At 64.3% G+C, this 42,762-nt stretch carries 41 protein-coding genes and 1 tRNA gene (1 of these 42 running past the window's edge); 23 read left to right on the top strand and 19 right to left on the bottom strand.

The window, feature by feature from the left end; all coding sequences use genetic code 11:
* Positions 1–233 precede the first annotated feature (233 nt).
* Together G566_RS14415 and G566_RS0112305 are read left to right on the top strand one after the other, a co-directional pair.
* Positions 234–1,369 (top strand): IS3 family transposase gene (locus tag G566_RS14415; protein ID WP_419185340.1). Its coding sequence is split into 2 segments (ribosomal slippage): positions 234–486 and positions 486–1,369, totalling 1,137 coding nucleotides; the frame shifts between segments, so codons are not numbered across the junction.
* A gap of 281 nt (positions 1,370–1,650) precedes the next feature.
* Positions 1,651–2,376: a hypothetical protein gene (locus tag G566_RS0112305; RefSeq protein WP_022680973.1), complete on the top strand. Its 726-nt coding sequence runs from the start codon at positions 1,651–1,653 to the stop codon at positions 2,374–2,376.
* A 145-nt stretch (positions 2,377–2,521) separates the two neighbouring features.
* Here the strand turns inward: G566_RS0112305 and G566_RS14910 are convergent, their stop codons facing one another.
* Complete coding sequence (locus G566_RS14910) at positions 2,522–4,357, bottom strand: phosphodiester glycosidase family protein (protein ID WP_051136045.1); 1,836 nt, start codon at positions 4,355–4,357, stop codon at positions 2,522–2,524.
* A gap of 23 nt (positions 4,358–4,380) precedes the next feature.
* Complete coding sequence (locus G566_RS0112290; protein ID WP_022680972.1) at positions 4,381–6,954, bottom strand: TonB-dependent receptor; 2,574 nt, start codon at positions 6,952–6,954, stop codon at positions 4,381–4,383.
* Positions 6,955–7,559: 605 nt separating this feature from the next.
* Here G566_RS0112290 and G566_RS0112285 point away from each other — a divergent pair.
* Both G566_RS0112285 and G566_RS0112280 read left to right on the top strand, forming a co-directional pair.
* Positions 7,560–8,423: a sterol desaturase family protein gene (locus G566_RS0112285; RefSeq protein ID WP_029131634.1), complete on the top strand. Its 864-nt coding sequence runs from the start codon at positions 7,560–7,562 to the stop codon at positions 8,421–8,423.
* A gap of 8 nt (positions 8,424–8,431) precedes the next feature.
* On the top strand, positions 8,432–9,349 hold the full coding sequence (locus G566_RS0112280; protein WP_029131633.1) for a Vgb family protein: 918 nt from the start codon (positions 8,432–8,434) through the stop codon (positions 9,347–9,349).
* Here G566_RS0112280 and G566_RS0112275 read toward each other — a convergent pair.
* The 4 genes from G566_RS0112275 to hemE are packed head-to-tail and all read right to left on the bottom strand — an operon-like array spanning position 9,346 to position 13,660.
* Positions 9,346–9,741: a nuclear transport factor 2 family protein gene (locus G566_RS0112275; RefSeq protein WP_084706867.1), complete on the bottom strand. Its 396-nt coding sequence runs from the start codon at positions 9,739–9,741 to the stop codon at positions 9,346–9,348. The two genes, G566_RS0112280 and G566_RS0112275, sit on opposite strands and share 4 nt — an antisense overlap.
* Complete coding sequence (hrpB, locus tag G566_RS0112270) at positions 9,738–12,167, bottom strand: ATP-dependent helicase HrpB (RefSeq protein ID WP_022680968.1); 2,430 nt, start codon at positions 12,165–12,167, stop codon at positions 9,738–9,740. Before hrpB ends, G566_RS0112275 begins: the two co-directional genes overlap by 4 nt.
* Positions 12,167–12,571, bottom strand: coding sequence for a CopD family protein (locus tag G566_RS0112265; protein WP_336433248.1), 405 nt, complete (start codon positions 12,569–12,571; stop codon positions 12,167–12,169). Before G566_RS0112265 ends, hrpB begins: the two co-directional genes overlap by 1 nt.
* A gap of 48 nt (positions 12,572–12,619) precedes the next feature.
* A complete protein-coding gene (gene hemE / locus G566_RS0112260; RefSeq protein WP_022680966.1) occupies positions 12,620–13,660 on the bottom strand; it encodes a uroporphyrinogen decarboxylase in 1,041 nt (346 codons plus the stop codon).
* Positions 13,661–14,042: 382 nt separating this feature from the next.
* Between hemE and G566_RS0112255 the strand changes: the two genes are divergently transcribed.
* Genes G566_RS0112255 through G566_RS0112210 form a run of 10 tightly spaced genes read left to right on the top strand, consistent with a single transcriptional unit; the run spans position 14,043 to position 20,177 of the window.
* The gene (locus tag G566_RS0112255; RefSeq protein WP_022680965.1) at positions 14,043–14,870 is read left to right on the top strand and encodes a pyruvate, water dikinase regulatory protein; all 828 of its coding nucleotides are present in this window, start codon (positions 14,043–14,045) and stop codon (positions 14,868–14,870) included.
* Complete coding sequence (locus G566_RS0112250) at positions 14,870–15,463, top strand: Maf family protein (RefSeq protein ID WP_022680964.1); 594 nt, start codon at positions 14,870–14,872, stop codon at positions 15,461–15,463. Before G566_RS0112255 ends, G566_RS0112250 begins: the two co-directional genes overlap by 1 nt.
* The gene (aroE, locus tag G566_RS0112245) at positions 15,460–16,272 is read left to right on the top strand and encodes a shikimate dehydrogenase (protein ID WP_022680963.1); all 813 of its coding nucleotides are present in this window, start codon (positions 15,460–15,462) and stop codon (positions 16,270–16,272) included. The genes G566_RS0112250 and aroE overlap by 4 nt, the downstream gene beginning before the upstream one ends.
* A complete protein-coding gene (gene coaE / locus G566_RS0112240; protein ID WP_022680962.1) occupies positions 16,269–16,853 on the top strand; it encodes a dephospho-CoA kinase in 585 nt (194 codons plus the stop codon). Before aroE ends, coaE begins: the two co-directional genes overlap by 4 nt.
* A 37-nt stretch (positions 16,854–16,890) precedes the next feature.
* The gene (dnaQ, locus tag G566_RS0112235) at positions 16,891–17,556 is read left to right on the top strand and encodes a DNA polymerase III subunit epsilon (protein ID WP_022680961.1); all 666 of its coding nucleotides are present in this window, start codon (positions 16,891–16,893) and stop codon (positions 17,554–17,556) included.
* Positions 17,557–17,598: 42 nt separating this feature from the next.
* On the top strand, positions 17,599–18,228 hold the full coding sequence (gene hpf / locus G566_RS14400; RefSeq protein ID WP_022680960.1) for a ribosome hibernation-promoting factor, HPF/YfiA family: 630 nt from the start codon (positions 17,599–17,601) through the stop codon (positions 18,226–18,228).
* 7 nt (positions 18,229–18,235) lie between these two features.
* Positions 18,236–18,718, top strand: a complete 483-nt coding sequence (locus G566_RS0112225; RefSeq protein ID WP_051136052.1) for a PTS sugar transporter subunit IIA — start codon at positions 18,236–18,238, stop codon at positions 18,716–18,718.
* Between the two features lies 1 nt (position 18,719).
* Positions 18,720–19,058, top strand: a complete 339-nt coding sequence (locus tag G566_RS0112220) for a DUF1491 family protein (protein WP_022680958.1) — start codon at positions 18,720–18,722, stop codon at positions 19,056–19,058.
* Between the two features lie 33 nt (positions 19,059–19,091).
* Entirely contained in the window at positions 19,092–19,658 is a 567-nt protein-coding gene (locus G566_RS14905; protein ID WP_022680957.1) for a cell wall hydrolase, read from the top strand.
* Positions 19,659–19,691: 33 nt separating this feature from the next.
* Complete coding sequence (locus tag G566_RS0112210; RefSeq protein WP_029131629.1) at positions 19,692–20,177, top strand: MmcB family DNA repair protein; 486 nt, start codon at positions 19,692–19,694, stop codon at positions 20,175–20,177.
* Here the strand turns inward: G566_RS0112210 and G566_RS0112205 are convergent.
* The 4 genes from G566_RS0112205 to G566_RS0112190 form a co-directional block, all read right to left on the bottom strand.
* Positions 20,168–21,958 carry a DUF885 domain-containing protein gene (locus G566_RS0112205; RefSeq protein ID WP_022680955.1) on the bottom strand — a complete coding sequence of 597 codons (1,791 nt, stop codon included), beginning with the start codon at positions 21,956–21,958 and terminating at the stop codon, positions 20,168–20,170. The two genes, G566_RS0112210 and G566_RS0112205, sit on opposite strands and share 10 nt — an antisense overlap.
* Positions 21,959–22,051: 93 nt before the next feature.
* Positions 22,052–22,597, bottom strand: coding sequence for an ActR/PrrA/RegA family redox response regulator transcription factor (locus G566_RS0112200; protein WP_272868124.1), 546 nt, complete (start codon positions 22,595–22,597; stop codon positions 22,052–22,054).
* 2 nt (positions 22,598–22,599) lie between these two features.
* The gene (locus G566_RS14390) at positions 22,600–23,898 is read right to left on the bottom strand and encodes an ActS/PrrB/RegB family redox-sensitive histidine kinase (RefSeq protein WP_022680953.1); all 1,299 of its coding nucleotides are present in this window, start codon (positions 23,896–23,898) and stop codon (positions 22,600–22,602) included.
* Between the two features lie 67 nt (positions 23,899–23,965).
* Complete coding sequence (locus G566_RS0112190) at positions 23,966–24,535, bottom strand: ankyrin repeat domain-containing protein (protein ID WP_243442450.1); 570 nt, start codon at positions 24,533–24,535, stop codon at positions 23,966–23,968.
* A gap of 109 nt (positions 24,536–24,644) precedes the next feature.
* Between G566_RS0112190 and G566_RS0112185 the strand changes: the two genes are divergently transcribed.
* The 3 genes from G566_RS0112185 to G566_RS0112175 are packed head-to-tail and all read left to right on the top strand — an operon-like array spanning position 24,645 to position 26,436.
* Complete coding sequence (locus G566_RS0112185; protein ID WP_022680951.1) at positions 24,645–25,262, top strand: SCO family protein; 618 nt, start codon at positions 24,645–24,647, stop codon at positions 25,260–25,262.
* Positions 25,252–25,689, top strand: coding sequence for a YcgN family cysteine cluster protein (locus tag G566_RS0112180; protein WP_022680950.1), 438 nt, complete (start codon positions 25,252–25,254; stop codon positions 25,687–25,689). The genes G566_RS0112185 and G566_RS0112180 overlap by 11 nt, the downstream gene beginning before the upstream one ends.
* Before the next feature lie 33 nt (positions 25,690–25,722).
* Positions 25,723–26,436 (top strand): M48 family metallopeptidase, encoded by a 714-nt coding sequence (locus tag G566_RS0112175; RefSeq protein WP_029131627.1) that lies wholly within the window; start codon positions 25,723–25,725, stop codon positions 26,434–26,436.
* Here the strand turns inward: G566_RS0112175 and G566_RS0112170 are convergent.
* The 5 genes from G566_RS0112170 to lptB form a co-directional block, all read right to left on the bottom strand.
* Positions 26,433–27,185: an alpha/beta fold hydrolase gene (locus G566_RS0112170; RefSeq protein ID WP_022680948.1), complete on the bottom strand. Its 753-nt coding sequence runs from the start codon at positions 27,183–27,185 to the stop codon at positions 26,433–26,435. The two genes, G566_RS0112175 and G566_RS0112170, sit on opposite strands and share 4 nt — an antisense overlap.
* Positions 27,185–27,910, bottom strand: a complete 726-nt coding sequence (locus G566_RS0112165) for a DsbA family protein (RefSeq protein WP_022680947.1) — start codon at positions 27,908–27,910, stop codon at positions 27,185–27,187. The genes G566_RS0112170 and G566_RS0112165 overlap by 1 nt, the downstream gene beginning before the upstream one ends.
* A 34-nt stretch (positions 27,911–27,944) precedes the next feature.
* Entirely contained in the window at positions 27,945–29,291 is a 1,347-nt protein-coding gene (locus G566_RS0112160; protein ID WP_022680946.1) for a M48 family metalloprotease, read from the bottom strand.
* An 86-nt stretch (positions 29,292–29,377) separates the two neighbouring features.
* The gene (gene rpoN / locus G566_RS0112155; RefSeq protein WP_022680945.1) at positions 29,378–30,892 is read right to left on the bottom strand and encodes an RNA polymerase factor sigma-54; all 1,515 of its coding nucleotides are present in this window, start codon (positions 30,890–30,892) and stop codon (positions 29,378–29,380) included.
* Positions 30,893–30,919: 27 nt separating this feature from the next.
* Entirely contained in the window at positions 30,920–31,687 is a 768-nt protein-coding gene (gene lptB / locus G566_RS0112150; RefSeq protein ID WP_243442452.1) for an LPS export ABC transporter ATP-binding protein, read from the bottom strand.
* A gap of 167 nt (positions 31,688–31,854) precedes the next feature.
* Between lptB and G566_RS0112145 the strand changes: the two genes are divergently transcribed.
* Positions 31,855–32,622 (top strand): sulfite exporter TauE/SafE family protein, encoded by a 768-nt coding sequence (locus G566_RS0112145; protein WP_022680943.1) that lies wholly within the window; start codon positions 31,855–31,857, stop codon positions 32,620–32,622.
* On the opposite strand, the gene G566_RS0112140 is transcribed toward G566_RS0112145, so the two are convergent.
* The gene (locus G566_RS0112140; RefSeq protein ID WP_022680942.1) at positions 32,619–34,970 is read right to left on the bottom strand and encodes a DNA translocase FtsK; all 2,352 of its coding nucleotides are present in this window, start codon (positions 34,968–34,970) and stop codon (positions 32,619–32,621) included. The genes G566_RS0112145 and G566_RS0112140 overlap by 4 nt on opposite strands.
* Positions 34,971–35,143: 173 nt before the next feature.
* Between G566_RS0112140 and G566_RS0112135 the strand changes: the two genes are divergently transcribed.
* Entirely contained in the window at positions 35,144–36,367 is a 1,224-nt protein-coding gene (locus G566_RS0112135; protein WP_022680941.1) for a UbiH/UbiF/VisC/COQ6 family ubiquinone biosynthesis hydroxylase, read from the top strand.
* 48 nt (positions 36,368–36,415) lie between these two features.
* Positions 36,416–38,197 (top strand): flavin-containing monooxygenase, encoded by a 1,782-nt coding sequence (locus tag G566_RS0112130; protein ID WP_051136049.1) that lies wholly within the window; start codon positions 36,416–36,418, stop codon positions 38,195–38,197.
* On the opposite strand, the gene G566_RS0112125 is transcribed toward G566_RS0112130, so the two are convergent.
* The 3 genes from G566_RS0112125 to trxA are packed head-to-tail and all read right to left on the bottom strand — an operon-like array spanning position 38,194 to position 39,970.
* The gene (locus G566_RS0112125; protein WP_022680939.1) at positions 38,194–38,385 is read right to left on the bottom strand and encodes a Trm112 family protein; all 192 of its coding nucleotides are present in this window, start codon (positions 38,383–38,385) and stop codon (positions 38,194–38,196) included. The two genes, G566_RS0112130 and G566_RS0112125, sit on opposite strands and share 4 nt — an antisense overlap.
* On the bottom strand, positions 38,382–39,068 hold the full coding sequence (locus G566_RS0112120; protein WP_022680938.1) for an LON peptidase substrate-binding domain-containing protein: 687 nt from the start codon (positions 39,066–39,068) through the stop codon (positions 38,382–38,384). Before G566_RS0112120 ends, G566_RS0112125 begins: the two co-directional genes overlap by 4 nt.
* Positions 39,065–39,970 carry a thioredoxin gene (gene trxA / locus G566_RS0112115; RefSeq protein ID WP_022680937.1) on the bottom strand — a complete coding sequence of 302 codons (906 nt, stop codon included), beginning with the start codon at positions 39,968–39,970 and terminating at the stop codon, positions 39,065–39,067. Before trxA ends, G566_RS0112120 begins: the two co-directional genes overlap by 4 nt.
* A gap of 162 nt (positions 39,971–40,132) precedes the next feature.
* Here trxA and G566_RS0112110 point away from each other — a divergent pair.
* From G566_RS0112110 to G566_RS0112100, 3 genes are all read left to right on the top strand, one after another.
* Positions 40,133–40,207, top strand: a tRNA-Gly gene (locus G566_RS0112110).
* 78 nt (positions 40,208–40,285) lie between these two features.
* Complete coding sequence (locus G566_RS0112105; protein ID WP_022680936.1) at positions 40,286–41,245, top strand: cation diffusion facilitator family transporter; 960 nt, start codon at positions 40,286–40,288, stop codon at positions 41,243–41,245.
* 48 nt (positions 41,246–41,293) lie between these two features.
* Positions 41,294–42,762, top strand: partial view of a CoA-acylating methylmalonate-semialdehyde dehydrogenase gene (locus G566_RS0112100; RefSeq protein ID WP_022680935.1) — the 5' portion only. The gene runs 28 nt beyond the window's last position; only the first 1,469 of its 1,497 coding nucleotides appear in the window; its start codon is at positions 41,294–41,296; the stop codon falls past the right edge of the window.

The following is a 42,762-nucleotide window of genomic DNA, read 5'->3' as shown; positions in this document are numbered from 1 at the left end:
CGTTCAGTCCTGATCACGTAGGCGGTTGGGCTGCCACGTCCCTGCTCAAGAAGCTCCACCAGCGATGCCCGAAGCTGCTTGTTGATCGGAATGATCCGACCAGACTGCCCCTTCGAGGCATCGTTGGTCAGATGGATGTATTCGCCCACTTGACCCTGTCCCACAAAATGTATCCGGTTTGAATGAGAGGAATCTGGCAAAATCAAAGCTGCTTTGAGCGGAGGATTTTGCTGATGAAGAAGTCGAAGTTCACAGGCGAGCAGATCGCGTTTGCCCTTCGCCAGGCGGAGGTTGGCACACCGGTGGCTGAGGTGTGCCGGAAGATGGGGATATCCGAGGCGACCTATTACCGCTGGAAGCAGCTGTATGGCGGCCTTGGGCCGTCCGAGCTGCGCAAGATGCGCCAGCTTGAGGAGGAGAACCAGAAGCTGAAGCGCCTTGTGGCGGATCTCAGCCTCGACAAAGCCATGCTCCAGGAGGTGCTAGCAAAAAAAGTTTAGCGCCTGGGCGGCGTCGGGAGATCGTCCATTGGGTGCAGAACCAGTTTGGCGTCAGCGAGCGCCGCGGCTGCGCTGCCCTGCGATTTGACCGGCGAACGCACCGCTACCGATCGGTGCGGCCCGACCAGGCGCCATTACGGCAACGGATCAAGGAGATTGCCGAGGTCCGCATTCGTTACGGCTACCGCCGTATCCACGTCCTGCTACGGCGGGAGGGTTGGCCGGTGAACCACAAGCGTGTGCGTCGCCTCTACCGTGAGGAAGGGCTGAACCTGCGCACAAAGCGTCCACGGCGCCACGTGATGGCGGCGCGCAGGGTCGAGCGCCCATTGGCGCAGCGGCCCAACGAGATCTGGGCGATGGACTTCGTGTCCGACGCCCTGTTCAACGGCAAGCGGTTCCGGGCCCTGACGGTGGTTGATGCCTACACCCGGGAGTGCCTTGCCATCCATGCTGACCAGGGGATCAAGGGCGAACAGGTTGTCGATGTCATGGATCGGTTGCTGTTCGAGCGGGGCAGTGCGCCTGCAAAGATCAGGGTGGACAATGGGCCGGAGTTCATCTCCCGCGCCCTAGACCATTGGGCATATATAAATCGGGTGACCTTGGACTTCAGTCGGCCTGGCAAGCCCACGGACAACGCGTTCGTGGAATCCTTCAACGGGCGGCTCCGGGACGAATGCCTGAACACGCATTGGTTCTTGTCTCTGGACGACGCCCGGGCCAAACTCGAGGCGTGGCGATGGGACTTCAATGAGACCCGACCTCACACGTCACTGGGGTTCATGACACCGGCCGATGAAGCGCCAGATCTCTCATTCTGGCCGGATACAAAACTGGGACAGGGTCAAACTGCGGTCAGGCTCTAATCCCCGCTGGATGAAATCAGGGGGTCAGGTCAGATGAACCCGGAAATTTATGCGCCACGGCTGGGCTTTGCCCAGATGGATAGCCAGTGGCGCAGGTGGCAGGAGGACCTTTCCGCGAGTTCAGCACGTTGTGTGGGCTTGTTATCTGCAGATATGGCCCTGCCAGTACCGGTCCCATTTCAGCGCCCAGTCGCCCTTGACGATGGCGCAGGAGACGTCGCCTCCTACTGGGGACACAAGCCAATTTGGCAAATCGCACTATTGCGGCCACAAATGCCCGAATGGTTGAATACAAGCGCATCGCTGACGAAGAGCCGGCACTTGTGCATTCGCCGCTGCTCAAGGCTGCATTGCTGACGCTGGGCTATATCGAGGAACATGGGCCGATTGGTTTGACCCCATTGAAGGCGCTCAAGCGGCATTTCGTCGAATGGGCGGCTCGGGAGTTTGCGTGGCCCCACTACACGGCGGCTGAGCTTTTCGAAATGAACAAGGTCCTCAACGAACAGGACTTCATGCCCTTGCTTGTGCTGCACGACGTATTGATCGCCACCAAGCTCGCCCGGCATTACAAGGGAAAATTGCAGATCACCAATCTTGGCAGGGAGTTGCGCGGACAACCCGGTGAGCTATGGGCACTGCTTGCCCGGCATTTGCTATTTCATCACGACCATCGCCAATATTTTCGTTCTGATGACCACCCGTTCGGAAACTGGGACGTGTTCTTGAACGTCATCAATGTAGAAACAGATATGGGAGCCAGCGAAGGTCGGCTGTGCTCCGTGCTATATGGCGGCGACGAGGCGGACTTCCGGCGGCACAGCTACAAGATTGCCTTCGCCTTTTACGCCCATGTCTTACGTCCCTTGTGCTGGGTGGGCTTGCTTTTCGAACATCGAACTGAGCGCGGATTTGAACAGCGCGAGATATTCACCAAGACCCCGTTATGGGCTGCTGCGCTCAAGCTGGACACGGATCAGCACCTCACTCAGCAAACGAAGCACTGACAAAAATCAAAGTTTGGCTCTTGCCCTAATGATCAACGGTATCGTTTGACGTGCCCGCATCGTACATATCACCATCGAACATCGGCGCTTGCAACACCGCGAGCTCGGGGCCTAAGATTAACGGTCAGACGAGGCCGACCCTCTGCTAATCTAGGTCGCGATCCGAGCCAAATATTCTGGTGACGGACAGCCGCGAGAAACGGCGCGTGTCGGCGGGCAGCGGGCCGAGGTCGGGCAGGGTGAAGATGCGCACCGTGCCGGTGGGGCGATCGATGGCGAAGATGCGTTTTAGGTCACTAGGATCAAAGGCAAAGGCCTGGCCGGCGGCATCCAGCGCGATGGTCGCGACGTGCACGAGTTCCGCCCCCAACGCGGGCCGCGCCAGCACATAAAGTTCCGGCAGCGTGTGGCCGAACAGATAGAGCAGGCCATCCGGGCCGATGGCGCCGCCGGAGGCCGCCTGCGGCGCCATGCGGGCGCGGATCGGCGGCGGGATCACCCAGGCCTCACGCCGGCGCCATTCGGCATCGACAGCGATCAGCTGCGAGAAATCATGGCCCTTGAATGGCACGCCGGTTTCATCGGAATAATTCGCAAAACCCAGCAACCAGCCATCGGTCATCGGCTCAACGATGGTCAGCGAGCCTTCGTCGCGGTTGCCCAGGCTGATGCTGGCCTTGTGGGCGAGCGTTGTACTGTCCCAGATTTCCACCGACGAGGCGTGCGGCACTTCGGGGTGGTTGCTATGGGCGCAGACCAGATCGGCGCGGACGATGGTGCAGCTGTTGAGATGGCGGATGAAGCCACCACGCGGCCCAGCCCAGCGCGCCACCAGCTTGCCGGTGTCACGGGCATATTTGCCGATCACAGTGTTGACGATGGCATAGAAATAGCTGGCATCGGCGGCGACGCCCTGGCGGGCTTCCTGCGCGGTGTAGATGCGTTCAAGGCTGGCCTTCAACTGGGTGACCGGACGTTTGGCCAGCGCCGACATCACGCCGTCCGGGCGACCGCTGATGCCATCCACGAACACGCCGACATGATTGGCCACGGGGCGTTCGCGCCCCGGCACGCCGGTGTGGATCGGCCGGCTGAGCAGCAGCGGCCCGGCGGGCCCGCGCGCCGCCATGGTGGCCGAGCCGCCGCCATCTAGGCTGATGGCATCGCTGGCGCCGAGCTTGCGGAACAGATCGATCAGCGCTTCGTGGCCGAGGCCCATGCTCCAGTCCGGCTGGCGGCCGTCGGCAACGACTATCCACAATTTGGTGCCGGTGGCATCGATGCCCAGCGCGGTGCGCGGGCCGCCGCCGGCTGCGGCGCCGGCCGCGGCTGCAACTGCGGGCGCCGGCTCGGCCGGCCGCGTGGCGCCGCGGAACGGGCCATCGGGGCCGAGGCGCGGGCGCGGCAGCACCTTGCCGGCGGCGATCAGGCGCGGGCCGGCGGCGACGCCTTCGGCAAAGCTATGCGGGCAGCTTTGGCTCGGCACGATTTGTGCGCGGCCGGCGCCGAAACAGGCCATGCCATCAACCCGGGCGTCGATGTCGTCGGCCGGTGAGGTCAGCGCGCCGCCGGACAGCACCGCGCCCGATGCCGCTGCGGCACCGCCGGCCGGCGGCACGAAATCATTGCCGCCGCGGCTGCCGCCGACGAACGGCAGGAAATAACTGGCGTTCACTGCCAGCACGGCGCCGCTGCGGGCCACATACTGGCTTGTGGTTTGCGCGCGATATTCAAGGCCCGCGCTGCGATCCGGCGGCGTGGTGCGCACGGCAAGCCCCGGTGTGGCGAGATCGATTTCGGCGACATGCACCACCAGCGGCTTGTCGCCAGCCTGCCGGATCATGCGATAGCGCGTGCCCGGCGCGATCAGGCAGGGTGCCGCGCTGGCCACACAGGCTTCTGCCCCCACCGGGCCGGTTGGCTGGGTGGTTTCGGGCTGCGCGGCTGCCACTTGCAGGGCAAAAGCCAAGGTTATGAGCATGGAAATCCTTACATCGGGCCCAATTACATGGTGAATGCGGCACCCAGCCAGAATTGCCGGCCAAAGCGGTTGATGTCGCGGGCGATATTCTGATCGGGGCCGGTCAGCACCAGTCTGGCGGCGTTGGTGAGGTTGCGGGCTTCGGCGATGATTTCTACCTGGCGGCCCAACTTCACGCGCGCCTGGAAATCCAGCTGATTATAGGGCGCGGTGGTCTGATCCGACGCCGGGGTGGCGGCGTTGACAGTGCTGCGGAAGCGGCTGACATGCGAATAGGTGAGGCGGGCACGCACCGCACCATGTTCATAAAACACCGCGGCATTGGCAAGGAAGCGGGCCTGACCGGGCAGTTCATCGAGCTCGCGGCGCACCGGGCCGTTAGTGATGGCGATGCGGCCTTCCAGCACGGTGATATTGCCGGAGATGCCGATATCCGCCAGCGGACTCGGCAGGAACGCCAGCCGGTTCAGCACGACATTGGCTTCCAGGCCGGCGATGGTGGCGCCTTCGGCGTTGCGCGGCTGGTTGACGACGCGGTTGACGCCGTCGACCAGTTCGTTGGCGGAGAAGGTGTAAATCTCGCCCTGCACCCATTTCTTGAAGCCGCCGATCGACAGGATGCCAAGATCATTCGGCAGATAATATTCCAGCGCGCCTTCGACACTGTCGGCGCGGCGCGGTGCCAGATCGGGGTTGGAACGGCTGATCGATTCATCGGCGTTGATCAGTTCCTGGCCAGCAACCTGGTTGGGATTGGGGCGGCCGACCGCCTGGAAGAAGGCGCCGCGCAGCCGCAAGCCGGTGGCCAGATCATAGTAACCGGTGGCCGACAGCAGCCAATCATCATAACGATTGGCGCGCGCCACCGGGGTGAATTGATCGACACCGGCCACGGCGCGGCGCTGGATCCCGCGGGTTTCGACGTTGGTGTTTTCATAGCGCAAACCGACGATGAGATTGTAGCGCGGGCCGTGGTGGCGCAGCAAGGCATAGCCGGCGCCGACATCTTCCTGGAAGCGCCAGTCGCCGCCGATTGATTGGCGATTGGTGTTCACCGCGTCGCGGGTGAAGCTGGTGGGATTGGCGATGAAGAAATCCTGGAACTTCTGGAAATCGATGAATATCTGATTGAAACTGGCGAGGATCGGCTGATATTGCACGCCCTGATCGAACGGCGTCAGGCGCAAATCGACGCCGGTGGCCGGGTTGAAGAAGGTTTGCGTGCGTTGATTGTCGCGCGCCGTGCGGCGGAATTTGGCACCGCTGCCAAAGCCGATGCCCTCGTCGCCGCGCTGGTTGTTCCAGCCATAATCCAGTTGGGCTTCCTTCACCGTGTCGGTCGAATCATCCTCGTACGGCCGATACTGGGTGAAGCGATACTGCCCAGGATCGGCGACGCGCGGCGTTACGTTGCTCAAGGCCGGATTGACGCCATCGAGCGCCAGATCGAAGGTCGCGGCTGGCGCGATCAGGTTGAACACCAGCTCGTTCGACGGTTCCAGGAAGGTGGCTTCCGACCACGACCCGCGCAGCTTCAGATGATGTCCGTTGTCGCCATCCCAGCGCAGTCCGGCCTGACCATTTTGCAGCGGCTTGCGGATCGGGAAATCGTTGAAGCGCACGAAGCTGCCGGCCGCGGTGTTGAGCAGTTGCAGCGAATGGCGCAGTTCCTGATCATCCTGCGCGAAATAAGTGTAGGCGACAAAGGCCTCGACACCTGGCGCCGGGCGCGTTTCCAGCTTGACCGTGCCGCCATAGCGATCGACCGAGTTGGGATAGGTGGACCAAAGGAGATTGGTGCCCGCTCCGGCCGGCGCCGGGGTGGCGGTGGTGGTGACCGGCACGGACTGCGGCAACAGGCGTTCCTGATCGCGGCGCTTGCGGCTGAAGCTGCCCGACACCATGATGCCGAACATGTCGTCGGCGCCGAAGCGCGTGCTTAGCGTCACGTCAGCGCGGACATTCGGGCCGTCATCGCTGCTGCGGCCAAAGCCCTTGCCGGGCACGCCTTGCGAATCCGAAATGCCCAGCAGCGCACTGCCGAACAGATACAGGCCCGGCTTGTCGAAGGCCGAACGGGTGACAAGGTTGATCGAACCGCCGATGGCATTGCCTTCGATATCGGGGGTGCGCGATTTCAGCACTTCCAGGCTGGACACGGCGGTGGACGGGATGGCTTCCAGATTGAGCTGGCGGTTGCCGCGTTCGGCGGTCGCCATGGTGCCGCCATCCAGGCTGCCGATCGTGTAGCTGGGGTTGAGCCCGCGCACGGCGATGTAGCGGCCTTCATCTTCGTCGAACACCGTCTGCACGCCGGGCAGGCGGCGGAAACTGTCGGCGATGTTGTAATCCGGCTGCTGGCCGATATCGTCGGATTTCAGGAAGTCAGCGATGATTTCTGATTGGCGCTTGGCATCAATGGCCAGCCGGTTCTGGGCGCGAAAGCCGGTGACGACGATTTCTTCTGCGGTTGTGGCCGCAGCGGCGGCTTGCCCGGCCGATTGGGCCATCGTCGCCGCCGGATAAGCCACGGCCGCCAGCGCCGCGATGATGGCCGCGCCGGTCCGCAGCCGCGCCTGAGCGCATTGCATGGTCATGATCTGGTCCCCGCCTGTCAGTTGCTGCGCTGGTGGATGGCCACCATGCCAATAGTCCTTCTAATGGCCGCGCATCCCGCCCCTGGGTCAGTTCAGTGAAATTATTGTGAAAACTGGCGCTGGCCGCCTCAGCGGTCTGCACCGCCGTAATGCAGCGCGTTGAACAGGAACTTGAACGTGCCATAGGCCTAGGCGCGCTGGATGTTGTAGGACTGTAAGGACTTGCGGGACATCTTTCATGCTGCTGACTGGCAGCCAGAAGGATGGATCCACTGACCAAGGAAGATCGCGACATTCATCGCAAGCTCGCCGCCTAAAACCAACCCCCAGACGAGGCCCGCAATCCGCTAACCTGCACCGCGATCTGTGCCAAATGTTCTGACGACGGACACAGAATTCATTAAATCATATATAAATCAATTACATAGACGTTATCCGTTTCGTTCTGTCGGGTGCACCATTTTTCGGCGCGGTACCGCCCACCAGCCCCGCCATTGCCAGATGTAGCCAGACATGATGTACTTCGGACATTGGCAGCTCTGGATGTTGCGACGTCAACCGGTCATGTCATCGGCCGAACTGAGTGTCGCCTGGGGGATGATATCATGAGGCAGGGACTGTTGAACCTGCTGCCGCCGGTCACGGTAACCGCACTTCTGTTGTTCTGGGGCAATGCACCCGCTGCATTGATCGACAACAGGGCCACCCTGGTCATCGTGATCGTGACAGTGGTGCTCTTCGTGCAACTGCTCGAATTGCGGTTCGAACGGCACGAAGGCTGGCGCATCAACTGGCGTGAACTGGCCACGGATCTGTTTTATGTCGTGCTGGGCTTTACCGCGATCAGCTGGATGACCGATACGTTCGCGGAAGGTCCGTTGCGTAACGCCAAGGAAGCGCTGGGTCTGACGTCACCGTGGCTGAAATCGCTGCCATTTCTCGTGCAGACCTTCATGGTCATGGCTCTGTTTGAATTCGGGCAATATTGGATGCATCGGCTGATGCACAACAATGCGCTGTTCTGGTCCACCCACGCGCCGCATCACCACATCACCCAATTGAACGCGGCCAAGGGCTATGTCGGCAATCCGATAGAGCTGTTCCTGATTTCGCTCAGCGTCATCGCCCTGTTCGATTTCGACAAGGCGGCCATCTTTGCCTCCGCCTCGCTGGGCACCGCCATTTCGACCTTTGCCCACGCCAACGTGCGCTCCGATCCGCCGGGGTGGTACAGTTTCTTCTTCACCACCATCCGCCATCACAGCCTGCATCACACCGCGCTCAGCTATGAAGACACGCGCTGCAACTATGGCAATGTGCTGATCCTGTATGATCGCATTTTTGGCACTTATCGCGAAGGCGAATCCGCCGTGGTTGGCCAAGATGAACGACGGCGGCTGACGATTGCCGAGCAGTTCCTGTTCCCCTTCCGGCCGCTGATCAGCCGCTGGAAGGCCAAAGGCGCCTGATCCCTGCCGTGCCCCACTTGCGCCTTGCCGTATTAATTCCAGCCGCATTTGCCCTGCTGGCAGCTGCTCCTGTCGAACAGCTTATCCCCGTTCCCGGTTTCGCCGATTTCCTGACCATTGATGGCAACAGCGTATGGGTGACTAACAAGGGCCGGGTTGAGCGCTGGTCGCGCCGCGGCAAGCTGGCGACGGTATCGATGCGCCACCCGTGCGGCACCATGGCCCTGACAGCTGATGCCCTGTGGGTGGCAGATTGTGACGACAAGACATTGAGCCGCATCGACCGGCGCACAGCCCGCGTTACCGCCGTGATCGCCACCGGAATTGCCGCTGCCGATGGCGAGATGAACGTGGTGGCAGGGGCAGGGTCAGTGTGGCTGGCCAGCGCCGCCAGTGGTGTGATTTCGCGTATCGATCCGGCGCTATGCCGGGTGAACGCGCGGATCACCGTGGCACCTGGCAGCAATTATCTCGCCTTTGGCCATGGGGCGCTCTGGGCGGTCAGTGGCTCGAAGAATCTCATCCAGAAGATTGATCCGGCCACCAATCGCGTAATTGGCCACACACGGCTGGGCCGCCAACCCGGTTTTCTGGTGGCTGGCGAAGGCGCTGTGTGGGTCCAGGAACAAGCCGATGGCACCGTCGCCCGTGTCGATCCGGCACGCGTAACAGTCAGTGGCAGGATCAAGGTCGATACCAGTCTCAACTATGGTGACATTGATACGGGCGGCGGCAAGATCTGGCTCAGGACCACGGCCGGGCAGTCGCTGGTGGTGATTGATGCGGCAACATTGGCCATCCGCATTCGCCTTGGCGCCGTCACCGGCAGCGGCGCGGTCCGATACACGCCAACGGGCGTGTGGACATCGGCGCATGACCGGCAAAGCCTGTCGTGGTGGCCTGATCCCGCCCGATTGAGCCCTTAACCCTTTGAAAGCGCCGTCACCAAGGGTGCGGCTGCCGCACTGTCGAAATATTCCCTGACCTGAGTCACGCGCCCGCCGGTCACATCGGCGACAACGCACAACGTAAGACGCAGCACATTCCCATCAGCCATTGTGCCGCCAGCCACATGCTCCTCGACAAAGCCGCTGGTTGTCGACGAGCAGAAGGCCTCACTGTAACCAAAGCCAGGAGCCACCCGGTGCACGGCCGCATTGAAGCGCAGCAGCTGTTCAAGACCTATCGGTGCGCCGCCGTTCTGTACCAGCGTGAAATCCGCCGCGCACAGGCGACGTACCGTTGCGGCATCATCTGCAGCCAGCGCTGCAAACAGAGCGCTGGCGATCGCGGCATTGTCCATACCCATGTCCCTCATTGTCCAGGCCGTTTTGCCCGTAGTGTTGGCGGTGCGTCCAGCGGATTGTCCGGCCAGGGATGCTTGGGATAACGGCCCTTCAAATCCTTCTTCACCTCCGCCCAGCTGCCGGTCCAGAAGCCCGGCAGATCCTTGGTTACCTGGATCGGCCGGCCTGCCGGCGAGGTGAGCCGCAGCGTGAGTGGCACTCGGCCATCAGCGACCATGGGATGACGGGCGAGACCGAACAGCGCCTGAACCCGCATGTCCACCGCCGGGCCACCATCGGCTGCATAATCAATGGCATGGCTGCTGCCCGCCGGGGTGGTAAAGCGACCGGGCGCAAACGTGTCGAGCCGCTGGCGCTGGCTCCAGTCGAGCCGGTTCAACAGCGCTTCGGCCAACGCGACATCCTGCAGGTCAGCCAAGCGGCGACCAAGCAGCGGCGCCAGCCAATCGGCACGGCTGGCCAGCAAGGCAACATCGTCGCTGGCCGGCAGATCAAGGCCGTGGGCAGCCGCAAAGGCAAGACGGGCGCGCAACGCAGTGGCGGCATCTCCCCAAGGCAACTGGCCAAGTCCGCATTCCGCTACGGCATCGAGCAGGACAGCGCGAATTTTGGCAGCATCGGGTCGCTCGACCGGCTGGCGGGCCAACGTGATGGCGCCGAGCCGGCGTTGGGTTTCCGCCGTCACGCCGCTGGTCACCGGATCAAAGGCAAACACCGCCCGATTCTCGATGCGGCTCGCCAGAATCTTCTCGACGTCGCCGTGCAGCGGCGAGCCCAACAGCAGCCGTGCGCCCGCCGCGCTGCCGCTGGCATCGCCCACGACGATCCAGTCGCAGCGCGCCAACGGCGAGACCGGGGGTGGTGCGACGGCGCGGCCATTGGCCATCAGGAATGCGTTACCCCGGCGTCTTGCTACCCGGTCGGGATAGCCCAAGGCCAACACTTCGCCGGCAGATTCAATGCTGATATCAGTCTCTGTTGCGCCCACCCCTCTGGCCCAACGCTGCGCCAACTTGCGCGCAGCTTCGGCGCGCTGGCCGCGTTCGCGCGCCCAGCCTGCGAGCCGCTGCTCAATGTCATCACTGCGCCCACCCAGTCCCCGCTCACCCATCAACACAGCGATGCGGGCAGCGAGCAAGCCGTGGCCGCGCTGTGCCGCTATCACCAACATGTTTGCCTGTTCCGGTGCCATTGGCAGCGCCGCCAAACGTTCGCCATGGGGCGTTACGCGACCGGTCTCATCAATCGCCGTCATAGCCCGTAGCCGGCCTTGCGCTTCGGTCACGGCTGCTGCCGGCGGTGGGTCCCGCCAGGGCAGACTGGCCGGATCAGGCACACCCCAGCGGGCGCAATCCAGCACCAGTCCAGCCAGATCAGCCTCCATGATTTCCGGCGGATCGAAGGGGACCAGGCCCAGTGTTTCGGCGGCTTCCCACAGCCGGATCGCCACCCCTGGTGCAGTCCGCCCGGCGCGGCCGGCGCGTTGGGTCACAGCCGCCTGACTCGATCGCACGGTGACCAGGCGGGAGAGACCAACACTGCGATCGAGCTGCGGCCGGCGCGACAGGCCGGAATCGATCACGACCCGCACACCATCGATGGTGATGCTCGTCTCTGCAATGCTGGTCGCCAGCACGATCTTGCGACGGCCAGGCGGTGGCGGCGCAATGGCGGCACGCTGGTCACTGGCTTCGCGGGCACCGTGCAGACGGAACAGATCAGTATCGGCGGGCAGCCGCGCTTCCAGGCGCTCGGCGGTGCGCTCAATCTCGGCAACACCAGGCAGGAAGGCGAGGATGGAGCTGGTTTCGCTGACCAGTGCGCCGCGGATAGCGCTGGCCATGGCGTCTTCCAGTCGTTCAGCGGAATTGCGACCGACGTAGCGCAGTTCGACCGGAAACATCCGGCCTTGCGATTCAACTTGGACAAGTCCCGGAATGATGGTGGCGAATCCGGCCACATCCAGCGTGGCCGACATCAGCAACAGACGCAGATCAGGTCGCAACGCTGCGCGAGCTTCCAATGTCAGTGCGAGCGCAAAATCGGAGTCGAGGCTGCGTTCATGGACTTCGTCGAACAAGACACCGGCCACACCGGCCAGTTCGGGATCGCTGACCAACATGCGGGTGAAAATGCCTTCGGTCACCACCTCAATGCGGGTGGCAGCCGACGTGCGCGCATCCAGCCGGGTTCGATAGCCAATGGTCTGACCAACCGGCTCCCCCAACTGCTCGGCCATGCGCTCGGCCGCGGCGCGGGCGGCAAGACGTCGGGGAGAAAGCAGGATGAGCTTGCCAGCGCTGGCCCACTTTTCACCGAGCAGCGCGGGCGGCACCGCGGTCGTCTTGCCTGCACCGGGCGGCGCCACCAGCGCCACAGGCTGATTGCCGGCCAGCGCCGCCTGCAGCTGCGGCAGCACGGCGAGCACCGGCAGCATCAGAAGGGTTTGACGATCACCAGCACCGCCACAGCCAGCGTGACCAGCGAGGGAATCTCATTCATGAGCCGCAGCCGCTTTTCGGTCACCGGGCGTTCGCCAGCGGCAAAAAGCTTTGCCATAACCACACTCCAATGGTGAAACCAGGTCAGCAGACAAACAAAACCGAATTTCACCACCAGCCACAGCGGCCAGCCAAGATGAACGCCCAGCGACAGCCCGGCAAGCCAGCTCACCACCATAGCAGGTGACAGGATGATGCCGCGCAAGCGGCGGCAGCGTTCATCCCAAAGAGCGGATTCTGGTGCAGCAGGTTCGACCGGGTGCCAATAGACCAGAAAGCGCGGAATCATAAACAAGCCGGCCATCCAAAAGATGACGAAGGCGACGTGCAGTGCCTTCACCCACAGATAGGCTTCGCCCAGCCAGCCGACGCCCCATTCAGTCATGGTTCAGAGCGGCTTCTTCAGCAGCGCAAAGAGATGCTCGACATGCTCGATCGGCGTGTCCTGCAAGATGCCATGGCCAAGGTTGAAGATGTGCGGGCGACCAGACAGCGCGTGGCGGATGCGCGTCACGGCCTGTTCCAGCGCTTCGCCGCCAGTAATCAGCGCCAACGGATCGAGATTGCCCTGCACCGGCATGCCGGGCGGTAGCATGGAGTCAGCCCAGACCGGATCAACGGTTTCATCCAGGCCCACGGCATCTACGCCGGTTTCGGCAGCATAGGCTGCAAGCTTGGCGCCGGCACCCTTGGGGAAACCGATGATCGGCACATCGGGATGGCGCACCATCAGGCGGCCAACGATATCGGCATTGGGCGCAATCACCCAACGTTCAAACTGCGCCGGCGAAAGCGTACCGGCCCAGCTGTCAAACAACTGGATGGCCTGTGCGCCGGCTTCAATCTGGCCCGACAGATAATCCACTGTCACTGCGACGATGCGATCAATCAACGCCTGGAAGCGTGCTGGATCCTTGTACGCCAGACGGCGGGTTTCTGCCTGATCCTTGCTGCCATGGCCTGCCACCATGTATGTCGCGATGGTCCATGGGCTGCCGGCAAAGCCCAGCATCGTCACCGACGGATCAATGGCCTTGCGCACCTTGGCGACGGTTTCATAGATCTTGGCGAAGTGCAGCGGATTGGGCTCAAGCTGGGAAAAATCGCCATCATGCAGCGCCGGAGTCAGCTGCGGGCCTTCGCCGGGGCCGAAGCTGAGGCCTTGGCCCATGGCGTGAGGGACGATCAGGATGTCGGAAAACAGGATGGCACCATCCATGCCAAAGCGCTTGAGCGGCTGGATGGTGATCTCGGCCGCGGCATCGCTGTCGTAAACCAATTCGAGGAAGCCGCCCTTTTCGGCCCGCAAGGCGCGATATTCCGGCAGATAGCGCCCAGCCTGTCGCATCAGCCAGACCGGCGGGGGGTCGCGACGTTCGCCCTTCAGCACGGCGAGTAGAGGGGGATCCTGATGAGGTTGATCAGCCATGACGCCTCCTTGCCTGTGCCCCGTTGCCCTGGTCAAGCCCGCAGCGCGCCCTGCCGCCTTTCAACCAGATCTAAAAATAAACTTAGAAATTGCTGGTAGTAGTAGGGGGCGGAATCGTGGGGATAAAATCGGTTCAACCGGTTGGTCCACAGGGCCGGATCTCAACGACTCGCCGGAATCGTGCGAGTCGCAGCGTTCATCCCCGTTTTCCACAGGCCTGGCTGTGCATATGTTCCCAGCCTGATGAAACCGCCCGCGGTCGCGGAGCGGTTCCGTGGAATTGGCGCTTGCCGGATGCTCCACAGCAGCGTTAACGCTTTGCCCTGATGCTTATCCACAGAGTCATGGGCGGCAATTTTTGCCGGCAAGGTCAGGTGTGACCATGCCAGACGTGCTGCACCTGCATCTGATCAGTGATTCCACCGGCGAAACGCTGGAATCGGTGGCCAAGGCCAGCCTGGCCCGATTCGAGGGCGCGCAGGCCGTGAAGCATTTCTGGCCTATGGTGCGCAGCGAAGGCCATCTTGATCGCATCATCGAGGAAGTGGCGAAAAAGCCGGGGCTGGTCATTTACACGCTGGTCGGCGGGGTGGTGCGGGATCGGCTGGAAATGCGCTGTGCCACGCTGGGCCTGCCGATGGTGTCGCCGCTCGATCCCACCATCTCGGCGCTGTCGGAACTGCTCGGCCAGGCGGCCACGCGCCGGCCGGGGCGCCAGCATGTGATGGATCAGGCCTATTTCCGCCGGGTCGATGCCATCAACTACACGATGGTGCATGATGATGGCGCCCAGACCGGCCTCGAGGAGCTGGAAGAGGCCGATATCCTCTTGCTGGGCGTGTCACGCACCTCGAAAACGCCCACCTCAATCTACCTGGCCAACCGCGGCTACAAGACGGCCAATATCCCGCTGGTGCCGCAATCACCGCCGGCGCCACACGTGTGGACGGTCAAAGGCCCGCTTCTGGTTGGCCTGACCACGGCGCCCGACCGGCTGCAATCCATCCGCCGCAACCGGCTGCTTACCCTGGGCCAGACGCCAGACACAGACTATGTCGATGTCGAGCGGATCGAGGCCGAGGTCGCCTTTGCTCGCCGGCTGTTTGCTGATCATGATATTCCGGTGATCGACGTCACCCGTCGCAGCATCGAAGAGACAGCGGCGGCCATCATCAACCTGCACCAAGCGCGGTTGGAGAAACAAGCATAATGCTGGTGCTGGCCAGCCAGTCAGCCGCGCGGCGGTCAATGTTGCACGCAGCCGGCGTGACGCACGAAGCCTTGCCGGCCCATGTCGATGAAGAGGCGATCACGGCAGGGCTTGTGGCGGAACAGGCCAGCCCCGAACGCATTGCCGATGCGCTCGCCGAAGTGAAGGCGTTGAAGATCAGCCGCCAGCACCCCGGCGCGCTGGTGCTGGGGGCAGACAGCGTGGTGGTCACTGCCGACGGCGCCATGATCGCCAAGCCGGAAACCCGTCCGCGCGCCGAGGTGCAGTTGCGCCAGCTCGCCGGCACCACCCATCGGCTGATTTCCGCCGCGGTCATATCCGAGGCCGGCAAGCCCGTGTGGCGCAGCGCCGGCGCGGCGAAGCTAACGATGCGGCGACTGAGTGATGACTTCATCAGCGCCTATCTGGATGCAGAAGGCGATGCCGTGCTCGGCTGTGTTGGTTGTTATCGCATCGAAGCGCTGGGCGCGCAGCTGTTCACCCGCATTGATGGTGATCAGTTCGTGATTCGTGGTCTCCCCCTGCTTGCCGTTCTGGATTATCTGCGGGTCAGGGGAGTGCTGGCCGCATGAGGGAACCTGCCGTTGCCGGCGTGACCGGCTGGCCGATCAGCCATTCGAAATCGCCGCTGATTCATCGCTTCTGGCTTGGCAAGCTGGGCCTCGATGGTGATTACAGCCGCTTTCCGGTGCGGCCTGAACAGCTGGGCACGTTCGTGCGCGCCCTACCCGTCATGGGCTTGCGCGGTGTGAACGTGACGGTGCCGCACAAGTTGGCGGTGATGGCGCACTTGGATGACTTGGCGCCAGAAGCGGTGGCGGTGGGCGCGGTCAACACCATCGTGGTCGGCAATGATCACCGCCTGATCGGGCATAACACCGATGCCGCCGGGATCATCGGTCCGGCTGGCGCGATCATGGCCGGGCGCCCGGTGCTGGTGATTGGCAGTGGTGGCGCGGCACGGGCTGCTGCCGCCGCTGCGCGCGACAGCGGCGCTTCGGCCCTGTGGGTGATGGCGCGCAACTATAATGCGGCAGGCGCCTTACTGGCCGCATCCGGATTGCCGGGCGGCGTGATGGCGATGGGCGATGTGCCGCCTGCCGATACCGGGCTGGTGTTCAACGCCACTACGCTGGGGATGGCGGGCCAGCCAGAGCTCAAGATCAATCTTTCAGCGTTGCCTGCGGATGCCGTTGTCTTCGATGCCGTCTATGTGCCGTTGGAAACGCCGTTGCTGGCCGCTGCCCATGCGCGTGGCCTGATCACCATCGATGGGCTCGACATGCTTATTGGCCAGGCGGCCGAGGCATTCCGTTTGTTTTACGGGGCCGATCCGCCACGTCGCTATGATGGCGAACTGCGAGCCATGCTGACCAAATGAGCCGCACCATCATCATTGGCCTCACCGGTTCCATCGGCATGGGCAAATCCACCGTGGCCGCGATGTTTCGCAAGCTGGGCGTGCCGGTGTTCGATGCCGATGCGGAAGTGCGGCGCGTCCAGGGCCCGGGCGGGCGGGCGCTGGCGGCGATTGAGGATCTGTTTCCCGGAACAACGCATGATGGCGGCCTGCACCGCGTGAAACTCGGCGCCGCCGTGTTCGGCGATCACACCAAACTTCGCGCGTTGGAACGGATCCTCCACCCGTTGGTGGCCGAGGCGCAGAGCGAATTCCTGGGCGCGCACCGCTTGAAGCCCGCCATCGTGCTGGATGTGCCCTTGCTGTTTGAGAAGGGCGGCTGGCGGCGCTGCCACATGACGGTGGTGGTTTCCGCGCCTTATCGCGTTCAGCGCGCCCGCGTGCTGGCCCGGCCGGGGATGACCCCGCAAAAATTCGCCGGCATATTGAAAGGCCAGATGCCGGATCGCGAAAAGCGCGCACTGGCGGATGTGGTGATCGAAACCGGGCGCGGCCGGCGTGAGACTTGGCTGGAAGTGAAACAGCTGGTTGATGGCCTCTAAGGCTTGCCCCGCGCCGTCCAATCGCTACATGGGGCCCATGCGCGAAATCGTCTGGGACACGGAAACCACCGGCATCATGCCAGGGGATGGCCATCGAATCGTCGAGATCGGTGCGGTGGAGATGATCAACCGCATGGTGACGGGCCGCACCTTCCACACCTATGTCGATCCGCAGCGGCCAATGCCCAAAGATGCGGAGCGCGTGCATGGGCTATCGAGCGACTTTCTCACCGGGCAGCCCATCTTTGAACAGGTGGTCGATGGCTTCCTGGAATTTATCGGCGATGCGCCGCTGGTCGCCCACAATGCCGCCTTCGACATGGAGTTCCTCAACTGGGAACTGAAGCGTGCCGGGATGCCGATCGTCCCGATGACCCGCGCCATCGACACGCTGGAGATCAGCCGCAAGGCCAACCCGGGTGCCAAGCACACGCTGGATGCGCTGTGCACCCGCTATGGCATTGATCTTTCAGCACGCACCAAGCATGGCGCACTCCTCGATGCTGAACTGCTCGCCCGTGTCTATATCGAGTTGACCGGAGGCCGGCAGATCGGATTCGACCTTGCAACCGACACGGCTGGGGACGACACTCCTTACGAGCGGGTGAGTCTGGCCGCACGGGCCCACAATGCCAGCGAGGAGGAGCTGGCGCGGCATGCCAGTTTCGTGGCCGGCCTGAAGGACCCGCTCTGGCTGTCGTGACACCATTGACGGTGTGCACGGCCGAGTGAGGAGACAAGAAACATGGATATCCGGATTTCAGGGCACCAGGTTGATACCGGGGCTGCCTTTGGCGATCATGTGCGCGAACGATTGAGTGCGATGGTGGCGAAATATTTCCCGCGCGCCCTCTCTGCCCATGTCACGCTGGGCCCGGCCCCATATGGTCATTTTGCGTGCGATATCGTCATGCACGTGATGGCCGACCTGATTCTGAAGGGATCGGCACGCGCCGGTGATGCGCATATTGCCTTCGATGCCGCCGCCGAACGCATCGACAAGCAGCTGCGTCGTTACATGCGCCGGCTGAAGGATCGGCACTCCCCGGCCGCCGGGCGGACTGCACCGCCGCTGACCGAACTGCAACCGCTCGATAATGCCGAATACAAGGTGTTTGCTGCAGCGCCCGAAGATGCTGAACCGGAAGGCGATGCGCCGCTGATCATCGCCGAAACCCGGGTCGATATTCCCACCACCAGCGTCAGTGATGCCGTGATGATGCTTGACTTGCGCAACACGACAGCCTTGTTGTTCGTCAACAGCGCCACCGGCGCGCATAACATGGTCTATCGCCGGGAAGACGGCACCATTGGCTGGGTCGAACCCCGTGCCGATGCTGCCGCCCGCCCGCGCGAAATCGCACTGGCAGGATAGAACGGCGATGAATGCAGTATCTCAGGCTCCCGGCTTCGCCGGGTTGGTGCCGACCGGCGGGGTAATTCCCGAACTGCCGGTGCTGTCCAAAGATGCGGCATTGTTGACGCTGGCCCGCCATTCCGCTGATCTGGTGGGCCAGTCTGCCCTGCTCATCCATGAACGCCTGCGCACCCGCGAGGCGCTGGGCCCCACCGGGTTCGGCGGCGGCGTGGCCATCCCGCATGCGCGGCTGGCCGGCCTGCCCGATTGTGTGGCCCTGGTGGCAAGGCTGCCGCAGCCGATCGACTGGGGCGCCGTTGATGGCCAGCCCGTTGATCTTCTGGTGCTGCTGCTGTCGCCTGAAGGCGCGGGCGCGGATCATCTGAAGGCCCTTGCCCGCATCAGCCGGGCGCTGCGCGATCCTGAAGCGGTGCCGGCGCTGCGTGCGGCAGGTACCGCCGAAGCCATGATGGCCGCGTTGGCGGGCCAAGCGGCCGTCGCCGCCTGACGTGCATGAAGATGGCCCTCTGCCCCGGCTGGCCAGCCGGGTGCGGGTCGATGCGCTGATCCGCCGGGTCAACAGCGCTGGTGGCTTTGGCACGGTGCTGGCGCGCGGCGATGACGAAGCCGGCGCCATTGCCGTCGTTACCCGCGATGGCGGCGAGGAAGCACTGCGCGCCGCGGTGCTGGGCGCGGGTGGCCGCTATGAATTTTCCGAACTGGCGCGCGGACCAGATGTGCTGGCCTGGATCGAACGCGCCCGCCGCCGCGACCCTGATCTGTGGGTGATCGAACTGGATATCCCGCAGGCAGGGCAGTTCGTCGCCGAAATGCTCGACGGTGGTTGATTGCCCTGCCGTACATACGCTTCAACACTCACTATGGTTTCACAGGCTCCTTATGGCATCGGCAAGGCGGCGGCGCGTATCGCTGCAGTGCTGCTGTTCGCCGTCGCTGGCCCGGTACTCGCCGAAACCAGTCTGCCGGTTTTGCCCGGCGAAGATGATCGCGTGATGGCTGAAACGGCGGCCCCGGTGCCCGCTGGCCTGCACGCGCTGGTGCAGATGGTCGCCGCTGCGCCTGCCGCTGCCGCCAGCGATGCCGAGTTGGATTGCCTGGCCACCGCTGTGTGGTTCGAAAGCCGCGGCGAAACCCTGGAAGGCCAGTTGGCCGTCGCCCAGGCCGTGGTCAATCGCGCCAAGTCCGGCCGCTGGGGTAAGGGCATGTGCGGCGTAATCAAGGCACCGCGCCAGTTCAATTTCAACGCTGCCCGCGTCCAGCGTTCCACCGCCACCTTCACCACCGCGTTGGCCGTTGCGCGCATCGCTGCTGCTGGGCTGTGGCACGATATTGCTGAAGGTGCTCACAGCTTCCATTCTGCCCGCCTCAATCCCGGCTGGCGCCTCGCCCGTGTGGCGAAGATCGGCAATCACGTCTTTTATCGTTGACGTGCTGGCCCCGCGGGGCTTGATGTTCCCTCAATGTTCCGAAAGACTTGCGCGATGGCGCATGATCTTTCTGCAACCGACGTGCTGCGCGGCACCTGCCGCTGGCTGTTGCGCGCCGGTGTAAGTCCGCTCGCCGAAGTGCCGCTTTCCGGGGGCCGTCGGGCCGACATCCTTGGAGTCGATGCAACCGGCCGTCTGACACTTGTCGAGATCAAGATCAGCCTCGCGGATCTGCGCGGTGATCGCAAATGGCCGGATTATCTTGATCATTGCGATCGCTTCTTCTGGGCGGTGCCCGCCGGCCTGCCGACGGGCGATCTCCACACCCCGGCCTTCCGGCCAGAGCAGACCGGGCTCATCGTGGCCGATCGCTTTGATGCCGAAGCGGTGCGCGAGGCACCATGGCGCCCATTGAACCCTGCCCGGCGCAAGGCAATCACCCTCGCTCTCGCCCGCCGCGCTGCTCACCGCTGGCTGGGCCTCGTCGATCCGGAAAGTGCGTTGCTGGGTTACGATTGATTCGGCCGGCCGCCGCCGGCTGCGATCCAGTCGCGCACCTTTGATTCCAGCACCGCCAGCGGCAGTGCGCCGGTATCAAGGCAGACCTCATGGAAATCGCGCACATCGAACTTTGGCCTCAGCGCAGCGGCGGCCTCGCGGCGCAGGCGGGCAAAAGTCAGCTCGCCGATCTTGTAGGCACAGGCCTGGCCTGGCTGGGCGATATAGCGATCAATTTCCACAGCCACGTCGCGCGGCGCCATCGATGTGTTGGCCAGCATATAGGCGATCGCGCGATCCCGGCTCCAGCCAAATTCATGCAGGCCGGTATCAACCACCAGCCGCACGGCGCGCAGCATCTCCATGTCGAGATGCCCGAACCAGGCCCAGGGATCGGCGAACATGCCCAGTTCGCGCCCGAGGGATTCGGCATAAAGCCCCCAGCCTTCGCTGTAGGCAGTGCTTCCGCCGCGCTTGAGGGTGTCGGGCAGCGTCTTGTCTTCGTTGACCAGCGTTACCTGATAATGATGGCCGGGGATGCCCTCGTGCAGCGTCAGCGTTTCCAGCGTGGGGATCGGCCGCGTATCAAGCATCGCCATGTTGAAGAACAGGATGCCCGGCGACACGCCATCGGGCGGACCGGCGCGATAATAGCCAGTGCCGCGCTGCCCGCCCAGGGCCGGTAGCGGCGCAACCTTGAACGGAGCGGATGGCCGGCGGTGGAACAGGCGTGGCATGGCTGGCCAGATGCGGGATTCGATCTCGGCAAAGCGGGCGATGAGCTCTTCTTGGGTCTTGCAGTAGAATTTCGGATCGGTACGGACATGTTCGAACAGCGATTTCAGGTCACCCGTCCAGCCAAGCTGCTTTCGCACGGTCTCGAATTCACCGCGGATGCGGGCCACTTCTGCAAGGCCCAGATCATGAATGGCCTGCGCCGCCATCGGGATGGTGGTGTGGCGCTCCAGCTCGAACGCATAAAGCCTGTCTCCATCCTTCGTTGCCGATCGGCCCGGGCCAACCGGCGTGGCCGGCAGATAAGTGCTGGTGAGAAAGTCCCGCCAGCGCGCATAGGCGGGCAGTACCGATCCCTTGACCATGCCCATATAGTCCGCTTGCCAGCGTGACGTGCTGCTGGCCAGCACCGGCGGCATGCGCCCGATGGCGGCCATGAACGGCGTCTGGTCTGCCGGCAGCGCCAGCATGGCCTCCACCTGTTTCAGCACATTTTCCACCAGCACCCGTGATTGCACATGGCCGCTGGCCAGGCCTTGCTTCAGGCGCACGATGGCGCCGTCCATGTGCCCGGCGAACAGTCGCAGCCGCTCCAGCCCTGCTGCATAATCCGCCTCTGTCTTGAACAGCGCGCCGGGGCCGGCGACGAAATCCGGCAGCTCCACGTGCAGCCCAAAACTGGGGTTCAGCGCCAGCCGGCGCTGGATGGCAAACAGGCCACTTTTATGCAGCTGGATTGCCTGCTGAACACTGCGGGCAAACACGTCGTAGGCAATGCGCTCGGCCGCGGTCAACGCGGCTTGGTCGATGCCCGCGAGCTCGGCTGCTGCCTGCCGCTTGTTGGCCAGCGTGGCTGTCGCCCATTCGTCTGACAGCGGATCGATGAACACCGGCTCCCCGGCTGGGCGCCGACGTCCCGGCGGGCCGGTGGGCGACAGCGCGGCATCGGCTTGGGCGGCACGGGTCAGCAGACCAGCCAGCTTGGCCGAGGCCGTGGCCCCGAAACCAAGCGCAGGCGCGGTGGGCAGGGCGGCCAACAGGCCAAGCGTGGTGCGACGGTTCAGCATGGCTGCATGGAAGCAGCATGCCACAGATTTGGAAAGGGGCTTCCGGCGCGTGACGTCGAGCGGGCTCCCGGCAAGGTGCCGCCCCGCTGCGACTTACTTCGGGCTGCGCTTTGCCAGGATCCGCTGCAAGGTGCGCCGGTGCATTTTCAGCCGCCGCGCGGTTTCCGATACATTGCGATCGCACAGTTCATACACGCGCTGGATATGCTCCCAGCGCACGCGATCGGCCGACATCGGTTCTGGCGGCGCTTCCGGGCGGGAGCTGCCATCGGCGGAGAGGGCGCGCACAATGTCTTCCGGATCGGCCGGCTTGGCCAGATAATCGATGGCGCCGGCCTTCACGGCCGCAACAGCGGTCGCGAGATTGCCATAACCGGTAAGCATGACGACGCGCACATCCGGGCTCATTGCACGCAGTTCGGCAACGAGATCGAGACCGTTGCCGTCTTCCAGACGCATGTCGACCACGGCATGAGCCGGCTTCAGCCGAGCGGCTTCCACCCGGGCTTCCTGCAGGCTGCCAACCGACGTGACGGCAAAGCCCTTGCGTGCCAGCAGCACGGAAAGCCGCTGCCGGAAGGGGGCATCATCGTCCACCAGCAACAGCGGGCGGCCCTCGGTCTCCGGTACACTGGCCATGGTCATTGCTCCTGTCCTTGCCCCTGGGGGTCATTAAACTCAAACTCTTCCCTTGGCCAGCGCACCTCCACCCGGGCACCGCCTTCGGGCCGGTTGGAAAAGGCCAGCCGGCCGCCGGTACGCTCGATCAGCGTGGTGGCGATGAACACGCCCAAGCCGGTGGAATCGGATTTCGATCGCGATGGGCCTAATATGGGTTCACCCAGGCGAGGCAGCAGATCGGGCGGAAAGCCAAAGCCGTCATCAACCACCGCGACGCGGATTTCAGACGGGGTGATGAAGGTTTCCATCCGCACTTCGGTGCCGGCGTGGCGCACGGCGTTGGATACTAGGTTGTTGAGCGCGTGCAGAAGTTCGGGTGAGCGCTGCACCAGCGGCTGCGGCCCGGAAACCACCACATTCACCGGCACGCGCGCCGGCTTCACGCTTTGCGCCACCTCGTGCAGCAGCAGATCCAGCGTCAGGATGGCGAACGGGTCCTCGGCTTCGGCGCGGGTCGAAAGATCTTTCATGATGCGCCGGCTGCGCGCGGCCTCGGCGGCGAGCAGGCGGATGTCCTCGCCGAATTCGGGATCATCACCCAATTCTTCTTCCAGGCTATGCGCGATCAGGCTGATCGAACCCAGCGGCCCACCCAGTTCATGCGCTGCCGCCGCTGCCAGGCTGCCCAGCGCGTTCATGCGGGCTTCGCGGGTGAGCGCGGCCTCAGTTGCCACCAATGCCCGGGCCCGCGTGCGCGCTTCAGCTGAGACCATCCACAGATAGGCAGCCAGGAAACCGATCGCGAGGCCATAGGCGATGACGTCGCCAACGCGGTAGATCAGCGGAAATTCTGGCGGTGGCCCGTTCCATGGCAGGGGTTGGGCCCACAGCCAGATCACCACCAGCACCGCCAGTGTCAGCGCCAGCAGCGGTGCCATTTCCCGCGCCGTGAGCAAGGTGGCGGCAATGGTGACCGGCACGATGAGCAGCAGTGAAAACGGATTAGCCAGCCCGCCGGTGAGGAACAGCAGCACCCCGGCCTGGATCAGATCGAACGACAGGTGCAGCGCCAGTTCGCGCCCGGTCATCCGTTCCGTACGTTCGTAAAGCGTCGAAAGGCCGAAGTTGAGGATGACCGACGCGCCCACGGCGGCCAGCAGCGATCCCCAGGGCAACGGATAGCCAAACCACAACCCAACCACCAGCAGCGTGGTGAACTGGCCCAGGATCGCGATCCAGCGGATGCCGGCCAGCGTGCGCACGCGCACCCCGGGGCGATCAAAGGCGGAAGCCGCGATGGAGAGCCTTTCCATCTTCATGCCCTAGCCGCCGCAAGCCCGTTCGCACATGCGGCGTGTCGTTCCACGTGCCGCCAGGCGGGCATGGTCAGAGCGATGGCCCCTGCACGCGGCCGGTGGCCTTCACCGGAACGTCTTTCAACAGTTTTGCGATGCTGACGGCGCGGGGATCGCTGGTGGCCACTGCGCGCGCGCTGATACCGCTGTTGTCGGCAATGTCGGGATTGGCACCGGCATCGATCAATGCCTTGGTCAGGGCAAGATCACGTGCCTGCACCGCTTTCAGGATCGCGGTTTCGCCCAGTCGATTCTGGGCGTTCACCTGCGCCTTCAATCGGATCAGGGTCGCGGCTCCTTCGCTCCAGCGGCTTATGGCGGCGAGGATCAGCGGGGTGTTGCCCTCGCGGTCCTTGAGGTTGAGGTTGGCGCCCTTCTGGTAGAGCAGGCCCAGCCAACCAAGATCACCGCGGCGGGTGACGATATGGATGCCGGCTTCCCCGGTATCGGCGTCGCGGGTGTTCACCACGGTGGTGCCGGGTTGGTCGGCCAGTTCGATGGCCTTGTTGACGTCGCGGTCTTTCACCGCCTTGATGAAGTTGTAGCTGTCGGAAAACTGCGCGGCGGCCGGCGTAGCCGCCACCATCGCTGTTGCCAGCATCACCAGAACCAGAAGTCGCTGCAGAAGTCCTTGGCACATCATCGACAAGCTTCCACCTTTTGCCTATGCCCCTAAAGGCCATGATAGCGCATAGCCCCATCAATCGCCCATGAACAGGTCCAAGAATCTGCGGCTCTGGCTGGTGCTGGCGGTGGCGCTGCTGCTGGCGGCTGGCTTTGGCTGGATGCGCTTTTCCACGCCTCCAGCGCCGCCCGGCAATCTGGCGGGCGCCAGCCTGGGCGGGCCGTTCACGCTCACCAATCAGGATGGGCAAACGGTGCGCGACACGGATTTTGCCGGGCGCTGGCGGCTGATCTATTTCGGCTATGGCTTCTGCCCCGATGTTTGCCCCACCGATCTGGTGCTGGTCGGGCGCGGTCTGCAGGCGTACGAAGCGCAGGATGCTGGCCGCGCAGCTAATGTGGCGCCAATCTTCATCACCATTGATCCGGAGCGCGACACACCGGCCGTGCTGAAGCCGTTCGTGGCGGCCTTTCACCCGCGCCTTGTTGGCCTGACCGGCACGCCCGAACAGATTGCAGCGGTGGCGCGCCGCTTTGGCGTCTATGCCAAGCGCATGGACACCGGCGACCCCGAGAATTACCTGATGGATCACAGCGCCATGGTTTATCTTTTTGATCCGGAAGGCAAACCGGTGGCTTTCCTGCCGCATCAGGGCCTTACGGCGGCGGCCGTGGCTGAACTGTTGGCCACCCATGTCCGATAAGCCGTTCTGGGAAACCACGCCGTTTCACCACATGACGCGGGCGCAATGGGAAAGCTTGTGCGATGGCTGTGGCAAATGCTGCGTGCACAAGCTGGAAGATGGAGACACCAACGAGGTCTTTCCCACCAACGTTTGCTGCCGCCTGCTCGATACGCGCACCGCACAGTGCAGCGACTATCGCAACCGCAAGGCGTTGGTGCCGGAATGCGTGCGGCTCACGCCAGGCAAGCTCGATGATCTCGATTGGCTGCCGGAAACCTGTTCCTACCTGCGTGTTCACCGCGGCCAGGGGCTGGCACCGTGGCACCACCTGATTACCGGTGATCGCGAGTCCATCCACCGTGCCGGCCAATCCGTTGCTGGCCGTGTGATCAGCGAAGATCACATTGGTGATCTTGAAGACTTCATCATCGACAAGCCGCTGTAAGACCCGTTGATGCTGCGCTGGCGACGCCCCCAATTGCCCGAAGAACTGATCGTCGCCGGCCGCCTTGTGTCGGTGGTTGCCACCCGCCGGCCCATGGCGCGCGGGGTGCGGCTGCGCGCCAGCGCCATCAAGGGGCGCATCGAGATCAGCCTGCCGTCGCGAGGCGGGGAGGACGTGGGTGCCGCCCTGCTCAAGGCCCACCACGCGTGGATCGAAGCGCAGGTGGCAAAATGGCCAGCGCCGATCCCGTATGCGCCCGGTGCGATCATCCCCGTCAATGGCGCGCCGGTGCGCATCGACTGGCAGGCCGATCACCCTCGCACCCCGGTGCTGGCCGGCGATGCCTTGCGCGTTGGTGGGCCGCTGTCGCTGCTGTCCGGCCGCATCGAACGCTGGCTCAAGGCCCGGGCGCTGGCCGATCTGGAACCTGCCACCCGCCGCCTCGCTGATCAGCTCGGCCAGCCGCTGGCGCGGATTTCGGTGGGCGATACCAGTAGCCGCTGGGGCAGTTGTGCCGGCGCCCGGTCAGGTGACGGCGCCCGCATCGCCTACAGCTGGCGGCTGGTGTGTGCGCCCGAATGGGTGCGCTTTGCCATCGTGGCGCACGAGGCGGCGCATCTGGTTCACCAGGATCACAGCCCGTCCTTCCACGCCCTGAACCGCCAGCTTGATCCGCGCGCTGGCGAGGCCCGACGCTGGCTCGCCCGGCATGGCGCCGCGCTGCACTGGGTGGGGCGCGAAGCCTAGAGCGGATGGCCCAGCCAGGCGGCGATGGCAGTGCCGAAATCGGGCTTGGTGACGGCGCTCATGTGGTTGCCGGCAATTTCGACAAGCGCAGCGTTGGGCAGTTCCATGGCCAGCGCCGGGGCGGAGCCATTGTCTTTGTCATCCACCCCGCACAGCACCAGGCAGCGGGTTTCGATCTCGCGCAGCACTTCGATCGGCGTCGAAACAAACGTGTCGAGCAGCAGGCCAACGGCGGTGGTGTCCACCTTGTTCTGTTTCATGAAGGCCGCGGCAAAGGCTTCCGGGCTGCCGCCGGGCCAGCCATCGGGCTGACGCACGACCTGCTTGAAGAAATCCGCCCGCTGCGTGCCGCCGATCAGCCCTTCAAGCCCCATGCCGGAAATGATCGCCTTCCCCGGCCGCAGCCCGCGTGCCAGCAGCCGCACCAGTGTGCGGGCGCCCATCGAATAGCCGGCGATGTCGAAATCCGTCAGTCCCAGTTGGGCAATCAACGCCTCCATATCCATGGCCAGCACGTCAGGTGGATAGGCGGCGGCATCATGCGGCGCGGCGCTGTGCCCGTGGGCGCGGAAATCCGGCATGATCACCCGATAGCCGGCACTGGCAATTTCGGCCGCCGCGCCATAGCGCCGCCAATTCATCTCGCCGCTGGAAAACAGCCCGTGCAGCAGGATGATCGGCCGGCCTTCGCCGATTTCGACAACGGCAATCTCCGCCCCGTCGAAGCCGCCAAAGCGGGGTTGCGCCATTACCGGCCCTTTTCGGCGCGGGCAGCGGCCACGGCGTCCTTCAGCCGGTCAAACCCCACCGCGCCCGACAGGATGCGGTTGCCGATGATGTAACTCGGCGTGCCGGTCAGCCCCAGCTCACGGCCCAGCACCAGGTTCTTGTCCACTTCGGCCTTCAGTGCGGCATTCTTCAGATCGGCGGTCACCTTGTCTTCGGAAAGGCCCACGCCCTTCACGATGCCCATGGTGCGGGCCAGGCTCACACGGCCAGGGCTGTCGAACATGGCGTCGTGGAACTTGCGATACCCCCCCTGTGTCGCTGCCGACAGGCTGGCCATCGCCGCTTCTGTGCTGGCCGGCGACAGCACCGGGAAATCGCGATAGATCACCATCAGCTTCGGGTCTTCACGCACCAGCTTTGCCACATCGGCGTGGCCCTGCCGGCAATAGGGACAGGCATAATCGAAGAACACCACTAGCTTCACATCGCCATTGGGATTGCCGGCGGTCGCACCCGGGAAGGGCGTTTCCAGCGCGCTGCGGCTGGCGGCCAGTGCCTTGCGCGCCTCGGCCTGCTCCAGCCGGGCGACGGCTTCCGGAATGATCTCCGGGTGATTCAGGATATAATCGCGCACGATGGCTTCGATCTCGGCCCGATCGGGGCGCTCTTTTGTCTGCCCGGCGGCCAGCGCCGCGCCGGCACCCACGCCCGCACTGGCCAATCCCACCGCGACAACAGCGGCCATGCTCAACTGCCGGCTCCAGAATCCTGCCATAAGATTATCTTTTCTTCCGTTTCTGCTGTTCCAGCGCGTCGCCGGCCACCAGCATGATGTCGTCTGCCCGGATAGAGTCGGGCGTGCCGGCCGGCAAGCCCGCCCGTGCCAGGCGCGCGTTCATCATCGCCCCCATGGCATTGCCTTCAAGGCTGAAGCGCTCTGCCGCTGCCAGCGCCGCACGTGGCTTGTCACCACGCCGATCATAGATCACGCCCAACTGGTACCAGGTGAAGGGATTCTCGCGGTCCAGGCTCACGGCCTTGCGCAGCAAGGGCTCGGCTTCGGCCTGCAGCTTGGGGTCTTCGCTCGTCACCAGCGCGTGGCCCAACAACGTGATGATCATCGGCTCGAACGGCGCCCGCTCGACCGCGCGGCGCAGCACGGGCAGGCTGTTGGCCACTTTACCGGATTCGAGCAGGATCTGGCCTTCCAGTTCCAGATAATAGGGATCGTAGGGGTTCAATGCGACAAGCCGGGCCGCTTCCGTCATGGCCTGATCGGGGTGGCCGGAACGGTGCCAGGCATAGGCACGAGCATAAAGTGCCGCGGCGGTGTTGGTGCCTTCCGGATATTGCTGCATCACCCGCGGCGGCTCTTCCACAAAGCCGATCAATTTGCCCTTGATACGCTCAAACTTGGCCTGCAGCGCTTTGTCGGGCGGCGTGTTCCAGGCTGGGTCCTTCTCATAGACAGAAAGCAGATTGGCGACGCGCGTCGACGACAGCGGGTGGGTGCGCGCATATTCATTGTCCTGAGGGATGGCGAGGCGAAACTCCTGACCCTGCAGCTTGCGAAAGAAGGCGATGCTGCCCTTGCCCGAAATCCCGGACTTCGACAGAAACACGGCGCCAGCCTGATCGGTACGGCTTTCCTGATCGCGAGTGAAGGCGAGAAACTTGCCCTGCGCCGCCGCGGTGCCCAGTCCCAAAATCGCCATGCCGGCTTCGCCCGCACCAGCAGCCACCGCCAGCGCCGCCCCCACCAACGACAGCAGCGAAATTTTGCTGGCCGGCCCGGCGCCTTCGCCAAAGCGCACATTGTGGCCAGCCGCGATATGGCCCAGCTCGTGCGCGATCACGCCCTGCAGCTCGTTCACATTGTCGGCCGCCGTGATGAGCCCGCTGTGGATGAACACATTCTGCCCACCCGTCACAAAGGCGTTGATGCTGGGATCACCCACCAGCACGAACTGCACGCTGCGCGGATCAAGCCCCGCCGCATCGATCAGCGGCCGTGAAATCTCGCGGAAAAACGCCTCCGTTTCGGCGTCGCGCAGGATGGACTGCGCCCAGGCCGGGCCGGGAAGGAGCGCCAGGGCCAGCGCCAGCAGAGAAACAAGGATGCGCATGCGTCTTCCCCTTGCCTAGCATAGTTGAACTTGCGGTGAAGGGGTGCGGCCATAACGAACGTGTGCCGGGATGGAGGCTCCCTTTCTCAGGCCGCCCTGAGCGCCCGCGCCCGCCGGCGTTGCACCGATGATCCCAGACCCAGCGCCTCGCGATATTTGGCCACGGTGCGGCGCGCGATGTCGAAGCCTTCGCCGATGAGCAGTTCGACGAGCTTGTCGTCGGACAGCACATCCTCGCCCTCGGCTGCGATCAGTCGGGCGATGCGGTCCTTCACGGCCAGGGCCGACGCGGTTTCGCCATCGCCGGAGCTGACACCGGAGGTGAAGAAATATTTCAGCTCATACTGGCCGCGTTCGCACAGCAGATATTTGTTGCTGGTCACGCGGCTGACGGTCGATTCGTGCATTTCGATCAGCTCAGCGATCTGGCGCAGGGTCAGCGGCTTCAGCTGGCTGACCCCGCGCTCGAAAAACCCCTGCTGCAGCCGCACGATTTCGGTGGCCACCCGGATGATGGTGCGGGCGCGCTGATCAAGCGCCTTCAGCAGCCAGTTGGCGCTGGCCACGCATTCATTCAGGAAGCCGTGGGTTGCCTTGTCCGCTCCGCTGGCGAGTTCGCTGTGATAGTCGCGATCGATGATCAGGCGCGGCAGCGTCGCCTGGTTCAGGCTGATCTGCCAGCTGCCGTCCGTGCCGCGCGTCACGAACACATCAGGCACCACCGGCGTCCCGGTTTCCCCGCCATACCGCAGGCCGGGCTTGGGATCATAGGATTTCAGTTCGCGGATCATGTCCACGATATCCTCGCGGTCCAGTTTGCACAGCCGCATCAGGCCGGCCATGTCGCCGCGCGCCACCAGATCGAGATTGTTCAGCAGCTTTTCCATCGCCGGGTCGCAGCGATCGGCGGCGCGGGCCTGGGCAATCAGGCATTCCGATAGGCTGCGCGCGGCAACACCGGCCGGATCGAACATCTGCACGTCGCGCAGCACCGCTTCGGCCCGCGCCGGCGACACGTCCAGCCGGTCGGCAATCTCCTCCAGCGGTTCGACCAGATAGCCGGCTTCATCAAGGCCATCGATGATGGATCGGGCAATGGCCAGATCGATGCCGTCAAAGCGGGCTGTTGCCTGTGCTTCCAGCACTTCGGTCAGCCCGGCTTCGCCACCGGCCATCCGCTCGAAATCCGGGCCGTCGTCCTCACTGCCGGCCTGCGCCGCGCGTTCACCCCAATCCGCGGGCTGGTCCGCCGTGCAGTCATGATGGAAACGCTCACCGGTGTAATCGGCCTCTAACGGGCCATCGCCGCCGCCGATGCCATCACGCAGCAAGGCTTCCAGCCCCGCGCTGCTGGCATCGTCAAATGCGGGGTCAAACACAGGCAGGGCATCGGGCGGTGCGTCCACCCCGCTTGGCCCGGCCGGTTCCGGCGGCTCGGCGGCATCGCCGGCGGCGAGCAGGGGATTGCGCTCCAGCTCCTCCGCGATCCAGCCTTCCAGTTCGACATTGGTCAGTGTCAGCAGCTTGATCGCCAGCTGCAGCTGCGGGGTCATCACCAGCTGCTGCGATTGCCTCAGCTCAAGGCGCGGCCCCAAGCCCATCTCAGCCCCCGCTGTGCCCCAGCCAGATCACAGGGTGAAATCCTCGCCCAGATAGACACGGCGCACGGTTTCATCGGCAACCAGCGCTTCCGGCGTGCCTTCGAACAGCACGCGGCCATCATAGATGATGCAGGCGCGATTCACGATTTCCAGCGTTTCGCGCACATTGTGATCGGTAATCAGCACGCCGATATCGCGGGCGCGCAGCTGCACCACAAGCGCGCGAATATCGGCGATGGAGATGGGATCGATGCCGGCAAACGGCTCATCGAGCAGCATGATCGACGGATTGGCAGCCAGCGCCCGGGCAATCTCCACCCGGCGCCGCTCCCCACCCGAAAGCGCCATTGCCGGCGCTGCACGCAGGCGGGTGATGTTGAATTCGCCCAGCAGTTCTTCCAGCCGTGCAGAGCGCGCCCGGGCATCGGGCTCCGCCACTTCCAGCACGGCCATGATGTTCTGTTCCACAGTCATGCCGCGGAAGATGCTGGTTTCCTGCGGCAGATAGCCAAGGCCGAGTGCGGCGCGGCGATACATCGGCAGGCCGGTGATATCATGGCCATCCAGCAGGATACGGCCCGAATCCGGCATTGCGAGACCCATGATCGAATAGAAACAGGTGGTCTTGCCGGCGCCATTGGGACCCAGCAGGCCGACAACTTCGCCTCGCCGCACCGAAAGCGACACGTCGCGCAGCACGACCCGCTTGTCATATTTCTTGCCGATGCCATCAACCGAAAGCCCACGCAGCACGGGGCCGCCCGATTGCTCGCGCTGCTGTTCGCGTTGTTCCATTACCTCGGTATCGGCCATCATTGAATCTGCTCCAGCCAATTGGCGCGAAATTTGCATGTGTGAGTGTAAACTATCGTGAATGCGTCGCCACGCCAAGGCGGCTAAGTGGCGAAACCCGTGATTTCTGTTGCCAATCCGGAGCATTTGCAGGAACAGCCCCGGCCATCATGGGCGCGGCGTTGAATTTTTCCGATCCGGCGATGCTGGCCTTGCTGCTGGGCGCTGGCCTTTGGGCGGGCGCCCAGAATGCCTTGGCGGGCGGCGGCAGCTTCATCACCTTGCCGGCCCTGATCGCTGCCGGACTTGATCCCAAACTGGCAAACATCACCTCCACCATGGCGCTTTTTCCCGGCCAGATCACCACTGGCATCGCCGGACGAAAACTGGTTGCCGGGGCCGATCGTCTGTCATTCAAGGCGCTGGCCGCCATCGCGCTTATCGGCGGGGTGGCCGGCGCATTGCTGCTCAATGCGACTCCCACACGTGTGTTTGCCGCCATGGTGCCGTGGCTGGTGCTGTTAGCCACCGCCGTTTTTGCCTGGGGCAGCTTTGGCCCGAAGAAGTCCGCCGACCGCCCGCCGCCACCGGCGTGGGTGACCGTGCTCACCCAATCGACCATCGGGATCTACAGCGGCTTTTTTGGGGGCGGCGCCGGCATCATGACACTGGCCAGCCTTACCATCGCCGGCCTGCCGGTACGGTATGCCGGTGGTACCAAGAATGTGCTGGTCTCCCTGTCCAACACCACGGCAGCCATCCTGTTCGCGCTTACCGGCAATGTCGCCTGGATGCACGCGCTGGTGGTCGGCATCGGCGCGATGGCTGGCGGCTATGTCGGCGCGAAGGCGCTGGCGGTGGTGCCGGAAAAGGGCTTGAAGATCGCGGTGATCCTTATCGGCCTGGGCCTGACAGTCGGGCTGTTCCTGCGCGCCTAACGGCGCTGCCCATATTCATCGATCAGCACCTCGCGCCGGCCAACGTGATCGGGGCGGCTCACGAACCCGTCCTGCTCCATCCGTTCGATCAGGCGAGCGGCGTTGTTGTAGCCGATGCGCAGATGGCGCTGGATGAAGCTGGTGCTGGCCTTTTGCGACTTGGCCACGACGTCGATGGCCTTGGCATACACGTCCGCCTCCTCATCGCCGCTGCGACCGCCAGAGAGCCCCGCACTGGCCAGATCGAGCTGGCCATCAAGATCTGTCGGTTCTTCGGTGACCGCTTCGACATAATCCGGCACGCCCTGCGCTCGCCAGAAATCGGCGACCGCTTCCACCTCGCCATCTGAAACGAACGGGCCGTGGACGCGCACCAGCTTGCCGCCGGCCATCCACAGCATGTCGCCCTTGCCCAGTAGTTGCTCGGCGCCGGGTTCGCCCAGGATGGTGCGGCTGTCGATCTTGCTGGTCACCTGGAAACTGATTCGGGTCGGCAGGTTGGCCTTGATGACGCCGGTGATCACATCCACCGACGGGCGCTGCGTCGCCATGATCAGATGGATGCCGGCGGCACGGGCCTTTTGGGCCAGGCGCTGGATCAGGAATTCCACTTCCTTGCCCGCCGTCATCATCAGATCGGCCAGCTCGTCCACTACCACCACGATCAGCGGCATCGGCTCGAAATCGAGCACTTCCTCCTCGATGATCGGCGCTTCGGTTTCCGGGTCCCACCCGGTCTGCACACGGCGCACGAAGGGTTTGCCGGCGGCCTGTGCTTCCTTCACCTTCTGGTTGAAGCTGGCCAGGGAGCGCACGTTCAACTCGCTCATCTTGCGATAGCGGTCTTCCATCTGCTCCACGGCCCATTTCAGCGCGCGGATAGCCTTGGGCGGATCGACAACGACGGGCGCCAGCAGATGCGGGATCCCGTCATACATCTTCAGTTCCAGCATCTTGGGATCGATCATGATCAACCGGCACTGCGCCGGCGTCATGCGATACAAGAGCGAGAGGATCATGGCGTTGAGGCCGACGGACTTGCCCGAACCGGTGGTGCCGGCGATCAGCAGGTGCGGCATCGGCGCCAGATCGGCGACCACCGGAATGCCGGCGATATCCTTGCCCAGCACCAGCGGCAGCGTGACCGACCTGCTATCAAAATCGGCGCTGCCCAGCAGTTCCGAGAGCGACACCGTCTCACGCATCGGATTGGGTAGTTCGATGCCGATCACGTTCTTGCCCGGCACAACGGCCACGCGCGCCGATTGCGCGCTCATCGAGCGGGCGATGTCATCAGCCAGGCCGATCACCCGGCTGGCCCGTATGCCCGGCGCCGGTTCCAGTTCGTACATGGTAACGACCGGGCCGGGGCGCACTTCGCCAATGCGGCCGCGCACGCCGAAATCTTCCAGCACGCCTTCCAGCAGCCGCGCATTCTGTTCCAGCGCGGCCGCATCGATGCGCGAACGCGGCGCAGAAGGCGGCGGCGTCAGCAGGTCGAGACCCGGCAGCACGGCGGCATCACCCAGATCGAGCGACTTCTGCTTGTCGCGCACGTCACGCCCGCTGCGGCTGGGCCGCTCCGGCTGTTCCAGCAAAACTGTTGGGCCAGGCTCCGGATCGGTGGTGAGTTCGGCTTCGGCCTTGGGCGGTTTGCGTGTTGGCTTGGGCAAAACGATGTTGCCCGGCTCCGCTTCGGTGTCCGGGTTCCACAGGCGCTGGCCGGCCGCGATGGCATCGCCCACTGCCTCGCGACTGATGGCGCTGCCCCAGGCCAGGCAGGCCAGACCTACCGGTGCCAGCAGAATGGCCAGCACCACCCCCACCGACACATCGGCCAATTCCGGAATCGCTTCTGCGGCGTCTGCCGCCGCCGCCAGGCCCTGGCCCAGCAAGCCGCCCGGCCCGGCCGGGGCGCCCATGGCGGAAAATCCGAAACCGCCTGCCGCGAACGCCAACAGCAAGACGCCGGCAAGGCTGCCACCGGCCATGCGCGGCACCGGCACCGGCTCTTCGCGGCCGACGCGCCACCCCGCCAATATCAACGCCGGGCTGAGCAACAGCACCGGCCAGCCCGCCAGTTGCAGCAACAGATCAGCAAAATGCGCGCCGATACTGCCCATCCAGTTGCCCACCGGGCGCGCTGTGGCGGTGTTGAACGAGGGATCGGCCGGGGAATAGCTCAACAGCGCCAGCACCAGCGCCACGCCAATCAGGGCCACCGCCGCGCCGGCGGCCACGCGCGCCGCCATGCGAAGGGCCAGCGCCAAAACGAGGCGCAGCCGCAGCAGCCAGGCGGGTCCACCGGGGCTGCTGCGCTTGGGGGCAGGTGCTGCCCGAGTGGCCATTGCGGTTGCGCCTTTCAATGCGATGCGTCGCCCTTGGCATGTTCACCATTTGAGCACTACCTAAAGATGAATCAGGCCATGACTCCGGTCAAGCATACTCTTGGGAAAACCGACTGTGGCCCGGACATCATGTCCCGCTTGGGGGAATCGCGCAGGTCGGCTAGGAAGCCAGTATGACGATGGATGCAGACGTGATCATCATCGGTGGCGGCCTGGTTGGCGCCACATTGGCGCTGGCCCTGGCCAGGCATGATGTGACGAGCATCGTCGTCGACGCGCAGGATCTGGACAGCACCACCCTTCCGGCCTTCGATGGCCGCGCCACCGCCGTGGCCAGCGCGTCGGCGCGCATGCTGCGCGCCTTGGGGCTGGGCGATATCCTCGATACCCACGGCTGCCCGATCCGCGAGATTCGCGTGACCGACGCCGCCCACCCGCAATATCTGCATTTCGATGCTGGCGAGGAGAACGACCCGCTCGGCACGATGGTGGAGAATCGCTGGCTGCGCACCGGCCTGTTGCGCGCGGTGCGGGAATGCCCGGAAGTCACGTTATTGGCGCCGGTGACGGTGGTCGGTATCGCCCGCGATGATCATGCCGCCACCCTCACCTTGGCCGATGGCCGCGTGTTCCGTGCGCCGTTGGTTGTGGCCTGCGATGGCCGCCGCTCCGCCACCCGCGAAGCCGCCGGCATTCCGCTCGCCACCTGGCAGTATGATCACGCCGCGCTGATCACCATGGTTGCCCACACGGTGCCGCACGAGAATATCGCCTGCGAACTCTTCTACCCGTCGGGCCCGCTGGCGCTGCTGCCGATGCGCGACACCGACGATGGCCGGCCGCGCACCGCCATCGTATGGACGATTGACCGCAAGCATATGGACGCCGCGAAGAAGCTGGGCCCCAAGCAACTCGCTGCCGAAATCGCCGCCCGCATCGACGGCACCATGGGTGAAATCGAAGTGATTGCCCCGCAAGCGGTGTGGCCGCTCGGCTATCACCACGCCGCCCGCTACACCGACACGCGCCTTCTGCTGCTCGGTGATTCTGCCCACGGCATCCACCCGATCGCTGGCCAGGGCCTCAACATGGGCTTCCGCGATGTCGCCGCCGCCGCTGAAGTGCTCACCAACGCCGCGCGCTCCGGCCTTGATCTGGGCAGCCCAGATGTGTTGGCGCAAATCTCGGCGTGGCGCCGCTTTGACAACAGCTTGGTCTGCGCTGTTACCGATGGCCTCAATCGCCTGTTCGCCATCCCCGGCCGCACCCCCAGCCTGGTGCGCCGTTTCGGTCTCGCCTCTGTCGAACGCTTGCCGTCCTTGAAGCGTTTCTTCATGAATCAGGCCCGTGGCGAAACCGGCAAGCTGCCGGCGCTGCTCAAGGGTGAACTGGTCTAGCGAATTGCAGCGTTGCGGCGCCCGGCGGCTGGCCACAGGTTGCCGGCCATGATCGATCGTGACGCAATCCTCGAAAAATATCGGCTAGAGCGGGACAAGCGCCTGCGCCCCGAAGGCAATGCCCAATATGTGCGGCTGGCGACGCATTTCCCGCAGATGCTGGGCGATCCCTACACGCCGCGCAAGGAACGCGCGCCGGTCACCGATCATGTGCGTTTTGCCATGGTTGGCGGCGGGTTTGCCGGGTTGTGCACTGGCGCCCGCCTGGCGCAAGCGGGGATCACCGATTTCCGCCTGATCGATGCCGGCGGCGACGTGGGTGGCACCTGGTACTGGAACCGCTACCCCGGCGCGCAATGCGACACGGCCTCGATCATCTACATGCCGCTGCTGGAAGAAACCGGGCATATCCCGACCGAGAAATATGCCCACGCCCCCGAAATCCAGGGCCAGGCCAAGAAGATCGCACAGACGTTCAATCTCTATGAAAAGGCGCTGTTCCACACCGAGGTGAACTCCTGCACCTGGGATGAGGCCAAACAGGTCTGGGTGATCGAGACCGACCGCGGCGATCACTTCACCGCCGATTTCGTTGGCATCGGCACCGGACCGTTGAATGTGCCGAAACTGCCCGGCATCCCCGGCATCGAGACATTCAAGGGCCACCAGTTCCACACCAGCCGCTGGGATTATGGCTATACCGGCGGTTCGGCTGAAGGCGCGCCGATGGACGGGCTGGCGGGCAAACGCGTCGCCATCATCGGCACCGGCGCCACCGCCGTCCAGTGTGTGCCGCACTTGGCGCGTTATGCCGGCGAATTGTTCGTGGTGCAGCGCACGCCTTCAAGCGTGGACGTGCGCGCCAATGAACCCATTGATCCCGACTGGTTCGAATCCATCGCCACGCCGGGCTGGCAGACGCGCTGGCTGGAAAACTTTGCCGGCAATGTCGGTATGGGCGGCGCGTCGGAAGACTGGGTGAAGGATGGCTGGACCGACCTGTCGCGCCGCATCCGCAGCCGGGTGATGAGCTTGCCGCCTAGCGAATGGAACCCGGAAAACATGATGAAGGCCTGGGAAATGGCCGATCATGAAAAGATGGAGGAAATCCGCACCCGCGCGGTGACGGTGGTGGAAGACCGCAAGACCGGCGAGGCGCTGCAGGCCTGGTATCGCCAGCTGTGCAAGCGGCCCTGCTTCCATGATCAATATCTGCAGGCCTTCAACCGGCCCAGCGTCACCTTGGTTCACACCGATGGCAAGGGTGTCGAGCGAATCGACGAAACCGGCCTGTGGGTGGACGGCGAGCACTATGAAGTGGACTGCATCATCCACTCCACCGGCTTCGAAGTCGGCACCCCCACCGAAGAACGTACCGGTTTCGATCCGATTGGCAAGGGCGGCCAGAAGCTTTCCGCGGCGTGGAGCGACGGCATGCGCACGCTGCACGGTCTGAACAGCGCCGGTTTCCCCAACCTGTTCCTGGTGCAGTTCGCGCAGGCGGCCAATTTCATCGTCAACGTGCCGCACAACTGGATGGAAACCGGCACCAGCATCGCCGCCATCGTGCGCCACATGACCGATCATGGCCTGAAGACGATGGACGTGGACGAAAAGGCCCAGGAAGACTGGGTGAAGCTGCTGCTGTCCGGTCCCGGCATGATGATAAACAGCCCGGATTGCACACCCGGCTATTACAACAACGAAGGCCAGCCCATGGATGACCGCGCCAAATATGCGGTGGGCTATCCGGCCGGGCCAAACGCGTTCTTCAGCTACATGCGGGGCTGGCGGTCAGAAGGGCAATTCAAGGGGCTGCGCTTCGATTAACCGGTTGTCGGCAGGAACTCGCGCGCGGCCTCTGCCAGCAGGATCGGCACGCCGTCGCGGATCGGATAGGCGATGCCGGCCGTGTCGTTGACCAGCTCCTGCCGTTCCCGATCATGGCGCAGCGGCTGCTTGGTCTGCGGGCAAACCAGAAGGGCCAACAGACGCGGATCGAGCGCGGAACCGCTCATTGGAGGCGGCCGCTGCTGCCGCTGCCCCCGATTCCATTGGGCCCGACCGCGAAACTCATCAGCGCGGCCAGCGTTTGCGCGCGCTCGGCAAGGGTGGGCGCCTCCAGAAGCGCCTGCTTTTCGGGCGGATCGAACGGCAGCGCGCCGGCCAGCGCCGTCACCAGCCCTTCATCGTCAGCCGATTGCACCGCCTCCCAATCGGCGGCGAGCCCGCGCGCATCAAGATAGGGGCGCAGCGCGTCTTCCAGGCTGGCGCGGCTGGCGGCATCCAACGATTCTTCCTCAGCCCGGTCATCGGCAAAGCCGTGATAATCGGTCATGACCTGGCGATAGAGCGTGTCGCGCTCCAGTTCGGCGCCCACCCGGAAGCGGCTGACGCCAACCAGCGTGACAAGGATGCGGCCATCGTCGGTTTCGCGATATTCGGTGATCCGGCCCAAGCAGCCGACCTTGTAGAGCGGCGGCGGATCACCGCCTCTGCTTCCTTTGGGCGCCTTGGGCTGGATCATGCCGATCACCCGGTTGGCAGCGCCTGTGGCCGCCATCGCGTCCTTCACCATCGCCAGATAGCGTGGTTCGAAGATGTTGAGTGGCAGCACACCGCGCGGCAGCAGCACCGCGCCGGTCAGGGGGAACACCGGCACGGCGGCCGGCAACGGTTCAAGGGCTTCGCTCTCGCTCATGCAAACCAGATCGCGCGCAACGCGGCGCGGGTCTTGATGCTCCACGGATCGGCAAGGCCGGCGGCCTCGAACATGGTCAGCAGCTTGGTGCGGGCGGCGCCCTCGTTCCAGCCACGATCGGCCTTGATGATGGCCAGCAGATGCTCGGCCGCGGCATCGCGTTCGCCGCGGGCAGCCAGAGCACCGGCCAGCTCGAATCGGGCGGCGTGGTCATCCGGGTGATTGGTCACCTGGGCGACGAGATGGGCGAGCTCGTCATCTTCCGGTGCTTCGGCGGCCAGCGTCAGCGCGGCGCGGGCGCGGACAACAAGTTCATCCTTCGAATCGGCAGGCACCGTTTCGAGCGCGGCAGCTGCCGGCTGCGGTTTGCCACCCGCCAGCAACGCCAGGGCATAACGCGCCACCAGATCATGGCGATCCGGCATCTCGCTGGACACCGCTCCCAGCATGGCGATGGCGTCTTCATGGGCGCCGGCCGCAGTTGCTTCTTCTGCCGCTGCGATCAGCTGGCCGATCTGCTCCTCCAGCGCGGCCTCGTCATCGCTGGCCGGGACGCCCGCCAGCAGCTTGTCAATGAATTGCGCCAGCTGCGTTTCCGGCAGGGCGCCCTGGAAGCCATCAACCGGGCGGCCATCAAGGAAGGCATAGACGGTAGGGATGGACTGGATGCGGAACTGGGCGGCCAGCGCCTGGTTCTTGTCCACATCGATCTTGACCAGCGCCACCTTGGGTGCACGGGCTGCAACCAGTCGTTCCAGCGCCGGCCCCAGCGTCTTGCACGGGCCGCACCACTCCGCCCAGAAATCGACCAGCACCAATGCCGTCTTCGACGCCTCGATCACGTCGCGCCGGAAGGCTTCGATGCTGGCCTTTTCGGCGGCGGGATTCGGAATGCTGGCCAAGGGGTGATGCTCCCATGTGTTGTCGTGCGTGCCATATGGGGGCGGGGGAGGCGGTTTGCCAAGACGGCGCTTGCGCACAGGGCCCAAGAAACCTCGGGCAAAAAAGGGGCTTGCAAGTCCAAACCCGCCGGTGCTAGACGCCCCATCCTCAATGACCGGCGAGCGGGTGTAGCTCAGGGGTAGAGCGCAACCTTGCCAAGGTTGAAGTCGAGAGTTCGAATCTCTTCACCCGCTCCAGTCGTTGCTTGAAAAGGCGGTCCGTTTGGGCCGCCTTTTTGCATTGCGGTGCCTCGCCGCGCGACCCATAAAGCCGCCATGCACAGCCACGCCCACAGCCATCCGCTGGGCGGTCATGATCATCATGGCCATGGGCATGCCCATGCGCCGCCGGATTTCGGGCGCGCCTTTGCCATCGGGGTGGTGCTCAATCTTGCTTATGTCGGGATCGAGACGGCGGCGGGCCTCTGGTATGATTCGATGGCGCTGCTGGCCGACGCCGGCCACAATCTTTCAGACGTTGCCGGTCTGCTGATCGCTTGGGGCGGGCTGGCGCTGGCCAAGCGCGCGCCGAGCGCGCGATTCACGTGGGGGCTCTCTCGCTCGCCCATCCTCGCCGCCTTGGCGAACGCGCTCATCCTCGTGGCGGCGTGCGGGGGCATTGTCTTCGAATCGGTACACCGTCTGCTCGATCCGCTTCCGGTCGCCGGCAATGTCGTGATGCTGGTGGCGGCGGTGGGCGTTGCCATCAACACCGGCACCGCCCTGATGTTCATGCGCGGCCGCAAGGGCGATGTGAACGTGCGCGGCGCGTACTTGCACATGCTGGCCGATGCCGGGGTGTCGGCGGCGGTGGTGCTCGGCGGGCTGGTGATCAGCCAGACCGGCTGGGCCTGGGTTGATCCAGTGCTGGGCCTGGCAGTAGCGGCCGTGATCCTGCGCGGCACCTGGGGCCTGCTTACCGAGTCGCTGGCGCTCGCACTGGATGCCGTGCCGCCGGGCATCGAACCGGCCGCCGTCAACGATTGGCTGACCGGGCTGGACGGTGTGGCAGCGGTGCATGATCTTCACATCTGGCCGCAGGGCACCACCGGCGCGGTGCTGACCGCGCATCTGGTGATGCCGGCTGGCCACCCGGGTGACGAGGCGCTGGCCAACATCGCCCATGCGCTTCACCACCGTTTTTCCATCGGCCATGCCACGCTGCAAGTCGAAACCGGCGCGGATCACTGCCGGCAGGCGCTGCCCGAAGGCTGGGGCAGCGACCAAATGCACTGATGCAACTGTGGGTGGCACCGGCCGGCGGGCCAGAGTAGGAATCCCTTCATGCGCATCATCGACCATCACATCGCCGGATCGCCCGTGGCCGCCGGCAGCCGCACCAGCCCGGTGTATGATCCCAACTCAGGCCAGGTGCAGGCAGAAGTGCGATTGGCGGGCGCTGATCTGCTCGAACAGGCAGTCGCTGCCGCCCGCGCTGCGCAGCCGGCCTGGGCCGCCACCAACCCGCAGCGCCGCGCCCGGGTGATGTTCAGGTTCAAGGAACTGGTCGAAGCCCGCATGGATGAACTGGCCCGCGTGCTCAGTTCCGAACATGGCAAGGTGCTGGCCGACAGCCGTGGCGACATTCAGCGCGGGCTGGAGGTGATCGAATTCTGCTGCGGCATCCCGCACGTGCTGAAGGGCGAGTTCACCCACGGCGCCGGCCCCGGCATCGATATCTGGGCCTTCCGCCAGCCGGTCGGCATCGGTGCCGGCATCACCCCGTTCAATTTCCCGGCGATGATCCCGATGTGGATGGCCGGCGTCGCCATCGCGACCGGCAACGCCTTCATCCTGAAGCCGTCGGAACGCGATCCCACCCTGCCGCACCTGCTGGGCGACATTTTCCGCGATGCGGGCCTGCCCGAGGGTATTTTCAGTGTCGTCAATGGTGACAAGGAGATGGTGGACGCCATCATCCAGCACCCCGATATCGCGGCGATCAGCTTTGTCGGCTCATCGGATGTGGCCGAGTATATCCATGCGCAGGGCTGCGCGCGTGGCAAGCGGGTGCAGGCCATGGGCGGTGCGAAGAATCACGCCATTGTGATGCCCGATGCCGATCTCGATCAGGTGGTGCGCGATCTGGCCGGCGCGGCTTTTGGCTCAGCCGGCGAACGCTGCATGGCGCTGCCGGTGGTGGTGCCGGTGGGTGAGGACACCGCCAACGCGCTGCGCGCCAAATTGCTGCCGGCCATTGGCAAGCTACGCATCGGCATTAGCACCGATCCCGAAGCGGATTACGGCCCGGTCGTCACCGCCGCCCACAAGGCGCGGATCGAAAGCTACATCCAGATGGGCGTCGATGAAGGCGCGGAGCTGGTGGTCGATGGCCGCGGCTTCACCCTGCAGGGCCATGAAGGCGGCTTCTTCGTCGGTCCCACGCTGTTCGATCACGTCACGCCCGAAATGCAGAGCTATCGCGAGGAAATCTTCGGCCCGGTTCTGCAGATCATGCGCGCACCGGATTTCGAGGCGGCACTCAAACTCCCCAGCCAGCATCAATATGGCAACGGTGTCGCCATCTTCACAAGGAACGGCCACGCCGCACGTGAATTCGCGGCGCGGGTGAATGTGGGGATGGTCGGCGTCAACGTTCCGATCCCGGTGCCAGTGGCCTATCACAGCTTCGGCGGCTGGAAGCGCAGCGCCTTTGGCGACATCGGCCAACACGGCATGGAAGGCGTGCAGTTCTGGACCAAGCGCAAGACCGTCACGGGCCGCTGGCCGGATGGCGGCATGGATGGCGGCTC

It is taken from the genome of Sandarakinorhabdus limnophila DSM 17366 (genome assembly GCF_000420765.1).
In the GTDB taxonomy this organism is placed as follows: Bacteria; Pseudomonadota; Alphaproteobacteria; order Sphingomonadales; family Sphingomonadaceae; genus Sandarakinorhabdus; species Sandarakinorhabdus limnophila.
The sequence above is the reverse complement of the archived record's forward strand: the minus strand, read 5'-3'. Positions and strand labels throughout refer to the sequence as shown.

Bases quoted from the DNA above. Each gene is read 5' to 3' on its own strand.
- G566_RS0112305 (WP_022680973.1), top strand. From the start codon at position 1,651: ATGGTTGAATACAAGCGCATCGCTGACGAAGAGCCGGCACTTGTGCAT.
- G566_RS14910 (WP_051136045.1), bottom strand. From the start codon at position 4,357: ATGCTCATAACCTTGGCTTTTGCCCTGCAAGTGGCAGCCGCGCAGCCC.
- G566_RS0112290 (WP_022680972.1), bottom strand. From the start codon at position 6,954: ATGACCATGCAATGCGCTCAGGCGCGGCTGCGGACCGGCGCGGCCATC.
- G566_RS0112285 (WP_029131634.1), top strand. From the start codon at position 7,560: ATGAGGCAGGGACTGTTGAACCTGCTGCCGCCGGTCACGGTAACCGCA.
- G566_RS0112275 (WP_084706867.1), bottom strand. From the start codon at position 9,741: ATGAGGGACATGGGTATGGACAATGCCGCGATCGCCAGCGCTCTGTTT.
- hrpB (WP_022680968.1), bottom strand. From the start codon at position 12,167: ATGCTGCCGGTGCTCGCCGTGCTGCCGCAGCTGCAGGCGGCGCTGGCC.
- hemE (WP_022680966.1), bottom strand. From the start codon at position 13,660: ATGGCTGATCAACCTCATCAGGATCCCCCTCTACTCGCCGTGCTGAAG.
- G566_RS0112255 (WP_022680965.1), top strand. From the start codon at position 14,043: ATGCCAGACGTGCTGCACCTGCATCTGATCAGTGATTCCACCGGCGAA.
- G566_RS0112250 (WP_022680964.1), top strand. From the start codon at position 14,870: ATGCTGGTGCTGGCCAGCCAGTCAGCCGCGCGGCGGTCAATGTTGCAC.
- aroE (WP_022680963.1), top strand. From the start codon at position 15,460: ATGAGGGAACCTGCCGTTGCCGGCGTGACCGGCTGGCCGATCAGCCAT.
- coaE (WP_022680962.1), top strand. From the start codon at position 16,269: ATGAGCCGCACCATCATCATTGGCCTCACCGGTTCCATCGGCATGGGC.
- dnaQ (WP_022680961.1), top strand. From the start codon at position 16,891: ATGCGCGAAATCGTCTGGGACACGGAAACCACCGGCATCATGCCAGGG.
- hpf (WP_022680960.1), top strand. From the start codon at position 17,599: ATGGATATCCGGATTTCAGGGCACCAGGTTGATACCGGGGCTGCCTTT.
- G566_RS0112225 (WP_051136052.1), top strand. From the start codon at position 18,236: ATGAATGCAGTATCTCAGGCTCCCGGCTTCGCCGGGTTGGTGCCGACC.
- G566_RS14905 (WP_022680957.1), top strand. From the start codon at position 19,092: ATGGTTTCACAGGCTCCTTATGGCATCGGCAAGGCGGCGGCGCGTATC.
- G566_RS0112210 (WP_029131629.1), top strand. From the start codon at position 19,692: ATGTTCCGAAAGACTTGCGCGATGGCGCATGATCTTTCTGCAACCGAC.
- G566_RS0112205 (WP_022680955.1), bottom strand. From the start codon at position 21,958: ATGCTGAACCGTCGCACCACGCTTGGCCTGTTGGCCGCCCTGCCCACC.
- G566_RS0112200 (WP_272868124.1), bottom strand. From the start codon at position 22,597: ATGGCCAGTGTACCGGAGACCGAGGGCCGCCCGCTGTTGCTGGTGGAC.
- G566_RS14390 (WP_022680953.1), bottom strand. From the start codon at position 23,898: ATGAAGATGGAAAGGCTCTCCATCGCGGCTTCCGCCTTTGATCGCCCC.
- G566_RS0112190 (WP_243442450.1), bottom strand. From the start codon at position 24,535: ATGCTGGCAACAGCGATGGTGGCGGCTACGCCGGCCGCCGCGCAGTTT.
- G566_RS0112185 (WP_022680951.1), top strand. From the start codon at position 24,645: ATGAACAGGTCCAAGAATCTGCGGCTCTGGCTGGTGCTGGCGGTGGCG.
- G566_RS0112180 (WP_022680950.1), top strand. From the start codon at position 25,252: ATGTCCGATAAGCCGTTCTGGGAAACCACGCCGTTTCACCACATGACG.
- G566_RS0112170 (WP_022680948.1), bottom strand. From the start codon at position 27,185: ATGGCGCAACCCCGCTTTGGCGGCTTCGACGGGGCGGAGATTGCCGTT.
- G566_RS0112165 (WP_022680947.1), bottom strand. From the start codon at position 27,910: ATGGCCGCTGTTGTCGCGGTGGGATTGGCCAGTGCGGGCGTGGGTGCC.
- G566_RS0112160 (WP_022680946.1), bottom strand. From the start codon at position 29,291: ATGCGCATCCTTGTTTCTCTGCTGGCGCTGGCCCTGGCGCTCCTTCCC.
- rpoN (WP_022680945.1), bottom strand. From the start codon at position 30,892: ATGGGCTTGGGGCCGCGCCTTGAGCTGAGGCAATCGCAGCAGCTGGTG.
- lptB (WP_243442452.1), bottom strand. From the start codon at position 31,687: ATGGAACAACGCGAACAGCAGCGCGAGCAATCGGGCGGCCCCGTGCTG.
- G566_RS0112145 (WP_022680943.1), top strand. From the start codon at position 31,855: ATGGGCGCGGCGTTGAATTTTTCCGATCCGGCGATGCTGGCCTTGCTG.
- G566_RS0112140 (WP_022680942.1), bottom strand. From the start codon at position 34,970: ATGGCCACTCGGGCAGCACCTGCCCCCAAGCGCAGCAGCCCCGGTGGA.
- G566_RS0112135 (WP_022680941.1), top strand. From the start codon at position 35,144: ATGACGATGGATGCAGACGTGATCATCATCGGTGGCGGCCTGGTTGGC.
- G566_RS0112130 (WP_051136049.1), top strand. From the start codon at position 36,416: ATGATCGATCGTGACGCAATCCTCGAAAAATATCGGCTAGAGCGGGAC.
- G566_RS0112125 (WP_022680939.1), bottom strand. From the start codon at position 38,385: ATGAGCGGTTCCGCGCTCGATCCGCGTCTGTTGGCCCTTCTGGTTTGC.
- G566_RS0112120 (WP_022680938.1), bottom strand. From the start codon at position 39,068: ATGAGCGAGAGCGAAGCCCTTGAACCGTTGCCGGCCGCCGTGCCGGTG.
- G566_RS0112105 (WP_022680936.1), top strand. From the start codon at position 40,286: ATGCACAGCCACGCCCACAGCCATCCGCTGGGCGGTCATGATCATCAT.